This is a genomic window from Pedobacter kyungheensis, from assembly GCF_000812965.1.
In the GTDB taxonomy this organism is placed as follows: Bacteria; Bacteroidota; Bacteroidia; order Sphingobacteriales; family Sphingobacteriaceae; genus Pedobacter; species Pedobacter kyungheensis.
On sequence record NZ_JSYN01000001.1, the window covers coordinates 1 to 57,671 of the forward strand.

Consider the following 57,671-nt stretch of genomic DNA (forward strand, 5'->3'; position numbering starts at 1 on the left):
AAATGAATTTAAATCGGTATCACAATTACATTCTGAAATTAGAAAGTATATTAAATATTATAATAGGGACCGAATAAGGATTAATTTAAATGGAATGAGTCCGGTGGAATACCGAACTCATTACTTTAAAAACATTGCGTAACTTCGTCCAACTTTTTGGGGTCAGTCTACAAGGGCTTTTTTATGTAATACGGGTTACCTTTTTAAAGTTCAGCGCATTAAAAGTATATATTAACCCTAAAACAAAATCAAAATGAAAAATGCATTCAAATTAGGCTTCTTAGCTCTTGCTTTAGCTTTAACAGTTGCTGCTTGTGGCGAATCAGGTAAAAAAGCTGAAGGTACCGGCGATACCACCGTTACAGATTCTTCAACAATTGTAACCGACACTACTGCAAAAGATACTACAGTAAAGGATTCTACAATTAAAGACACCTCTGTTAAAACCAAAACCACCACAACTGAGGTAAAACACTAGTAAATTTCAAAAATAACACAGAAAAATGCTTTGACTACTTACATCAAAGCATTTTTTTCATTTACACGGGTTACTTTTTTGAACTTTTTGTATAAATTAGTAAGTAATTAATTTTAAAAACCACTACAAATTAAAAAAAAATGAAAAATGTATTCAAATTAGGCTTTCTAGCATTTGCTTTATCGCTATCAGTTGTTGCTTGTAAATCAGAAAAGAAAGATGGTGCAGCAGATTCTGCTAAAGTAGATTCTTCGGTAGTTGATACAACTGTAAAAGATACTACGGTAAAAGATACAGCAGCAAAAGACACTGTAGCAAAAGATACTACCAAAAAAAAGTAACTTAAGTTAACCTAATAAAAAGGCTTCAGCTAAAACTGAAGCCTTTTTTGTTTTTAATCCGAATTCTTTAGCTTTTAAATCCCTTAAAATCCATCAATTGTAGTAAATTTGCGGCAAAAATACAATCCGCATAATGAATTTAACATCACTACAAGCTATTTCACCTGTTGATGGTCGTTACAGAAAAACTACCGAAAATTTAGCTACTTACTTTTCAGAAGAAGCGCTGATTAAATACCGTGTTTTTGTAGAAATCGAATATTTTATCGCACTTTGCGAAATCAACCTGCCTGGCTTGCAGAATTTTGATAAAAATCTTTATGCCGAACTGCGTAAAATACACGAAAATTTCTCTGAAGCTGATGCTTTAGAAATTAAAGAAACTGAAAAAGTTACCAATCACGACGTTAAAGCTGTTGAGTATTTCATCAAAAATAAATTTGATGGTTTATCACTTCAAAATTATAAAGAGTTTATCCATTTTGGTTTAACCTCACAAGATATCAACAACACTGCTATTCCTTATTCTATTAAACTTGCGCTAAACGAAAGTTATTATCCGGCCATTGCCGAATTGATTACTAAAATAAATGCACTGGCTACAGAATGGAAAGAAGTACCTATGCTGGCGCATACGCATGGTCAACCAGCCTCTCCTACCAAACTGGGTAAAGAGTTTTTGGTTTTTGCCGAACGCCTGAGTATTCAGTTAGAAAATTTAAAAGCTATTCCGAACAGCGCCAAATTTGGTGGTGCTACCGGAAACTTCAATGCACACCATATTGCGTATCCTGAAGTAAACTGGGTTGATTTTTCAAACCAATTTGTAAACGAAACTTTAGGCTTAAGCCGTGCGCAACACACTACCCAAATTGAACACTATGATCAGTTTGCCGCGCAATGCGATGCTTTAAAGCGCATTAACAATATCATTATTGATTTAGACCGCGACATCTGGACCTACATCTCTAAAAACTACTTTAAACAAAAAATTAAAGCAGGAGAAATCGGTTCATCGGCTATGCCGCATAAAGTTAACCCAATCGATTTTGAAAATGCAGAAGGTAACGCCGGTATTGCCAATGCTTTGTTTGAGTTTTTTGCGGCAAAACTTCCTATCTCGCGTTTACAAAGAGATTTAACTGACTCAACCGTTTTAAGAAATGTTGGTGTTCCATTTGGCCATACTTTAATCGCGATTAATGCCACATTAAGAGGTTTAAATAAAATTTTACTTAACGAGGCTGCATTAGCAGCAGATTTGGAAGAAAACTGGGCAGTAGTTGCAGAAGCTATCCAAACGGTATTGCGTAGGGAGAATTTCCCGAACCCTTACGAGGCTTTAAAAGAATTAACGCGTACCAATTCAAAAATTAATGCAGAAAGCATTGCCGGATTTATTGAGGGCTTAGCAGTAACAGAAGCAGTAAAAGCACAGCTGAGAACCATTACGCCATTTAACTACACTGGTATTTTCTAGTCAAATTAAATTGACGCTAAGCAGACAGCTGTAACGCGCTTTATTAAACACGAATTGCTAATTTTGTTTATTCAAATTGATTAGGACATGACGATTAACGTATATACAGAACAAACTCCAAATCCGGCAACCATGAAATTCATGGTAAATAAGCTATTAATAAACGGTAGCGAAGATTTTGCCACTAAAGAAAGTGCAGAACACTCGCCTTTTGCTAAGGAGTTATTTAAATTCAGCTTTGTTGCCGGTGTTTTTTTCGCCAGTAATTTTGTTACGATTACTAAAACAGACGATGCTGAATGGGCCGATATTGAAGCCATTTTAAAAGAGTTTGTTAAAGGAGCTGTTGAATCTGAATTAAAAATTAAAGAAGCAACTGCTGATGAAGCGCCAACTTTTGAAGGCACAGAAACTGAAATTAAAATCCAGCAGATTTTACACGACTACGTACGTCCGGCAGTTGAGCAGGATGGCGGTGCCATTACTTATAAGTCTTTCGACGAAGGTGTGGTAACTGTAGAATTACGCGGATCGTGCAGTGGCTGCCCTTCATCTACCATTACGCTTAAATCGGGTATTCAGAACCTGTTACAGCGCATGGTACCAGAGGTTACCGAAGTGGTTTCGGAAGCGCTATAAAATTGTGCATTTTTCACTATACATAAAAAGAGGGTTTGCTAATTAGTGAACCCTCTTTTGTTTATAAGCTATTTTAAAGCTGCCTATCGTTTTCCTACAAAACATCTTGCCGTCATGCTGGGCCGATAGCTATCGGATTTATTTTATTAGTATCGTTTATTGCTTTCATAGGCCTAATAGCTACTTCGTGGTCAGCAACTCTTTATTCTTTTCTCGCAAATGGCGCAGATTAGATTGTCATCCTGAGCCTGTCGAAGGGTCTGCATAAACACCATACGAAGCGCTTTATAGGTTTAATGCATCTTTTCCCGCAGATAGTGCAGATTTAATCGCAGATGGAACAGATACAAGTCCCCTACATCATGCTCACCCGAAAGCTATCGGATTTATTTTTTAGTATCGTTTATTGCTTTCATAGGCCTAATAGCTACTTCGTGGTCAGCAACTCTTATTAAAGATAAAACTATAGCTTAGAGACCCTGAAATAAATTCAGGGTGACGGCAATGGATTGAACTATTAAAAATATCTCTTGATGGCCTCCAGCATTTCGGCAGTTAACCTGCCATTGGTTGCCAGGATTTCTCTTTTATCGAAGTAATTATTACCACCTGAGAAATCGAAAACCTCGCCACCGGCCTGCTGAACAATAAAGCAACCAGCTGCAAAATCCCATTGTTGTAAATTATACTCAAAAAAAGCATCAAAGCGCCCGCAAGCCGTGTAAACCAAATCTATTGCAGCTGCACCAATGCGGCGTACACCATGGCTTTTCTGCATCATTTCGGCCAATAACTTTAAATACTTATCCTGATTATCGAACTGGTAATACGGAAAACCTGTAGCCAGCAAGCTCGATTTTAAATCGGGGTTAACCGAAACGCTGATTTCTTTCTTGTTTAAATAAGCCTTTCCACCTTTAAAAGCGTAAAACATTTCAGCCCTGTTTAATTCGTACACCACACCTACAACAGGCTGGCCATCTTCGTAAAGCGCCACACTAATGCCATAAGCCGGGATACCGTGAATAAAATTGGTTGTACCATCTAAAGGATCTATAATCCAGGTATAGGTTTTCCCTACCCTGCTGATGGTTTTCTCTTCGGTAATAAAACCTGCATCAGGAATCAGCTTTTCGAAGTTTTGAACCAGTTTCTGTTCTGCAGTTTTATCTACATAAGAAACCATATCGTTTAAACCTTTGTATTCTATTTTCTGTGCATCGAACTGCATGGCTTCTTTACGGATAAAGTTTCCGGTAAGCCTCACAATAGCGATTACTTTATTGCATATTAGTTCGTAATTCATAACAGTTTAACAAAAACCATAAATGCTTGTTGAGTTTAAAATGAATTTAAAAAGATTAGTTTAAGCCAGTTTATTCTTATTCCTTAAAGCATAGGCGCTTAAAGCAATACCACCTACTACCAGAAAAGTAGAAATCATTTCGGCTTGCGTAAAAGATAAGCTCCCTACGTGATATTTCGAGTTCACCCGGATTAACTCGACACAGAAGCGTTCAAGGCCGTTTAAAATCATGTAGATCCCGAACATTAAACCTGGTGCCTTTATTTTATCTCTGATGCTCCAAAGGAAGGCAAAAAGGATTAAACAGATAATTACCTCGTAAATGGGTGTTGGATATACCCCTTGTGCCAGCTCATTACAAAACTTACCGCTGCACCCCGGAATTGGAATCCCTTCACCCACTACGTTATTTGGGTACTTGTAAGACCATAACCAGTCTGGTAGCCACGAAAATGGTTTCGGGTTAGGGTTAACAATTCCCCAGTCGCCATCACCTGCCATATGACAGCCAATACGGCCAACAGCATAAGCGAGCATCATTCCCGGACCGCCTACATCAAGCATGTGCAAAGGTTTGATGCCATTTCTTCTGGCAATGATTAATACCGCAGCACCTCCACAAATTAAACCACCATAAAAAGTTAAGCCACTGAATGACAACAATCTTTCAATAGGATGTTGTACAAAATCATCCCAATATTCTAAATTATCGAAGAATTTAGCACCTAAAAAGCCCCAAATGGCCGCCCAAACAATCAGATTGCTCATGGTTTGATATGGATGAACCGTAACCTGAGTTTCCTTTGGTTTATCTAACTTATGCTTGTTTTTCTCTGTATAATCCCAATAAGCAAATAAGCCTGCAAAAAATAAACCGCCCAGAATATTGCCCTTAGCCGACATTAAGACCGATTGTGCATCGTTTACAAAAAGCTTATAGTTTAAAAATGCGTAAACCAGTTTATAGCCAATTACAAAGCCAAAAAGGCCATTCATAATCAGTTCTGAAGTTGTAGCAGGTTTACCAATTACTACCGTTTTTTTGATGGGATGTAAAATACCCAAAGCTTCTTTGCGCTTAAGCTCTTTTGTAAATGCCCAATAGCCAGCAACAAAAGCAAGTGCTACAAAAACACCAAATGTGTTAAAAGGAAGCGGCAGATTAATTCCGAATAAGTACTCTAAGAAATGTGAAACGGTAGGAAACATACAAATTATTTGTTGCGAAGATAGGAAAGAAAGAGTAAAGACCAAAGCGAAGCTTAAAGACTAAAGCTAAAAGCGGAAAGCTTAAAGCCAAAAGACCAAAGCGGAAAGCTTAGATGTGCTTAGGTGTCTGAGGTGGTAAAAAAAGACCGAGACTTCCGACATCGGACACCTGACTTCTGACTTTCTTAATGATGTGCGTAGGCTGTTTCCAGTTCGGCTACTTCAACTTCTCCATCAGCGGTAATGGCTACCAGTTTAACAGCTTTTAGCTCATTAACCATCACAGGATCGTATTTGGCCCGTACTTTTAAATAGTTTTTGGTAAAACCATGCATATAGCCTGATTTTTGATCGGCTTCAAAAAGCACTTCGGCATCGCTGCCAATTTGCGATTCGTAAAAAGCCCTGCGTTTTTTATCCGACAGGATATGAAGCATTTTACTGCGTTCGTTCCGTTCGCTACCTGCAACCACACCTTTCATTTCTGCAGCTACGGTTAGTTCGCGCTCCGAATAGGTAAATACGTGCAAGTAAGAAATATCCAGTCCGTTTAAAAACTGGTAAGTATCTAAGAAATCTTCTTTAGTTTCGCCAGGGAAACCCACAATCACATCAACGCCGATACAGCAATGAGGCATTACGGCTTTAATTTTGGCTACACGCTCTACATATAAATCCCTGCGGTAACGGCGGCGCATTAAACCCAGTATTTTATCAGAGCCTGATTGTAAAGGAATATGGAAATGCGGCACAAACCTTTTTGAGGTGGCCACAAACTCAATAATTTCGTTGCTTAACAAATTGGGTTCAATCGATGATATCCGGATTCTTTCAATGCCTTCTACTTCATCAAGGGCCTTAACCAGATCAAAAAATTTATCTTCACGTTCACCATTGCGGATACCAAAATCGCCCAGGTTTACCCCCGTTAACACGATTTCTTTCACACCACTTTCGGCGATCATTTTAGCCCGGTTAACCACATTTTCGATGGTATCGCTACGGCTGGCACCACGTGCGAGCGGAATGGTGCAATAGGTGCATGGATAATCGCAGCCATCCTGCACTTTTAAGAAAGTACGCGTTCTATCACCAATAGAATAAGAAGCAATAAAATTGTGGTTTACCTTTTCGATATTCTGCTGATGCACCACCGCTTTAGGCTGTTTGGTTAAATCGGTAATATATTCTACAATTCTGAACTTTTCAGCAGCACCTAAAACCATATCAACGCCTTCTATCTCTGCAATTTCCTGTGGTTTTAACTGCGCATAGCAACCTACAATGGTTACAAAAGCATTTGGCGAATATTTTAAAGCTTCTTTAACCACCTTACGACATTTTTTATCCGCATGGTCGGTAACAGAACAGGTATTGATCACATAAACATCGGCCTGATCCTGAAATTCTACCACAGCATAACCTGCATCGGTAAATAAACGACCGATAGTAGAGGTTTCAGAGAAATTGAGTTTACAACCTAATGTATAAAATGCGACCTTTTTCATTGAGGCTGCAAAGATAAGAAATTTGTTCGGAATTAGGCGTTTAGAATAGTCTTGGCGTACAAATTACAGTGAGATAACAATGTAAGCTGCGTTATGAATCATTCAATTAGCGATAAATTGGAAGCCCTGAATTACCGGACAGCAATTACTTTTCCTGCCAGCGGTAGCTTTCCTGCTCGAAGCCTGCAAGATCCAAAACCCGGCTAATTACCGTTCCGGCTACTTCTTCGATGCTTTTGGGCAGACTGTAAAATGATGGATTGGCCGGGCAAATAATCCCGCCGGCTTCGGTTACGGTCTTCATGTTGTTGATGTGGATTAAGCTGAAAGGTGTATCGCGTACTACGGCAATCAGTTTCCGGCGCTCTTTCAGGATTACATCAGCAGCCCTGGTGATTAAATCATTTGAAATTCCATGTGCAATACGCCCTAAAGTACCCATTGAGCAAGGCACGATAATCATCGTATCATATTTGGCCGAACCTGAAGCAAAAGGTGCATTAAAATCGTTTTTACTGTAGAATTTAAAATCCGGAAATTGGTTATAATCCTGATTACCCAGTTCAAACTGCCACACTTCTTTGGCGTTATCGCTCATCACCACCCCCACTGCTTCGATCTGATCTTTTAGTTTTAACAACGCATCAAACAGCACTTTTGCATAAACCGAACCACTGGCGCCTGTAACCGCCACAATCACTTTCTTTTTAACCATAAAACAAAAGTAGGCTTTCTGGATTGATAAAAATAAAAAAGGGCCAGAACAATGTTCTGACCCTACATCTACCTATGAAAAACATACCCTCGAAAGGGTAAGAACAAATATATATAAATTTTTAAAAAAATGTAAGTAAGAAATGTTAAATCGTGTAAATGACGTTTTTTAGTTAAAAATAAAACATAACACACTGATTATTAATACAATAATTTTCAATAAAAATACACAAAAATCATTTTAAAGGTCAAAAAACACCTTATACAGCAGTCATATTCAAAAAATGTGTATTAGAAATCAGTCGGATTTAGCAAATATAACATTACAACTAAAAAATAAGGTACTGAGCCACCTCATTTTATTTACATTTTTTTTACTTTAAAATAACAGCAAAACAAGGTAGAATTAATCATCAAGTTTTTCTGTCTCTGTGCTGACACTTCAATGCTATCAGACACCAACTAGCAATCTGGATCTGATGCGACTTAGCGTTTCCATTCGCATCCCCAGAAAACAGGCAATATATTTTAAACCTATCCTGCTTACCAGGTCCGGATAGGATTGCATAAAACGGATGTATTTTTTTTCGGCAGTCTGCAATCGTGCAATCAACGACCGTTCGCACGATTGAAAGTAATGAAACTGGGTAATTTTACGCCCGATATAATTGGCAATGTGATCCATATCATAAAGTCGCGCATACATTTCGTGCGGAATTGCTACAGCTTCGATATTCTCCAGCGCCTGAATATAGGCCTCTGCCGGTTTATTATCTCTGCTAACACTGTAACTATTTCCAATCAGTTCATTTTCTTTAGCTATCCAGATGGTCATCTCCTTTTTCCCTTCTTTCAGATAACCACGGGCTACCCCTTTTACAATAAGGTAAGCATAATCATGATGATCTAAAGGAGAGGATATAAATTTGTTCTTTTTAAAAACTACAGGAAAGGTATGCTGGTTGATAAAATATTCGATTTCTGAAGTTAAATCGTGGTAGGTTTTAAAGAGCGAAATCAAAGGCGAAACCTCATTAAAATGGGTCCACTTATTTAAAGCATGTTTTTTTTCGGGATTCATGGAGCTCAATTAAGTGTTACTGGTAATCGGTAGCGGATATCCAGGCACCAGATATCCGCTGAACAAACGTATAACTACGAATAATGTTTTAAAAAAATATTATTTATAAAAAGTAGTATAAAAAGGTTTTAAACCATAAGAAAACAGCTTTTTATTAATACAAGAAGTACATTACCCGATAATTTTAAGCTATTGACATAAATTGGTTGGTGATTAGCCTGCTAAGGATTATATTTGGATAAGCGTGAACCAAATTATGATAGACTTAACCTCTTCTTTGCTTAAAGCCTTATTAAAACATGCTCATAACCCAATAATTATCTTTAAAATTAAGCCGGTATTGGTGGTTGTAGAGCATAACGACGCTTACCAGGCTTTAATTGCACGTATTGGAGGAAATTTAAAGTTTTACGATGTAGATATTATTCCCACGCTGCTATCGGATGAGGAGAGAGATTTATTAATTAATGCGGTACAACAGGTAAGTGAATTTAAAAAGCCGGTTAGCCTGGTTATCCATCCTATTTATTCCAATTCGCCAAATGTAAAATGGGAGCTGGAGTTTTCTCCGGTACTGCAAAACGAGCATCCTGTTGAATATATTATCTGCTCGTTAAAGGAAGTACCGGTTAATGAAAATGACCTGGAGCGCATCCTGTTTGAACTATCGGAAAGTGAAGCCAGGTTTAGAGGCTTTTTTGAGCAGGCGCCCCTGGGCATGTGTGTTTTAAGAGGACCTGACCTGATTACAGAATATGCCAACGATAATATATTAAAGCTTTGGGGTAAAACGAGGAAAGAGGTAATCGGAATCCCTCAGGAACAAGCCCGACCTGAACTGGCAAAACAGCGGCACATATTAAACCGGGTGAAAGAAATTTTTAAAACCGGTGCGCCATTAACCCTCAACGAATTAAAAATTTCTACAGCAGCATTTGATGGATATTTTGTAGCCTTATACCAGCCGCTTAAAAACGACAAGAATGAGGTTACCCGTATCCTGGCTATTATTAAAGATATTACGGAAGAAGTAAACTTCAAAAAGGAGCTTTTAAAGGCCAAAGACATACTTAAACTGGCTATGGATGCTTCGGAAATGGGTTCATGGAATGTAGATCTGGAAAGCAAAAAGGTGCTTTTATCAGAACGTGCACAGCAGATTTACGAACTGGAAAATAACCGCATGGGGCTTGAGGAAGCCAAGGCTATGATTGCCAAAGCAGATTTCGAAGTTCTCTCGGCCAGCATCCGCAAAGCGCTGCATAACCGGTCGGGCTTTAACGTCGAATATCAGATAAACCTAAAAAGCCCGGCAAACAAAACCAAATGGCTTAGAACGGCAGGCAAAGCATATTATAATGCTGATGGTAAGCCTGTGTACATTGCAGGAGCGGTCTTAGATATTACCGAACATAAACAAGATGAGCTCCGTAAAAATGATTTCATCGGGATGGTTAGTCACGAACTTAAAACACCACTAACCTCGTTAAGCGCATATGTACAACTTTTGCAATTTAAGTTAAAGGAAACCGAAAACAGTTTCGCTATTGACACACTCGACAAGGTAAATCTTCAATTGAAAAGAATGTCGTTAATGATTGATGGTTTTTTGAATGTTTCACTGCTGGAGTCGGGCAAGATTTTATTGAACAAAACCGATTTTGATGTGATCGCTTTAATCAAAAGTATTGCCGAAGAGAACAGGATTGTGTTACCAAGTCATTTTATACAGGTTATCGGTACAGAGCAAACGATCGTAAATGCCGACATGGAAAAAATCGGCAATGTGATTAGTAACCTGATAGGCAATGCAGCCAAATACTCTAAAAAAGATTCGTTTATTGCTATCAAATGTGAAAAAATAGATGGAGAGGTAATTATCAGCGTGGAAGATGAGGGTATTGGTATTAAAGAAAACAATATACTCAGGTTATTCGACCGTTTTTTCCGGGTAGACAGTGCGATAACCAAAACCATTGCTGGCTTTGGCGTAGGCTTATATATTTGCGCCGAAATTATTAAAAGGCATGAAGGAAAAATATGGGTAGAAAGTAAATTTGGCAAAGGCTCTACCTTTTATTTTAGCCTGCCAGCGGAACAGACTACCATACCTTAAAAGACTAATTATTAGCCAGGCACTTTTATATTTTCATACTCAACTTTAACCGCTACCAGGCCACTTAGGCCTAAATCAATATCAAAAAATACTTTTGCGTTCAGATTAACCTGCCCGGAGATTTCATCTAACTGAAACTGAATATCCTGACCGTTTTCATCAATGATGGTGCCCAGCCCGTTTTCAAAATCAATTTCTACAATCTCTCCCCTTCTCTTATCGCCCATTAGAAAAAAGATAATTTTATAAATAATTAACAATTATAGTTAATTTACGTATAATTAAAAATACATAAATAATAATTTTTGCACAACTTTAAGTTGTACTGATGATCCGTTTTTTAACTATAATCAATAATAATAGCAAAATACAAGCTTACCTGGAAATGATTGCTGACAAATAAAATTACTGACTGAATATCAGCTGTTTATTTTCAATCGCTTAGAAAAACGTTTTACCAAAAATATTTTAACTAACTGCTTTACAGCTTGTTATTGTCAATAAAAAAAATTAATTTTATCGCATTAAAATGGTTTGATAAGCTGAACACTATTTATGTTCACTTAGGTATTCAATTATATTTATTGCCGTGTTTATTGCGAAATTAAAAGGCCAGGGCTATACTGTAAGCAACGGCGTGTTAAGGCATTAGGCACCAGGCGAGTACAAATCAAAATTTGATTATGACTTTTTTTTATAAATTAATTATCCCGAAACATGGAAAATCTGAATCCAACCACCGCTATTCAAGACGAAATTATTTTATTGTCTGAAGAAACAGATCGAAATTACTGGGCCAACCGCCTTGGTGTTTCATCGGAAGTACTTAAATCGGCTGTAAGAGCAACCAGATGCATCACTTTACAGCAAATAACGACCTATTTAAGCCAGCAAAAGAAAAAGCTTTCTGTACCGAATTCTTAGTTACTCCGCAGGTCTCGTTATATACGAAAAAGGATCAGTCTAACGGCGATACCTATGCCATACTCTATACCATTTTTTATTATTGGGATAGCTTCTGTGCGGGGTTCTGTTGTTCACAAAAATAGCTACCAGCAATAAAATGGTAGCTCCTGTTAATACCGGACTAAGTACATACAGATAGCCCAGCGACTGTATTTTGGGTGAGCCAATGTTGGCGATAAGTGCTGTTGCTCCGCCCGGAGGATGCAGGGTTTTGGTAACCTGCATTAAAACAATTGATAGTGCTACAGAGAGTGCTGAAGATAGCCATAACTCGCCCGGGATTAATTTGTGCATAGTTACGCCCACCAATGCGCAAACCACATGGCCGCCAATTAAATTGCGTGGTTGCGCCAGCGGGCTGTTGATTATACCATAAATAAGTACTGAAGATGCACCGAAAGAACCAATTATAAACAAATTATCGTAGGCAGTAAAGTATTTGGAGTTGATCAGCCCCATGATGGCGATCCCCAGAAAAGCACCAATAAATGTCCAGAAGTGCTCTTTAAAATCGATTAAGGTTTCTTTATAAACAATATATTTTGCAGTACGAAAATGCCTCCTGATTCGTTTTCTCATGATCTTTTGATAAGGAGCCGCAAAATTAGCAAATTATCAGGTTTACTGAAAATTGTAACACAAAAGAGGCAGCCCAATCATGAACTGCCTCTTTCGCTTATTTTTTAACTACTCTTCGGTTAGGGTGCTTATTAAAGTTTTTACCTGTTTTAACCAATCGTCGCTTTTAAATTCGAAATCGCTGTAACACTGGTACTGCTTAAAGTCAATCTTCTTCTCATCAGTATCAAAAGGGCCGCAAACACCCACATAGGTAATGCTCTCTCCTTCCTCCGTTGCAGGGTAGATAAATTCGAAAGCAAAGTATATTTTTCCGTTTTCTTCAATTTTATCCAATAATTTCACATTTTCTGAATAATCAAGTTCCTCGCTCATGTAATTAGACAGCAAAAGTTTGGCAATTTCTTCGTGTTTGAGGTATTTAGCCGGCACCTGATCTAATTTTTTAACCGCATCAAAAGCCTTTAAAATATCGTAGCGACTGGATATGCTATCTAGCTTTGCATCAAGCAGTTTCTGATCAACCGGTAAGCCGGCTTTAATTCGCGCCACGGTTGCGCTGGTTGCCACATAGGTATTTGAATCGGTAATCAACTTACTTGTAAAGGCATCGGTAAGTTCAGGCATTTCGAGTGCCGGTAAAATATCGAGGTAATGATAAACAGAACCGCCCGGATAATTATCGTTATCCTTTAAATAGCCATTCAAATCGGTAATGGCTTGTGCAGTTATTTTATCTTTATTTTGTTTCAGTTGCGCCAGATATTCAGGCTTTTCACTACTTATCATTTCTGAAACCAGGCCAAGTACGCTTGAACGGTAGGGCTCCTTATTTTTTAAGGCCAGTACCTGATCAAAATGCTTTGAAACATAAGCTAACGAGTCGTAAAGCGGATTAAAGGTTGACCAGTAGTTCACCAGATCCAGTGCTTTATTGTCGTTGAGGCTTTTCAAATACCAATCGTATTGGTTCGAATCTAAACTCACAATTTCAGTCAGCGCCTTGTTTCTGATGATATCGGTATTTTTAGCATCGGCAAACAGCTCCTTTAATAACGGGATACTTTTTTCTTTCTGTAAAACGCTTAACGCTTTAATCAATTTTACCCTTACACCGTTGTTGATGGTGTCGTCGGTATATTTAAGCTTTAATGCAGCATTAATAAGCGGGATTTCGGTCTTATCAAATTCGTAATAGCTTAGTGCGCCAAATGCCGGATTATGAACCAATGTATCCTGGCTTTTCAAATCGTCAAAAATCAGTTTAGCTTTAGAGGCTTTAATGTCGAAAGGTTTTGGTGCCGTAGTTACTGTTACGGTATTAAAGAAATCGATAGCGTGCTTACTTTCCAGGTCTTCTTTGGTACTCATTAAGCTCAGGTAATAAAAGCGTTCGCCATTTATCCAAAATTTAGCCTTTTTCTGTAATCCCGAGGCACTGTCTATATAGGTAAATACCTTGCCTTTCGAAGTTCCCACCAGCGCGTCTTCTGTTTTGATGATGCTATCTGTTTCTTTCTTCATCCTGTTGAAGGTTTGGATATATAGCGAATCGAGATTGGCCGATTTAAAGTATTTCTTTATTTTACTGGTTCCGATGAGGTAAGCACCGCCGGTATTTTTATTGAGGGAATAAAAAAGTTTGTTATTATTCAAGAATGAAGTGTGGTCCATTTCCTCTTTTTCAGGAGCGGTGGAGGGTTGTGCAGGCGTAAAAACTTTTAAATCATCCACCTGGTAGAAAGCACTTTTCCCCTCGAGGTATTTCTCTAATTTAAACGAATTAAAATATTCATCATCTTTCACCTTATCCTCTCCCATCTGGTTTTGTTTCATTAACAGATACGAACGGTTACCCCTTAAAAACATTTGTACTTTCATGTAGGTACCTTGCAAAACAAGACCAATTTCTCGGCCTTCAAGCCCTTCTTTATAAATAGTTACCGGACCATCTACAATTTTACCGTTTTTTTCGAGCTGACTTTTGATGCCGTTAAAAAAGGTATTTTTATCAGAAAGGTACATTCCTTCCGGAAAATCGTTATACCGAAATATATAACTCACAAAATTTACCTTATCCAACATGGTGTACATGTTAATTATATAAGGCGATGCCGGTAAAGTTGGATTTGGTATCTGCTTAGTACTTTCTTCAGGCTGCATGGGTATTTTTAAACTAAAAGCAGCCAGGTCATGTTTATAATCGAGCCAATTGTCCTTTTTAGCCACAACGACATCAGAAATTTTAACAACTGAAAAGAACTTATCTGCGTATGCTGCATGAAGATTATTGCTTTCAGCATCGACACTGATCATATATAAGGTATAGTTCTTATGCACCAACACATTACGCGAAAATTTACCGTCTTTTTCAAACTCAACTGCCAAACCTACCCCACCATACCTGTTTTCGCTTTTTTTGCTGATTAATTTCCCTCCTTTGTCCAGATACTTGGTAAACACCGTATCTAAATACGCTTTTGAAGTCATTTTTTCGAGTGGGCCCGTATAAGTTGAACGAACAGCGTAGCGCATATTGGTAATCAAATCTGCAGCAACATAAGATTTACCTATAATCTCTTTGGTAATAATGGGTTCTACAGGAAATTCTGCTTCAAAATTCTCCGCAGCGTCATTATGTTTTACCCAATCTATTTTAGCATAGTCGATTTTAAAGTTTTTGGCCAGCCCTGTAAAGGTAGCGGTAACCGGACGTAAGGTATAGCCTGCCCTGGTAAGCAAACTGATAATGCCTTTTTCGCCATTTAAATGCGCTGCACCTACTGCAACGAAAAGGTTATCGGCTTGTATTAACTTTATTATACCATTGGCCATTACTTCATTTCTACCAACAAGATCGAGCTGATCTTCACTTTCTTCGCTCAGGAGCGCAGTAATATCATCTAAATTACCTTTTGCATAAACATTAACCATTTTCTCCATGCTTTCGGCTGTTGCTTCCTCATCAACATCAAACAAACTGGCAATTTTAGCGTCGCTGCCATATAACAACTTTACCTGATCTTCGGGTTTCTCCAATCCGTAAATCTTTTTCTTCATGGTACGCGCAATGCCGTAGAGATAGGCATCGACAAAAGTTTGCATATCGTCTTTCCGGTTTACCTGATCATTCATCAGAGCGGCTACCAAAACCGGATTATCGAGCATGGAAGAATCGGGTACGAAGCCATTTTTTGCTTCGAAACGTTTAACCAGTTCGGCAATTTGTTCGGCTGTAATTAATTCGGTTATTCTCTTTTTGCCGGCTCTTTCTTTTTTAGCTTCAAAAAACGATTTCATTAAAGAATCAGGGTGTACCTCCATTACAAATGCTGATGTAGATTCCATAGCTTTTATCAGCGAATCGCTGAAATTAAAGGCACGTTTATCTTTGACATGCATGGAACCAAAAAGATAAGATGGTTTGGACAAGCCTTTTCCGCTAATTTGCCAGAGCAGGTTGTAATTTGATTTCTTTTCTTGCGAAAAACCTTTGAAACCAATAAAAAACAGAACCAGTGTTAAGGATAAAATCTTTGAGCGAAGCTCAAAGTAAAAAGAAAACTTCATAAAGGATGGAGCGGTTAAAAATATGCGCCAAGATAGTAATTTGGTTACATGAAACGAAATGTTTTAAAGCCGTTAAATGCAAAAAGGCAGCTCAAAAATGAGCTGCCTTTTTACCTAAATTTATTGAACTGTTTTTTACTTCTGTGATTGTTCCGGCGCTTTGCCAATTAAATCCATAAACTGATCAAGTTTTGGCGTAATGATAATTTGTGTACGACGGTTTTTTGCCTTACCACCTGCCGTAGTATTATCGGCAATGGGGTTAAATTCTCCACGTCCACCCGCAGTTAATCTTTTCGGATCGACCGCGTATTTGGTTTGCAGCACCTGAACAACAGACGAAGCACGCAGGGCACTTAAATCCCAGTTGTTGCGGATATTGGGTTGCGTAATCGGCACATTATCGGTATTACCTTCAATCAGTACATCGTAGGTATCGTAATCTTTAATAATTTTAGCGATTTTACTTAAAGTTTCGCCTGCTTTATCAGAAATCTCGTAACTACCTGATTTGTACAGCATATTATCGGCCAGCGAAATATATACCACACCTTTAAGTACCTGAACATCTACATCGCCTAATTCTTCGCGACTTAATGAACGGGTTAAATTATTGGTTAACACCATATTAAGCGAATCACTTTTGTTTTTGGCATTTACCAGTTGTTTAATGTATTTATTCGAGCTGTTAATCTCATCAACCAGTTTGGAAATGTTTACATTGCCCTGGTTACTCGAATTTAAACATTTGTTTAAGGCATCTTGTAAAGCCTTAACATTTGCTCTTTCTGAAGCAATTTGTTCTTCTAAACTTTTTACCCTGCTGGTGCTTCCGCTTAACTCGCGCTGGCTATCCTGGTATTTATTACTAAGCTCCTGATTCCTTTCTCTTAACTTGGCATAAGTATCCTGAAGTTCGGCATATTTCTTATTACTTACACAACCAGCGGCAATTGCCACAGTAAAGAGCATTATTGGGATTGATTTGTATAATTTCATATTGATATTGTTTTTTAGCAATTACGTTAACAAATTCCTTGCCGCAAAGTTTTACATGGGGTTTAAATGATGTTAAAAAGCGTTAATCTTTACCGAATCGAAACTGGCCAATGCTTTATAAGTCCTTAACCCAATACTCCCCGACTGGTACTCGCTATCGGTTACAGAAAGAACCGGCCTGGCAGCACCATTAACAAAAATATCAAATTTATCGGCTTTGGCAACCACTTTCAGGTTGTACATTTTGTTCATTTCTACCGGATATTTTTCGGCTTTTAGTAATTCCCATTTTTGTCCATTGGCTTTACCGAAAATCACATTACCATTAGGCTGATCTAAACCTACATAATAGCCCTGGTAAGCATCGGGCCCAATTGCGGGATTAGAAACCCTGAACATTAAACCTGCATCGCCAACAGTATTGATTTTAACGTCGGCCTGATAGGTAAAATCTTTAAAATCGGTACCGTTAGCTACATATTTAGAACCATTGATACCGAAACCACCAGAACCTGCGTTTGAAGCTGCATTAATCTGTCCATCTCTCCAAAACCAGCCACCTCCATAAAAAACCCAGTTACCCGGCATACCCTGATCAAAATTTTCGGTCAGACTCTTAGTTGTTTTTTTTGGGGTTCCGATTACAGGGAAACAGCTTAAGCGAATATTTTCTGATCCATAAGGAACCAAAGTCACTTCTTCATCGGCTTCGGTTGACAATACCGGACTAAAAGGCACATCGAAAGCAGCCATTTTATAGTAAGATAAGCCCCATGAAGGAATCTTTTTTGCCTGTACTTTTAATTTAACCGGCGAAGTAGCCGCAATAAACGGATTATCGGTCATATCCGATTTAACAACCTTGAAATTGCTGTTAAGATTTCCTTTTTTTAGCGATAATCCATAATTCCATGGCGATTCAGGGCGGATTTCGTAATCGGTAAAGCCGGCAACAGGATGCGTTTTAGTTATTTTATTGGCTGCTTTAATTTCTAGGGCGTAAACAATTGGTCCGCGGGTAATGCTTAGTGCATTGTTTACCTGTTGCTCGCTACCAATTTCCATCGGAAAATTGAGTTCCAACTGATCGTTATTCTGCCATTGGCGCTGTATTTTTAACATTTCACCAGCTTTTACACCGGTTAAAGCCTTTCCGTTTAACTTAACAGCAGGTTTTAAAGCCCAGGTAGGTATGCGCAATACCAGAGGGAAAGTAGCTGGTGATGCAAGGTTAACTTTTAAATTAATCTGTTCTTCAAAAGGATAATTGGTGCTTTCGGTAATTTTTATCTTCTGGTTACCATTAACGAAAGTCTCTACCTCCATTGGTCCGTAAGTTACAACTGCCAGGCCTTTATCGGGAGTAGCTACCACGCTGTTTTTCACATAGTAAGGCCAGCCCATGTGCATATTGTAGCGGCAACAACCATAACCAGAGTATGGGCTCGAGATAATCCCAGAGCCGTAATCCTGATTAAAACCATGCTCTCCGTGTACGCTTTGCACCTGATTGGGTAAGGTGTAGTAAGAATGATTTTTGAAATCGCGGCTAAATTGCGCAGGTAAAGCATTAAAAGCTACTTTTTCAAGCTTATCGCCAATGTTAGCCTCATGGATGATTTTAGCAGCCGTTTCTAAACTTTGCATCCATTCTACCACGGTACAGGTTTCTACCCCTTCAATACTGCTGGTGCCAGCCAGAAATTCTGTACCAGAACCAAGCCCTTCGGGTTGACCATGATCATGCATAATATGTGCAATGCCTTTAACGAAGGCATCGGTATTAGCCGGGCTATCGTGAAGTTGTGCATAAACCACCGGAAATTTTAATGCCTGAGCTACATTTACCATGTGTTTCGGCTGAAAATCATCGCCATAAAAGTAAAATTCGTTGTTGGTATAGATATCAATCCATGGATAAGCCTGTTGTTTCAGTTTTTCTACCAGTTTTAACAAATCCTGATCGCCGGTTTTATTATAAACCCAAATGGCGATTTCCATATTATCGCCTGCTCTTGATTTTGCCCATTCTTTTAAGGGCTCGGCATCGAGATTAGCCAGCTGATATTTGAAATATTTACTTAAAAAAGGAATTACCCGCTTATCGTTTGTAGCCTCGTAATAACTTTGCAAAGCATACATCATTGGCATGCGCGGCCACCAGTCTTTCATTTTAACTGGGCCAAACAAACCATTCGGTTGCTGGCTGTTTAAGGTCCATTCGATATATTTCTGTGCTTTGGCTTTTAATTTAGCATCATCAAGCGTATAAGCCAGTGCTACCAAACCTTTAACATAGTACGGCACGCGTTCCCAGCTATTCCCCTCTCCACCCAGCCAATCGGTATTTTTACCTAAATCGTCTTTTGCAGCGTATAGCTCCTCGGCCATCCCCGTAGCTCCATCGCGCTGCTGTTCTAACTGTTTTAATAACCAACCTTTGGCCTTAATGCTGCCTAGTGGCAATTGTACATAAACATCTTGCTTAAGCGGTGCTTTATTAAACTCGTTTAAATTTTGTGCGTACAAAGTATGGATTGACAGACAGGAAACTAGGAAAAAAAGTGGTTTGGCTATTCTTTTCATAAAGGGTTAATTGGTTAGCTATTTTTTTATAAAACTAACAAATTCAAGGCAATATTAAAACGATTTAGTAAGCTGTTTTAAAAATAATCTCATGCTAATACTTTTCAGGTTACCGATACACTGCGTAGTTAAGCAGAATTTATATAGAAAAAACACTTCACAACCTGAAGGTGTAAAGTTTACAGTTAAACATGGATCTTAACCACATTGCGGTGTATGTGGTTACACACTCGTGCCCGGGGCATGTTCGTTTTTTGGAGAAAGTTGAGATTAGTTCTATATTAGTATCAGAGAGCGTTAATTTAGAATCGGGGGATAGCCTTAATGGTTATTCCCCGTTCTTTTTTTAAGCTCATTAATTAAATAGAAATGCTGGTACAGCTGGCCGAAATAACTTTCCAGTCTTCCTGCACCTTTGCCCATACCCTTAGCCATTGGTATTTGCCGTTAAGCAGTATATCGGCATACTTACCTTTAATAAAAAGACTTGCCGAAACCACCACAATAGAATCGAAAACACGTATTTCGCGCTTGGAGACGTTGATTTTGTTGATTGAAACCAGGCCGTTGCGGTAGGCATCCATATCCATTTCCTTATCCAGGACATTACCATACTGATCGTGAAAAATCATGCCATCGGCAAACAAAAGATCCAGTGTTCCAAGATCTGTTGTTTTAAAGCCATCCAATAATTTTTCTTCAAGATCGGCAATGAGGAGAATGGTTTCCTGATCGGACAAAGTGTTAGCCATAATTTCCGGTTATGCTGTAAAAATATAAAGTAAGCCACAAAAAAATGTGGCTCTTTAAATATTGCCGCAATTGCACGCTTTTAAACACACAAATTGCACAAATTTACTGCAAACCAGAAACTTACTTCTTACCAAAGGTAACGCCCTGCCAGGTATCGGTTCTGAATGGTGATGCCGGCAAACCATCGTTACTAACCAGGTTACAAACAGGATTATTTCCCCAGGCATAACGAACCGCTACCGGGTTGGCAACTTCGTTGCTGCTTAGCACTACCTGGTTTCCCTTTACTGTAGCATTTGCCCAGTAAAACTTCTTGTCTGCACCGGCAATAGCAAAGCCTTTAAGTTCGGCCCCATCACGCGCCTTAAGGCCATTTTCGGTATTGCCAAAAGTTAGGATAATCTGCTTTCCATCTACTTTTTGCGATTGGTAAACCGGCCCTGAATAGTTTATTTTCTGGCCATAGGTTTTAGCTAAAGCGATTAATCCCAATCGTCTTCCTACTTCCTGCTTATTTTTGGGATGAATATCTTTGGCCTCGCCAATATCGATAATGGTGGCCATGCCGGTATTAGGCAGTGCAAGTGTTTTTAGCTGAGCTTCGCGTAGTTCGGCCCAGGCCGATTCGGCAGGTGCCTGGTCTACCTGCATGAAGTTGGCCAGTTGCACAAAATAAAAAGGGAAATCGCCTTGCCCCCATTTCTGGCGCCAATCTTTAATCATGGTTGGAAAAAGTTCGCGGTATTGATAAGCCCTGTCGGCATTGCTTTCGCCCTGATACCAGATGGCACCTTTAATGGCAAACTGGATATAAGGATGAAGCATGGCATTGTAAAGCACTGTTGGGCGGTTCGGACCATTTTCTTCAAAAGGTTTTGGTCCTGCATTTTTTAAATCGAGACCTATTTTATAACTCCAGTCGCCCGTTAAAGCAATTTGCTCTCCACTGGCATTGCTCAGATTTAACTCTTTGGCCTCACCATAAATACCGCCGCCACCACCGCTATCAAAAACGCGTACGGTAATGGTATTTTCGCCTGTTTTCAACAAATCAGCTGGTAAAGTATAAGTTCGAGCCACATTATAACCTTCGGTTTCACCAACTTTTACGCCATTTACAAAGGTGATATCATTATCATCAATGGTGCCTAAGCTAAGTTTGATCCCATTTTTTTTCCAGTTTTCGGGAATATTGATTTTTTTGGTGAACCATACAACGCCATCGAAATTTTTAAGTGCAGCATCTTCCCACAAGGTTGGGATAGCCATACTCTTCCAGCCATTGGCATCGGCAGCAGCCCATTTTACCTGGCCGTTCAGGTAACCAGAATCTTTTTCGTTAATGGTTTTAACCCAGTTTGTTACTTTTTCCTCGTAAGTAAGTGGCGAAGGATTTTTAACCGATTTTTGGATTTTATCAACCGCAGCTGCAAAATCGGGCATCTTTTTTAGGGATTCGGCACTGGTCCAGGCCTCGGCAATGGTACCGCCCCATGAGGTATGGATTAATCCTATCGGGATTTTGGTTTTCTCGTAAACCTGACGCGCAAAGAAATATGCGGTAGATGAAAAACCGGCAACATATTTCGGATTGCATTCCTGCCAGCCGCCGTTAGCCACTTTCGCATCATTTAACGGAATATTGCTGGTAATATGGTCGGCCTGTAGCAAGCGGATATTGGGAAATTTGGCATCGGCAATTTCTTTTTCATAGTTTAAAATTTTACCCCAGCCAGCCAAAGGCATTTCCATATTGGATTGTCCGGAGCAAATCCAAACATCGCCAATTAAAACATTGTTAAGCACAATTGCTTCGCCATCAGAAATGGTAATGGTATAAGGCCCACCATAACCAGGTGTAGCGACCTTAATTTTCCAGTTTCCATTGGCATCGGCAATGGCGCCATAATTGATTTTATTCCAGGATACGGTAATTTTCACTGCTTTGCCGGCATCGGTTTTACCCCAGATCGCAGCATTGGTTTTCTGTTGCAACACCATATTATCGCTAAATACCGAAGGCAAAATTATTTTCGCCTGCAATAACGACGAACTAATCAGCAGTAAAGCAATAAAAGGCAAAGATTTTAACTTGTTGAGGCTCATATAGCGGGATGGGTTTTTATGATTAGAAAGCGAATGTACATTTTCTAATACTTTACATCAATATTTATCAGTATCATTTATAAAATAATGTTAAAACCATTCAGTTTTTAGCCAATTAGTTTGGGGAAACGCATCATTTTACTTATTTTGCAGACCTAAAGAACAGCTCAGAACCGGAAATCGTTTTGGTTTGTGTTCTAAAAATGACAATACAAATGGTTAAGATTTTTATAGGCGGCCTCCCAGATAACATCCAAGAGATGGATCTGGCAATTTTTGTTAGCCTTCATGGCAGAGTAGAAACAATTAAAGTTGTTCGCGACAGAGCTACCGGAAAATGCAAAGGCTATGCTTTTTTAGAAATCTTTAGCCTTCCTGATGCTAAAAACATTGTTTCTACGCTAAACGGGGAATCTTTTAAAGGCAATATTATTACGGTAAAAATTTCGGAGGAAGAAAACAAAACCCAGGCCTTTAAACCAAAAGCCAACCAGCCTTTCAAAGCCAAAAGACCACGTTTACAGCGCTAAGCTTTTATCATTCAAACGCTAATTTCTCGGTTTTTCATCCTATAAATAATTATTTCAGGCAGAGGATTAGCGAAGCAAATTTGCTAGGTTTAAATTGCTTAAACCCGAACAAATTTTTGAGCCTTACTTTTGCAAATTAGTTTCAAACCCATATTTTGCGGGCTAGTTTAGTTCGCTATGGAAAACTACACCATCGTTATATTTATTTTAGTGGTAATGATTGGCCTGTCATCAGTTGCCGATCACATTAAAATTCCCTACCCTGTTTTACTCATTATTGCCGGAATAGCGGTTGGTTTTATCCCTGGGTTACGACCAATTGATATCAATCCGGAAATTATATTTTTGATTTTCCTCCCGCCTTTGCTCTACGATGCTGCTTTTAATATTTCGTTCAAGGAATTTAAAACCAATATAAATACTATTGCCACGCTATCTATTGGTTTGGTATTTATTACCGCTATTGGGATCGCTGTTGTTGCACATTACATGATTCCGGGAATGAGCTGGCCTGTTTCTTTTGTTTTGGGTGCTATTTTATCGGCTACCGATGCCGTTGCAGCCATGAGTATTACCAAAGGGCTTGGTCTCTCGCACAAAACCAATACGATTTTAGAAGGAGAAAGCCTGGTTAACGATGCATCGGCCCTGGTAGCATATCGTTTTGCGGTAGCGGCAGTAACGGGAACAGCATTTGTATTTTGGAAAGCCTCGTTATCATTTGCCATTTTAATGGCAGGTGGTTTTATAACGGGAATGGTAATGTCGAGAATTTTGGCTTTTATTCTAAAAAGAATTCATGATAACCGGCTGGCAACCATCAGTTTTATGTTGTTAATGCCTTTTGTAACCTATTTAATTGCAGAAGAAATTCATGTCTCGGGCGTTATTGCCGTTGTAATTTTAGGTTTAGGCATATCGAGGTTTAGTAACCACGTATTTCCCGAACAGCTTAAAAACCAATCTAAAAACATTTGGGATATTATCATTTTCCTCTTAAACGGATTAATTTTCATTTTAATTGGTCTGCAATTCCCATATGTATACAAGAGTATTAATCAAGCCGATATTTTGCCTTACATTGGATATTCGCTGGTGATTACGATTGTAGCGCTGCTACTGAGAATGGCCCGCGTTTTTCTGCAAAAAATTAACCTCCAAAAAGCATTTCAAAAAGGAAAACACCGGATTACAGAAGCAGCATTGCTTGATTTTAAAAACAGCCTGATTATCAGCTGGTCGGGTATGCGTGGCATTGTTTCACTGGCCATTGCCATCGGATTACCGACAAATCTGACTAATGGAAGTGCTTTTCCACAGCGTAATGCGATTATATTTATTTCGGTAGTGGTGGTATTATTTACATTAATTGGCCAGGGATTAAGCTTACCGTGGATTGTAAAAAAACTGGCTGATGAAAAGAAAAGCTAAAGCGGTTTTGTCAGCTTTAGCTTTTCCTGAAATTTATCAAACTGAGCCTGATGAAGGATCGAAACATTTAGGTGTATTTCGTTAGGTCATTCGACAAGCTGCCATTGACAAGCCCTGTAGAAGAATCGTCATTTCGACTGGAGCCAGCCGGTTTTTCACCCGATGGCGAAACGGAGAAATCTTTTCAAGTTAGATTTCTCGACTACGTTGCCCCCGATAGCTATCGGGGCCGCTCGAAATGACGATCTCGGAAGGACTGTTTCTCGAATTGATTTTATACAACAAATTCGCCCTCAGGATGACAATCTGATATTGTTTTTTAGCTAAATAAGCTGGTTCCGTTATCGGTTTGTACGGTATAAGCGTCTAACTTTAGTCCAAACTGCATCTGGTACTTAGTGGCAAGCTCTTCAATCAGGGCCGGAATATTTTCTTCTTTTACAATGTTAATGGTGCAACCACCAAAACCACCGCCCATCATTCTGGCGCCCAAAACATAATCTAAAGGTTTTACAGCATCAACCAGGAAATCGAGTTCTTTACAGCTTACCTCGTACGCAGCACTTAAACCTTCATGTGTTTCGAACATCAGTTTACCCAAACTTGCTAAATTACCGTTCTTCAACTGCTCGGCTGCATTTAGCAAACGGCTAATTTCTTCAACAACGTAACGGCATTTGGTATAAACCTCAGCATCTTTTGGCTTTACAAACTCTTCCAGCATGTTCAAATCTACATCACGCAGGCTTTTTACATGTGGGTGATGTGCTTTTATCCAGCTTACGCCCTGCTCGCATTGCTGCCTTCTTTTGTTGTAGGCCGAATCAGAAAGGGCATGTTTTACGTTGGTATTTAAAAGTAGCAATTTATATCCATCCAGTTTTAGCGGAATGTAAATATGCTTCATCGAGCGGCAGTCGAGCATTATGGCATGATCTTTCTTACCGAATACGGAGGCAAACTGATCCATAATACCACAGTTAACGCCGGCAAATGTTTGTTCTGCTTTTTGGGCTATGAGTGCGAGATCCATTTTAGGTACCGACAACGAAAAAAGCTGATCTAAAGCAAAACCCGTAGCACACTCAACCGCCGCAGAAGACGATAAGCCAGCTCCCAAAGGTACATCGCCATCGATGTAAAAGTTAAAACCTCCGAGCTTGTAGCCACGTTCTTTGAACTGATCGGCCACGCCCAATATGTAATTGGCCCAGCTGTTTTTTGATGGTTTTAAATCGTTAACAGATGAAATATCAAATTCCTGGTAGCTTTCTGAAAAAAGATGAATTTCTTGATCGTCTCTTTTTGATATGGCCACATAAATGGCTTTGTTAATCGCCGCAGGCATTACAAAGCCTTCATTGTAATCCGTATGTTCGCCAATAATATTGATCCTTCCGGGAGAACGGACCAAAATTGGCTCAGCATTGAAAAGCTTTTTAAAGGTATTTTTTAAATGTTGTGCATTCATGGATTTACGCGTTAGTCTTTCTTAATGTTTTTATAATGTTCGGTAGACATTTCCCTTAACCTGCCTGCTGCAAATTCGGCGGTAATATCGCGTTGCGGATTGGCCAGCATTTCATAACCCACCATAAATTTTTTAACGGTAGCCGAGCGCAGCAATGGCGGGTAAAAGTGCATGTGCCAGTGCCACTCCGGATAATCGCCATTATTTACGGGTGCCTGGTGCATCCCTGCCGAATAAGGAAATGAAGTTTCGAAAAGGTTATCGTATTTAGTGGTTAAAACTTTAATGGCCTCAGCCAGCGACCGTTTCTCCTCTTCAGTAAACAATTTGATGCTGTTAACATGGCGTTTGCTGATAATCATTGTCTCGTATGGCCAGACTGCCCAAAATGGCACCAGCACTGCGAAATGATCGTTCTCAAAAATAATACGTTCATTTTTTTTCAGTTCGAGTTTTAAATAATCGCCCAGCAAACTGGTTCTATGAATGGCGTAATGCGATTTCTGGCGCTCAGTTTCTTTGGCAATTTCGAGCGGGATATCGCTCTGCGACCAAATTTGTCCGTGCGGGTGCGGATTGCTGCAGCCCATGATCTCGCCTTTATTTTCGAAAATCTGAATGTATTTGATCCACTCCTTTTTAGCCAGGGTGTTAAATTCATTTTGCCAGACATTTACCACAGCAGTAATCCCTTCAACACTCATTTCGGGCAAGGTAAGGTTGTGCTTAGGGCTGAAACTAATTACCCTGCAAAGCCCCCGCTGGTTATTGGCTACCAGCAAATCGCCTTCGTTCATTTCGTTTTGAGGCGTATCTTCGAGCAATGCCGCAAAATCGTTATTAAAAACGAAGCTTTCGGTATACTCGGGATTGCTATCGCCATCTGCCCTGCCATTACCCGGGCATAAATAGCATTTTGGATCGTATTCAGGTCGGTTATCAGGTGTAATGTCTTCAACCTTACCTTGCCACGGTCTTTTAGTACGGTGTGGCGATACTAAAATCCACTCTCCCGTTAATATGTTTAACCGGGTATGCGGATTACTGTCGAGTTCGAATGTTTGGTTCATTATATTTGTTATAATTGGTTAGAACAGCCAGCCTGATTTGCCTGACTAATCTACGCTGCCAAATTATGAAATAATTATTAATTGTCAAAACGACAATTAATAATTATTTTTATATGTCTGAAAAATTGAACATATTAACGGCTCAAAACATGAATTAAAAATGATTGAATATCCCGGGCAGCCACATTACCTTGTAGCTGTTGATTGTATTGTATTTGGCTTTGATGGCGAGCACCTAAAAATTTTGTTGGTAAAAAGGGGGCTGGAACCCGAAATTAACAAGTGGAGTTTAATGGGAGGCTTTGTTGGGCCGGATGAAAGTCCTGATGATGCAGCCAACCGCGTATTGAAGAAAATGACAGGCCTGGAAGGGGTTTACCTGGAACAAATGCAAATTTATGGCGAACCAAAGCGCGATCCGATAGAGCGTACTTTATCAGTTGGTTACTTTGCATTGATTGATATCCATAAATATGAAACGCAATTAAACGACGATTACGAAGCTGAATGGTTTTTAATTAATGAACGGCCAAAATTAATTTTCGACCATAACAAAATGGTGGCTGATGCGCGAAAAAAACTGCGTTATAAAGCATCGCTCCATCCTATTTTGTTTGAAATGCTGCCTAAGAAATTTACCATCCCGCAGCTGCATATTCTTTTTGAGGAAGTAAACGATACGAAAATCGACACGCGCAATTTCAGCCGTAAAATTACTTCAACGGGTTTGTTGATTAAGCTGGAAGAAAAGGATAAAACAGGCTCAAAAAAAGGTGCATTTTATTTTAAACTGGATAAAAAGAAATATACAGCCAACTCACAGGCTTTCTTAAACTTAATGCCGAATTTAAGGGCTTAACGGGCATAAATTATCATGTTTTAATGGGATTTAATTTTTACAGTTAAATGGTAACGATACAAGTTCTTTACAAATTGATCGTTATAGCTGTAATCATTTATTAGTATGTTTGGCAACAAACACACAATAAACTTAAATTAATCTTAAAACAATGAACATTACCAAAAAACTATTATTTACAGCGCTCGTTGCCTCATTTACCTTAAGCCTTTACTCTTGTAAAACCAAAAAACTGGTAGCTAAACCTGCTCCGGCACCTGTTGAAAAACCTGCTCCGGTTGAAGAGAAAAAACCAGCTCCGGCACCTGAAAAGGAACCAGAGAAACCAGCACCGGTTGAAAAACCTAATTTTAACCTGGATAATATCCAGTTTGAGTTTAACTCATTTGTATTGAAAACCGCATCATTCCCGATTTTAGATAAAGCGGTTACTGAAATGAAAAAATCGCCTGAGACTAAATTTGTCTTAAACGGCTATTCATCAGCAGAAGGAACACCGGAGCACAACATGCAATTATCTGTTGACCGTGCTAATGCAGTAAAATCTTATTTTGTAAATGCTGGCTTAAACGGAAGCAATTTTACAGTTGTTGGTCACGGAGAGAAAAACCCGATTAGCAACAACAATAGCGAAGAAGGCCGGATTATAAACAGAAGAACCGAAATTAAGGTTCAGAATTAATTAAACAGAAAGGTCGTCATCTCAAACGGGGTGCAGCGAAATAAAAAGGTCTAATTAAATAGATTTCTCGACTTCGTTGCACTTCGCTCGAAATGACGACTCTATTTTACTTCTGATAAACCCTCACATATTCTACTTCCATCCGGTTTGGGAAGCGGGTATCTTTCAGGTCACCCCCATTCATACCTCCCAAAGCCAAATCGAACAAGATATAGTGCTTTTGCTTAAAGGGATGAAACGGAGTTCCGTTTTCGTTTTCCAGCTGGCTCAGTAAAGTTTTATTCAACAAAACATCATCAACAAAAAGGCTGATTGCTTGTTCATCCCAGTCCATGCGCCAGGTATGAAATTGAGCGGCCCATTTTTTACCACCCAGCGAATCGGTTGACTTGGTATTGCTAAACCATTTGGCTTTACCATTTTTGCCCATACTGGCAATATTGGCCAATAATTTACCCCGATAATATTCCATAATATCAATTTCGCCATTGGCAGGCCAGCGACCGTTGAGGCCCAAAGTCCAGAATGCCGGCCATAAACCAGCTGAAATATCGATCTTCGCGCTCATTTCGAAACGGCCGTATTGCCAGCTTTGCAAATCTTTAGTGATAATACAGGCCGAAGTATATTCGATGTTTTGAGGCTTTTTACGCCAATCATTACTCCCTGCTACGTATAATGGATTAGGTTTCTGTTCTTTGCGTGCTTCGATGATCAGTCTCCCGTCTTTACAAAAAGCATTTTCGGGCTGATACCATTGTAATTCCTCATTCCGTACAAAACCTTTTTCATAAGTCCAGTTTGCCGGATTAGGTGTTCCATCCTTTTCAAATTCGTCGTTCCAAACCAATTTATAACCCTCGGTTTCATATCTGACAGCAATATGTTTCGTTTTTTTTACCGCACAAGATTGAATAACAATTGTGACTAACAGGATAATGCAGGTTTGAACTTGCTTTTGCATGGCGTGTTTTTTGATTGACTAAATTAATATTCTTTTGAAATAAAAATTCTCAGGGTTCCTTTACAGAAAGCCCTGAGAATAAATTTACTAATTGGCTTAAGTATTAAACCAAACAGTACTAGAGAGATTTGAGCGCCACCTCTTTTACAATCCAAAACTGATTTCCTGATGCTGAGGTCATCGAGGCCAGAAAGCCAATTGATACTGTTGTTGATTGTGTTAAGGTAAATTGAAACTTATTGTTGGCAAAGTTGGTGTAACCTAATGATGTAGACACATTGGCAACATCTGGTAGCGTATTACCCGCTGCTGCTACAATGTAAACCGGATCTTTTGCTTCATTTTTAGCCATCGTAATTTCAAAGCTATAACTACCTGCCGGAAGCGTAAAGGTTTGGAATATTTTACCATTGATAATCTGAGCGGAACCATCCCAACCCATTTCCATAGCTAAACAACCGCCAGAATCAGAGCACCAGCCACCTAAACCGCCGTGGTTACGGATATTATCGGTAACGGTCCAGTCGGCAATATTTCTCCATCTGCCCCCGCTTGCTGCAGGTTGGAAAGGATTTCCCTTGTTTTTAAAATAAGTTGCGGTAATATCGGCCCCTACACGCTGCGTTTGAAAAGCTGTAGAAAAGGTATCGATAGAAACAGTATCGGGCAAAAACAGGGTGCGGTACCTTAAACTTGTACCGGGCTTAATATCAGGAATAGCCGTTGTAGTTTCGTCTATTTTGGTCCTGATCTTTTTAATTACATTGCTTAAACTGGTGTATTCTACTTCTGTGGCAAACACCCCGGTTAAGCGGTCCATACCCTGCCAGGTAATCGTAGTTGCACCACTGGCATTGGTAAAAGCCGATTCGATAGGCCTGTTAAACAACGACGACTGATACCTTGAGCCATAAGACCTTCCGGTTTTGTATACCGGGATGGATTTATTTCCAACTGCATCGTAAGTATAAATCTGGAAATTCTGAACGCCTTCCTGTACACGCTCTATAAAATATTTCAGCGTATCGGTAGCATACTTTTTCTTTACAGGTATTACTACCGAATCGGCCTTGTTGTTCCAGAAAATTTTGCACTGGGTTACTTTTGGATCCGAAAGAAACAAGCCACTGATGTACACGCGGTTGTTGCCTGACATTATTTTCACCGAATCTAACTTGCCGGTATAGGAAATTTCTCCTTTCTCGGTATACTTTTTATAATCGTCGGATTTGGTACAGGCCACGAAAGTACCTGCCCACAAACACATAAAAGCTAGTTTTATGGTTCTCATATATGTTTTTTGATTATTCATCTTTAAATGCTTTTTTAATTACCTCGGATCGCCATAAAGCTGTACTTCAGAAACACTCATGAAAGAAGTGCCCTGCCAGTTGTTAATAGATTTAATGCGGATATAGCGTACTTTTTTAAGTCCAACGGCAAAATTGTAGCTGATACCGGCATTGGCAAAGGCATAATCTTCGCTGGTTTGCACCCCATAGGCACTTTTAGAAGGTTTGGTAGAGCTGTATTTACCCAACATTACCCAATTGTTAAAACTGCCATCAGCAGGCGGATTATCGGTTCCCCAGATTTCAAAATCCTTTAAATTGCCTCCATAGTAATAAGTACGTCCGGCATTGAGGTATTCGGGATAATTCCACACTACTATGCGGCTTAAGGTTGCTGTTCTGCCCAGATCGAAAGTTACCCATTGTGGTGTTAATACCGTGGTTTTGGTTAAACACACACTCGGCCAGTCGATAATATTGCCATCCCACATTTTGGATACTCCTGTAGAGGTGTATTCCTGCGGCGAATCGGTTGGTAAAATCACTTCTTTATAAGTTGATTTAGGCAATACGGTTTCATACAGCGGCTTTAAAGTGGTAAAAAGCGTATCGCTGTAATTTAACCACCTGTCGCGAATGGTAATGGCAAATTTCTGGGTCAATGTATCCAGTCCCCTGATCGACTGATCGATCTCAGGAGCCGCGGTATAAATATTCTTTGCCGTTGGCACATATTTCCCTTTCGAAAGAACCAATACTTCTATGGCGAGGTCGGCTTTGGCTGGATTGCTTCCTTTAAAGTTTAATCCACCAAAATCGGCAACAGCCTTAAGGCTACGGTATACGCCCCAAATTGGATTTTCCAATGGTTTAACCTTCACAATGGTCGGTTCTGAAGCTACTTCGCTTCTGTTTACGGCGTAAATTTTCACCTCATGTTCATTGGTATCGCCAAAACCTTCTACCAATAAAGTATTGCCATAATAAGAAGTTTTCACTTCCATTTCCTGACCATTGGCCAGATAGTAAACGGCTTTAACATACAATAAATCTTTATCGGCAGGTAAGCTGAAAGTAATGCTGGCATTACCTGCTCCATTTTTAATGGTAACATTACTTACTTTGCCCGGAGGCGTGGTGTTATTTTCTAAGGGGCCTAACTGATCCTCTTTACAGCCTGAAAATGCTACTGTTAAGGTTAACAGGAATAACAGCAGGTTTTTATTTATTCTTTTCATATCGAATATTTTTTAATCAATTCATACTACCAGCCTGGGTTTTGAACCAGTTTAGGGTTAACAGTTAAATCGTATGCGCGCAATGGCCACAAATAATCGCGTGGAGCCACAAAATTTTGGTTAAAAATGGTTCGTACACGGTAATATTCTGCAGAGGTAGGTTGGTAAACACTCCATCCGGTAATGGGTTGGTTAAACATTTCTGCAGCACGTTTCCAGCGTCTGATATCCCAAAAACGGCTTCCTTCAAATGCCATTTCAATCAGTCTTTCCTGCTGGATAATTTCGCGCATCCCATCTTTGGTGGTATACTTACCCGGGTTGTTTGAAAAGTTGGTCCATGCGTTTTGTACGGTTGGCAAACCGGCCCGCGTTCTGATGCGGTTGATGTATTCGTATACATCGGCCGATGGTGCCGCCAGCGTTTCGTTTAGGGCTTCGGCATACATTAAATAAAGGTCGGCCATTCTGATTTCCGGCCATGGATAATCGCGGTAGCTGGCTCCGTTTGTACCATTTATCATGTTCCAATCGACCAGTTTTTTAATGAAATAACCTGTTTCGTTGTACCAGCCAAAGTTGTTTGCACCAGCCACCTGGTTCGATTTGCCTTCGAGTACGAAAGTGCCTTCATCAGAATTGGTTGGGCTATCGTATTTATACCAGATTCCACCATCAAAACCTAAATCGGCATAAAACCTCGGTTCGCGGTCAAAATTGATCCTGGCTGTAGTGTAGCCTTCCTTTACATAAAAGCGCTCGCTTTTAACCGCGGTACGCAGCGTATATTTGTTGGTAAAATCGAGTGTTTTATCTTCGTTAATCGGCACACCGTTTTTACTGTAAAACATTTCGGCAATTTTTAATGGCGGAGCCAGTTGCTGACGGGCACTTCCAACTACAACAGCAGAAGTTAAACGCGGCATGGCAGCCCTTTGCATGTTAAAGGTACGGCTGTTCGGGTTGGCCCAAACATGTTCGAGATTAACATTAAAACGCTCGGTTACCGCACCTTTTATGGTGAGCTGTCTGAGTGTGGTATCAGATAATTTAAAAGTGGTGCCCGGAAACTGGTACAATTTAAAACCTGCAGCTTCGGCAGCATCAATAGCGGCTTTGGCAGCATCGGCTGCTTTTTTCCATTTATTGGCATCGTAAGCGGTGTTAAATAACACTACGCCATCTTTATCTCTGAAATTACTGTAATCGGTATTGCCGTTAAACAAAGGACTGGCAGCTGTTAATAAAAGTTTGGCTTTAATGGCAAGTGCTATAGGCCTGGTAATGCGGCCCAGCTCGGTACTTTTATCGGTAATAATTTGCGGCAAGCCCGGAATGGCCTGATCCAGTAAGCCTGAGATGTAGTTTACGCATTCATCAAATGGCATTCTTTTAATCCGCACTTCTTCTTCTGTTGCACTGATCCCGATATTGGTATCTACAATCGGAATGGGGCCATACATGCGCAACAAATAGAAATTGTAATAGGCTTTTAAAAATTTCACCTCGGCAATCCAGCGCTCGCGTTCGTTTAAGCTCAAATCTGGTATTTTACTCTGGTCCTGCACATTTTCTAAAAAGATGTTGCAGTTTCTGATGGCTTTAAACAAACCATAATCTCCACCGGGATTATCATTGTAATTATAAACGTTACCGCCACCCTGATAACGACCATTCCAGGCATCCAGTAATGGGTTTTCTGCTCCTTGTCCTCCCCTTGCCAGCCTCCAGCCATAAGAAATAAATTCCCTTTCATCCAGCGAGGTCCAGATTTCATCGCCAGCCATAAAACCGGCGTTTAGCAATGGTTCGCCATCTTTTGGCAGGAAAGAATAACAGGTAAACAGGTATTTTTCGGCTTCGTTCCTTAAGGTAAAGGCATTATCGATTGTAGCTACGTTATCGGGAACGATATCGAGGTACTTTTTGCAGGAGCTCACCGATAAAACGATAACCAGCGCAGCCGCAGTTAATTTGGCTAAACCTGACTTTGCCATATATTTTCTAAATAAAATATTATTGATTTTCATATTGTTGTTTTTAAGCTTAATGGTTAGAATGAAACATTTAAACCTAAATTGTATACGGTTTGAACAGGATAACCCAAACCGTTGCCACCCATTTCTGGATCCCAGAGTTTGAAAGCACTTAAAGCACCAAGATTGGTAGCGTTAACATAAAAACGTGCACTGCTTAAGCCCAGCCTTTTCTGCAATTTGCTTTGCAGGTTGTAGCCCAGCTCTACACTTTTTAGCCTTAAAAAAGCACCGTTACGCATCCACCAGGTTGAGGTACGGGTGTTATTGTTTACGAAATTAGGGCTTAAACGTGGCCAGAAAGCGTAGCTATCGCGGTTTTGCTCAGACCAATGACTATCGGCAATTACCTGTAGCAATCCATTTTGGGTAACGTTAGGATTGCCTGATTCGTTGTTAAGCACAAAAGGAGAAATGTTACCAGGATTGATGAAGAACGAAGATCTGGCCGATCCCTGAAAGAATGCAGAAATATCGAATCCTTTGAAACCAAATGTACCACCAAAACCATACACAATTTCAGGGCTGGTTGGCAAGCCAATAGGCACCTGATCTACATCACTGATAATGCCATCGCCATTTACGTCGCGGTATTTAATGTCTCCTCCTCCGTAATCAAGTCCGGGTACACCCGCAAACTGAACCGGTGAGTTTTTCGCTTCTGCATCATCAACAAACAAACGCTCAGCAATGTAACCAAAGGCTTGTGTGGTGGGTAAACCCACATGTGTACGATAAGCCTCATTTGCGTTAAAAGAAGGTTCATCGTAAATTAAAATTTTGTTGGTAGCATAGGTAAAATTACCGCGCATTTGCAAAAACATGCTGTTGCTGAAAGATTTGTTATAGCTGGCCGAAAAATCGATCCCTTTACTTTCGGCTTTATTGGTATTGGCCCTTACAGCAGCTTGTAAGCCCATGGTACTTGGTATAAAAGTACGGTCGGTTAAAATATTAGAACGTTCGTTTTTATAAATATCGAAGGTCAGGTTCAGGCTGTTAAACAAGGTCATATCCAAACCAATGTTGGTTTGCTTAGATCTTTCCCAGGTAATTAGCGGATTGGAATAACGGGAAACCAAAATACCATCACGATAATATAATCCATCTTCGCCGAACCTTGCGCCGAAAGTTCCGTTGTTCATATTTACTTCCGAAAGATAGAAGAAACGGTCGGCTGCATTACCAATCTGATCGTTACCTACCAAACCATACGTTGCCCTGAGTTTTAAACTGTTAATGACTTTGGTTAAAGGTTTAAAATAATTTTCGTTAGAGATGATATAGCCTAAACCAAAAGAAGGGAAGAAACCAAAGCGGTTATTTTCTGCAAAACGCTCGGAACCATTGTAACCAAAGTTAAACTCGGCGAGGTAACGGTTATCGTAACCATAAGTAGCCCTACCCGATACACCCTGGTTGCGCGATGGCAGCGAAAGCTGCAAACTACCCGGATTTGCCGCCAGATAATTACGCATGGTGGTAATTAACATACCACTTACAGCATGTTTATCTTTAAAAGTACGGCTGTAGTTAGCCGAAAACTCAGCATAGAAGGTAGAATTTAAGTCTTTTGTTCCTTCAGAATATCCCAGATACTCCGTACCTACAGTTCCTACTGATAAAGCTCCTCCTCCATTCATTAAAGTTAATCCGATAGATTTATCGGGTTGCTCGGTTGCAGTATAATAGAAAGGATTGTAGGCACGTGAAATATCGAAATATGAATACCTGCGGGCGTAACTCATCATCCGGGCAGTTAAACCTGGGGTAATGAATTTCAAATCCTGCTTAATTTCAATCTGCGTTTGCAATGTGGATGAATTTTTATCCTGGTACCCTTTCACCATTTCGGCATAAGGATTCATGTACAATCCGCCTCGTGGCGAAATGGCATTACCAAATAAAGGGTGATTGCTGTAAGGCGATAAACTGGCCGGATAAACCGCCGGAAACATTACCGGGTTAGACCAAATGGCCCGGTTAAAAGTAGCTCCACCACCACCCACTGGCCCGGTATAATCATCAAACTGGCCATATACCCTGATAATAGCCTCGGTAGTATTGGTAAGGTTAATGTTTACGTTAGAGCGGACCGAATAGTTTTTTAACTTGATGTTGTTGTTAAAGTTATTTAGATCTGCCACTTTTAGTACGCCATTATCGATGTTGTAGGTACCGGCGATATAGTAACTGGCTTTGGTACCCCCACCCGAAATATTTAGGTTATACCTTTGGTTAATGGTATAATCTTTAATTAATTGCTCAATCCAGTTGTTATTGGGGTAAAGCAATTCATTCTCGCCCGCAGCGGTAGCATCTATTTTGGTTTGCAGGTAAGGCAAAATGGCCAGCCTGTTACGTGTAAGGGCTGCTTCGTTAGCCAGTTTCATGTAGGTAACGTTATCGGCAAACTGGAAATTTTTGGTGTTGGCAGATAGCGATGACTCAGCCCTGAAACCAAACTTGGTTTGACCAGCCACACCCGATTTGGTTAAAATAAGCACTACCCCATTTGCCCCCCTTGCACCGTATACGGCCGATGCAGTAGCGTCTTTCAATACGTTAAACGAAGAAATATCGTCGGGTTGCAAACGCGCCATGTCGTTTTGGGTCGATTCGATACCGTCGATCAAAATTAGCGGATCTTGTTTACCGGCACCGAAGGTACCTAAACCACGAATGAAAAACTGGGCGTTATCGGCGCCGGGTTCGCCGCTGCGCTGATAAGCAATCATACCTGCTACCCTACCGGCCATCATGGTGGTAAGGTTACTGGTTGGCCCTTTCAGTTCTTTCGGGTTAATGGCCGTAATGGAGCTGATTACACTTGTTTTTTTCTGTGTACCAAAACCTACTACAGCCACCTCATCCAGTGAGTTGGCATCTGATTGGAGGGTAACGTTGATGGTGTAAGTGCCATCTGCATTTTTATCGTAATTGGCAACAGCCACATTTTTAGGTTTGTAACCTACCAGGGTGAATAACAATTTTCCTGTGCGGGGTAATTTGATGGTATAGCGGCCAAACTCATCAGTAGAAATACCGCGGTTGGTGCCCGATACTTTTACGTTTACGCCGGGCAAACCGCCAACGGTGTCTTTTACCATCCCTTTAACGGTTACATCTGTTTGTGCCGATGCCGTTAAATAAGAGGCAGTGATAACGAGATAGACCAAAAACTTTAAAACAGGCTTTAGCACCTTTCCCTGCTTGTAGAGCGGGACTTTCTTCGGTAATTTTTTCTTCATAAAATGGTTTAATTGGTTAGTTATTTTTAACCGGATTCCGATCGCCCCTTAAATTGAAAAGGCAAAAGGCTGCTCATCCGATCGAAAAATATTTTTCGTCAGTTAGTATTTGGAACCCGAGCTTAGGCTCCAAATTCCAGGTTGTTTCTTAATTAATGGGATTGCTTTTACAGCAGTATCTTACCATGTTATTTTACCTGTGCGGTAAAAAATTCCTGCAGCATCCGGGTCAGAAAAATCAATAGTCAGGAAATATGGGATAGGTTCTTTTTTGTCTCTTCATGATTAGTTTTAGGTTTGGTTTGGGATTCGGAAAAAACTGGCAGTTACATTTTTTAATCGCTACAACCATTAATTACGCTGTGTAATTAATGTTCGGATAATTTTGGATCGGCTTATATCTTATACTTGGTTTTAACAAATTAACCATAAAAATGGGGCAGCCAGTGAGGGGTAATCCGGTAATTAAAAGGGGTCAAATTGTTATTTTTTGTCGATTTTTGGCTGTTTTTGGAATTTCGGGGTAAAATTTAGTTTTTATAAACGTTAATTAAACGTTTATAAATTAAAAACTGAGGCGCCGGTTTCTGCTGTAAATAAGGTGAGTTTTTAAAAGCTTAACGGGATTAAAAAACCAAAATGTTTCAGGCAGGATAACTAATGTCTGATTGTTTTTAATATGACAACGACAGCTGTGTGCATGCTCCTGAAGCAGTTTGTATAACACCTATTCCCACTGTTTTTTGAGGTTTTGAGCTAAAAATTATGATTTGTCGCTGCATGCTGCAGGAAGCTTTCATGACCCTCATGATTTGTCGCTGCACACTGCAGGAAGCTTTCATGACCCTCATGATTTGTCGCTGCATACTGCAGGAAGCTTTCATGACCCTCATGATTTGATGCTGCACACTGCAGGAAGTTTTCCTTTAAAATTGGGCTTTTTTAGCTTTAATCACAGAAAGCTAAGGTTTTTAACCGCAGAGGGCACGAAGGGAATGCGCAAAGTACGCAATTTAACCACCGCGCCAGTAATTTAACCACGGAGAAAACAGAGTGAAGGCACAGAGGGCACAAAGCAACATCTTGAGCAGTACTTGACTTCGTGCCTTTGTGACTTAGTGGTTAATATCATAAAAAAGCTCCCCAACTGCAGAAAGCAACTGGGGAGCAAGATTAAATTAAATACAGGAGGACGAATTAATATCCTGGATTTTGAAGCATCGAAGGCATTTTTGAGACCTCTGATTGTGGAATAGGCATTAAATAATGTTGCGGATTGAAAACGTGCAAACGAATGGTGTTAACCGTTTGATAGGTATAAACATTACCCGTTTTAGTGATATTGATGGCTTTGTTGTAGCCATTATTTACCGCAACAGCAATTTTCCAGCGGCGGATATCATTCCAGCGGTGGTCTTCGTTCATGAGCTCGATACGGCGTTCGTTCTGAATTACCGCACGCATCTCATCTACGCTCATGTTGGCTTTTAAACCATAAAGATTATCTGCACCAGCAGTTATACCCGCTCTTTTGCGAATGGCTACCAGTTTTGGATAGGCTAAAGCTGTTTGACCGGTTTCGTTAATGGCCTCAGCGTAATTTAAAAGAATTTCGGCATAGCGGATCAACGGCCAGCCCCGTTCTGAGTTAAAGGAACTGTTGCTCGAGATATTCTCATCGCACATTTTCCTTGCATAGTAACCCGTAGTAGTTGGTCCGGTTCCGTTTGAGGTATAACCATCGGTAGCTGCTCCATTATAAGTATTCACCACAATTTTAGAACTGGTGGTGGTACTGTAATAAAGCGACTGGTTGTAAATAATGGAGTAACCGAAACGCGGATCGCGGTTAGCATAGGGATTTGCAGGGTCGAAACCAGAAGTAGCATCAGAAATGGCTTTTCCGTTTTTCATGGGGAAAGCTTCTACCAGTTGCTGTGTTGGCGTAGAGTTTTTTGCTCCACCCCTCGAAGGAGGATTGTAATAACCTTCAAAATCGCGGTTAACCGGACGGTTAAAGGCAAAAATGTATTCGGAATTTACCCGTTTCAGAAAAACATTGTAAAAACCATAACCTGGTGCAGTAGTATTATCTTCAAAAAGGCTGTAAGTACCTGTGTTAATCAACGCTTCTGCAGCATCGGCGGCTTTTTGCCAACGCGCTACGCTGTAAGCCGGATAGCTTACAATGGGTTTTACAGCTCCTGAAGCCTGATCGATAGCACCTCCATTGAATAACGGACTGGCAGCATACAATAAAACACGCGATTTTAGTGCCATGCAGGCACCCTTGGTTGCACGGCCATAATCCTGCTCGGCATAATCGGCAGTTGCCGGTAAAATAGCCGCTGCAGCATCCAGCTCAGCGGTAATGTAGTTGACAGTTTCTTCGAACGATGATCTTGGCAAATCAATTACATCGCTAATACCATAAACACTGTCGCCATCTATTGGCACGCCGCCAAAATTGATTAACAAAAAGTGGTAATACCAGGCCCTTAAGAATCTCAGTTCGCCCTGGATACGTTTCTTTTTGGCATCAGAAAGCGGGATAACCGGCAGTTTCGATAGCATGAGGTTAACCCTGCGGATATTGGTATAGGGGGTAGTCCAGAAATCGGGTAAACTGCCTCCACTCCAGAAATTGGTAGGCGAAAGTGTACCATTGTACATAATTACCGCATTTTGCGTCGGGCCCGAATAGGCATATTCAGCATCATCTGTAGCCATTTCGGTATTGCCATGACTACTAAAACGGCCTTTGGTAAAACTATAACCTGCAGCGCTATAAATCTGGGTTAAAAACCTGATTGATTTTAAGCTATCTGAAAAAACCGTAGCTTCGGTTTCACCTGTATCAGCTTTGCTATCCAGAAAATCGCTGCCTTTCTTACATCCAGCAATAGCTGCACATAAGCATATCATAAATATTATTCTTTTCATATCAAGATTTATCAAAACGTAACACTTAAACCTAAATTGATCATTTGCTGAGGTGGATATTTAATCCTGTCCTGCCCTGAGTTCGATTCCGGATCAAACTGGTAACGGGTATTCAGGTTAGACCAGGTTAACAGGTTGTAACCATTAATGTAAGTACGGATGCTCTGCACTTTTAACCTTTCGATTAATTTTTTCGGGAGGGCATAGCTAATTTCCGCATTCTTCAGGCGCAGGTAATTACCAGAAATAAACCAGAAGGTAGATGGGTAGGCAGACGGACTGCTTAAACCTGGTGAAAGCGAAAGCAAAGGATACTGGGCTGCATCGCCAATTTCGGGTGTCCACGAATTTTGGTGCACCGAAGTAAGGTTTGAAGAGAAAGCCTGAATAGCCTCGGCTACACCACGAACATTAAAATTGGTTGCCGCCTGGAACAACAAGCTAAACCCGAAGTTTTTGTAATTGGCACGCAGCTCTAAGCCGTAATTGGTATTGGGCAGGTTAGGATAACCGTTGATTGACATGTCGTAACCATCAATCTTACCGTCGTTATTTAAATCGGCATATTTTAAATCGCCCACCCTTGGCGTGGTTTGTGGTTTCGGACTGGCAGCAATATCAGCAGCCGAGGTATAAAAACCAATCCACTGGTAGGTTAAGATCTGGCCAATGCTGTTGCCGGTAAATTGCTGGTACGGATAAGCAGCCAGTGGTTCATCCTGATAAAGGATTTTGTTTTTGGCCAGCGAGTAATTGGCACGTACCGAGAAATCGACGTTTCCAATTTTATCGCGGTAGCTGATTTCGATCTCACCGCCCTGGTTTTGTACACGACCTAAGTTTACCGGCGGCAAACCTACGCCGAAAATAGACGAAACAGTTCCTCGGCTGGTTAAAATATCGCTCCTCACGTTGTGGAATAAATCGATAGATCCGGTTATTTTACTACCGAAAAGGCCAAACTCCATGGCAACATCGGTTTTCTTCTCTTTCTCCCAGGTTACCTCGTTGTTCCCCAATGTACCTTCTAAAATACCGGTTTGGGTATTATCTGAGTAACCGAAAGAAGCATTACCGCCGTTGCTATAGTTTTGCTGATAGTAATAGCTGAAGTTATCGCCAATACGATCATTACCCACTACTCCATAAGACCCCCTGAATTTCAGATAATCCATAAAAGGTACATGGTCTTTGAAAAACTTTTCGTTCGAAACTACCCAACCTGCCGAAGCTGCCGGGAAGAAACCATATTTTTTGGTACTCACAAAACGGTCAGAACCATTGTAGGCCGCATTAAACTGGAACAGGTATTTATCTTTATAATCGTAACCTACCCTGCCGGTGTAACCCTTAAAGTTATTGGGTACAAAGTTGTAAACCGAATTGGCGTTGTATTTAATAACGGTATTGATATTGGTTAAAGCGGTTCCGTAAACGTGATGACTGTTAAAGCTTCTGTCGTAATTTAATACCACCTGTGTGGTTAAATTGCGGATGGTGCTACCAGGACCATAGCCAATAAAATACCTTCTAACGCGGTAAATATTTGGATCGCGGGGTTCGTAAGTATTGTTATTGGAATCGTAAATAAACGAAGGGAACTGATCGCGTGTCATGCTACGCGTATAATCATAAGTACTGGCGTAAGAAAGTACCCCTTTAACCGATAAACCTTTGGTAATAAAATCTAATTTCTGATTGGCATTGGCTACGAGGTTCATATTATTACCGTACTTGCGGTTGTAACCATAGTGCGTAATACGGCCAACAATATTATTCTGGTTGTAATTGGGATTCTCATCACGCTGCCATTTGCTGTAACCAAAACTACCATCAGGGTTATATACCGGATAGTTAAATGGTGCCAGTGAAAGGAAGCTCACATAATCGTAAAAGATATCGTTGTAACCGAAAGCACTACCAATGTTGTTGGTATTGGTTACACCCAGGTTGCCATATAAATCGATACGTAAATCGAGTGTTTTGGTAGCCTTGATATCTAAGTTAGAACGGTAATTATACCTGTTGTAGTAAAAGTTAGAGTTTACCCCTTCCTCTTTACCATAGTTACGTAACATCCCGTTCTGGTAAAGGAAACCTGCCGAAACAAAGTATTTTACTTTCTCGGTACCACCGCTGATATCGAAATTACCTTTAACCTGGCTGCTGAAATCTTTAAAGAGGATCTTTTTCCAGTCGTTATTCGGGTGACCATAGGGATCAGATCCGTCCTGGTATTTCTGTAAATCATCAGCACTAAATCTTGGTGCAAGTCCATCATTAGCCCTGGCCTGGTTGTAAAGCTTAGCCGATTCGTAAGCATCTAAAAACTCTGGCATTACGGTTGGCTTCATTACACTGTATTCGCTTCTGAAAGTAATTTGCGGAATACCCAATTTTCCCCTCCTGGTGGTTACCACCACAACACCGTTAGCGCCTTTAATACCGTAAATAGCTGTGGTAGCCGCATCTTTCAAAATACTGATGTTTTCTACCTCGTTGGCATCAATAGCTGCAAACTGATCGGGGCTGTACTCAATATCATCAACAATGATTAAAGGTGTAGTTGAGCCACCGTTATAGGAACTGATACCCCTGATAAAAAACGTGGCACCATCAGCCCCGGGAGCACCTGAACGTTGTTGCGAAAAGAAGCCCGGTAAACGGCCCACTAAGGTATTTTGCAAACTCGCCGATGGATTTTGACGGATATCTGCACCTGTAATGGTACTCATAGATCCGGTTAGGGTTATTTTTTTCTGTTTACCGTAACCAATTACCACAACCTGCTCCAAGCCCTGCACATCGTCTTCTAATTGTACGTTAACTGTTTTTCGGCTGCCTACGGTAACCTCTTTAGGCAAAGCCCCTACAAACGAAATCACGATAACTCCGCTTGTGCCTTTCAGCCGAATGGTATAATTTCCCTTGGCATCGGTTACCACACCATTGGTGGGCATTCCCTTTTCTTTAACCGAAGCACCGGAAATTGGTCCGGTGGCATCAGTTACCACTCCTGATATAACCTGGTTCTGGGCCATTGCTAAATTGCAGGTTAGGAGCACCAGTAAAACCAGTAAGTATTTATATATATGTTTCATCTGTTTAATATTTTGGATTACACGATCTTACCAACCTTCATTTTGAAGCAACTGACTGTTTTTGGTTGTTTCGGAATAAGGCACAGGCATGTGGTAAAGCTTATTGGTGAAAGTTGAGGTAACTACCGGAATATTGGTATAGCTCAAAGTATTATCGGCATTTTTGATAATCCTGGTACCGTTAAGTTGTCCGTTAAGTACTGCCGGGGCAATTTTCCACCTGCGGATATCCCAGAAACGGTGTTCTTCAAATGCCAGCTCTACCCTTCTTTCGTTCATGATCAGGGTACGCATATCGGCCTGATTGATACCTACCGGAATACCATAACGCGAATTGGTACCTGCTGTAATGCCGGCACGGGTACGCAAAAGCTTAATTTGAGCCACTGCATCTTCGGTACGGCCAAGTTCGTTTAAGGCCTCGGCATAATTGAGAATAATTTCGCCATACCTGAAAATGATAAAATTGTGCGATTGGTTGGTATAGGTACTGTTGGTAGCAAAATTGCCCATAAACTTGCGCAGGTAATAACCTGTACGGGTTTGTACGGTAGTACCGCCTGGTTTGTCCAAGCCACCTTCGTAAGTTTGTACCGGTCTGTTTAACCAATTTACGCCATTGTAAAAGATGGTATAATCTAAGCGCAGATCCCTGCCGGTATAAGGTGCGGTAGCATTGTAACCCGAAGCCGGATCGGTAATCGGCAAACCGTTACGCATGGTAAAGGCATTTACCAAATCGGCCGTAGGACTTGTTCTACCATTACTTAAAGCAGGTGCACCATAACCCGATGGCGCATTAGTGGTTTCGATACTGGTATTCGTAGCACCTTGTTTGCTTAAAATAACCTCAGTGTTTTTGTTGGTTAAGAAAATATTGTTGAAAGTACCCTGTAACTGATAATAGCCAAGAGCATTCAGTTCAACTGCAGCATCAACCACTTTTTGCCAGCGGCTGGCGTCGGCTGTTGGGTAACCGGTTAATGCTTTTAGCGTGGCACTGTTTTCGACCCCGCCACCATTATATAACGGGCTGGCTGCGTAAAGGTAAGCCCTGCATTTTAACGCAATGGCCGCACCTTTCGGAATCCGGCCCCAATCAGAAGTGGTATAATTGGCTCCGGTTTCTAACCTTAAACTGTCTTTTACGGCATCGCATTCGCTTACAATGTAATTAATGCAATCGGCAAAGTTATTTCTTGGCAGTTCGAGGTTATCATCGAGGGTAAAAATCTTATCACCAATCAGCGGAACGCCCCCGTATCTTTTAACCAGTTCGAAATACAACAATGCCCTGATGTAACGAGCTTCTGCACGCCAGTATTGTTTGGTTAGTGCTGCAACTGGTACCACATTAATGTTGGCCAGAAAAATATTAGCTGCCCGGATACCGTTATAGCTGTTCCCCCAATAGGGATCGGGGTTGTTTAGCGTACTGATACGACCATTGGTAAAATATTCTACCTGTGTGTTGGTTCTGGATGGAATGGCATCACCAGATGCAGCATCTAAAAAGTCGCCATCAATGCGGTTAAAGCCACCGGGAATAAAAGTATACACACTGTTTAGGAAAAAGCCGGCAACTGTTCCGTTTTTATCCTGTGTATCCCAAACCAGGTCGGCCTGAATCCAGTCGCGGGGCTCAGTTTCTACCTTTTTACAGGCTGTAATGGTCAAAACCACCTGCAACCCCATTAAAGCGATGAATATATGTTGTTTAAAATTTTTCATTTCCTTAAAATTTAATGTTGATACCCATATTGATCGATCTCTGAATAGGATAGTTTCCGTTGTAAACCTCTGGGTCTACCCTATCGTAAGCGGCAAACGTAAGCAGGTTGGTAGCGTTACCAAATACCCGGATACTTTGCAGGCCGATCCTTTTGGTCAGGCTGTTTGGAATGGTATAGCCCAATTCGATATTCTTTAAGCGCAGGTAATTACCCGAGTGCTGCCAGAAGGTAGAGGTAGCTTCGTTGTTGATATTGGTACCAATAGACAGACGTGGCATGGTTGCAGTTGCAGCGGTTTGCGGCGTCCAGCGATCTAAGTTGTGCTCCCATGCCTGGCCAAAGCCATTGTTTTGGAAAGCCCATTCGGTATTGTTCGACAGGTAAATGGTACGGTTTAAAGCACCTTGCAGCAATGCACTGAAATCAAATCCTTTAAACTGGAAACCCAGGTTTAAACCATAGTAAAAAAGGGGCTTGGTGTTGCCAATTACGGTTTGGTCGAGCTGATTAATGATACCATCGCCATTTAAATCGCGGTATTTAATATCGCCCGGCTGTGCAGCATAACCTTCCAGTTTGGCACTGCCTGCAATCTCAGCTGTATTCTGAAACAGGCCTTCGGCAATATAACCAAAGCGCTGTCCAACAGCTTGCCCGGTTCTGGCCATCCAAGGGTAAGGCTGGTTTACCTCGTTTTGGTAAAGTACTTTCGATTGTTGTAAACCACCGGTTGCGGCAATGTAGTAACTGAAATCTTTTAAACTTTGCTGAAAGTTCAGTTTAAAATCCCAACCGGTATAACGGCTCTGCCCCAGGTTTTCTAAAGGATAACTTTGACCAATAAGGGCCGAGTTTTTGCCCCTTTGCATCAACAGGTCATAATATTTATCGCGATAGTACTCAACCGTGAAACCTAATTTGTTATCCAAAATGGTTCCCTGTAAGCCCAGGTTAAATTTATTGGCTTTTTCCCAGGTAATATTGGGGTTGGCCAAAACCTGCTCAAAAATACTGGTATTTGAACCTGGCGTAGAACCAAAATAGGTAGAAGTACCATCAAAATAACGCTGAATGTAAACAAAGTAGCCAGGATTGTCGTTACCGGTTTTACCGTAAGAACCGTACAGTTTTAAGGTATTAAGCCATTTGCTGTCTTTCAGGAAATTCTCTTTATTGATATTCCAGGCAAGTGCAACTGCCGGAAAGAAACCATATTTATAATCGCCTGCAGGAGGGTAATAATTTGAACCGTTATAGCCAAAAGCTACTTCGGCTACATATTTTTCATCGTAATTGTAAGCTGCCTTTCCCGAAATTCCCTGAACGGTATAAGGCAGATCTGAACCTGTAAATGAATTATCGTGGTTGGCCAGTACTACTGCACTTACACCATGTTTACCGAAATTGCGGTCGTAGCCCAAACTTAACTCCTCATAGTCTGAGTGCCCCTGGTAGTTGATACCGGTATAGTTGTTCTGTGTACCAATAGTACCATATTGGGTATAAACTTTGGTTGTTGGGTTATAAAAGAACGATGCAAAAGATTTATTCCGGAAAGTATTTTCGGATAAAGTTGCATAAATAGAAGCCTTAGCCTTTAACCATAAACCTGGGGTAATCTCGTCAAAAGTACGTTTCAAAAACAAATCTGCCGATACATCGCGTTTGTAAGTACCAATATAACCCGAACCTACTGATTGGGCATAAACGTTGTTTTGATAAGACGAAGTGGTTGCATAACTGCCATTCGGGTTAAAAACCGGGTAAGCATTTGCAGGTGTACTATAAATTGAATTTAATATGGCCTGAGAACCATAACCCGGATCGTTGCTGTTAATTAAACGGCCCATAAGATTAATGCCACCCGAAAGTTTTTTACTGATTTGCAAATCAACGTTCGAACGGATCACATAACTTTTAAAGGTATTATCGGTGTCATAAGTATTAATATCTGAGGTACGGAAAAGACCATTTTGATTGATGTGCTCTACCGCCACAAAATATTTCCCGAAATCGTTACCACCCGCTACGTTTAAAGTGTAATGGTTAAAACGCGAAGTCGGTTTGGTAATCAGATCGTTCCAGTTTACATCGGGATGCCCCTGAGGATCGCTACCGGTTTGATAAGCCTGTAAATCGGCAGCGGTATATGCAGGTGTCAATCCATCGTTAATCCTGGCTTCGTTGTTTAAGGTAGCATACTGAAAGGCATTTAATGCCTGAGGTATTTTAAGCGATTTTTGGAAAGCAGTTTGCGCCGTAAACGAAATGGTTTGTTTCGCCTTGGTACCTCTTCTGGTTGTAATTAAAATGGCTCCACTGGCTCCTTTCACCCCCAGCATTGCGGTAGATACGGCATCTTTTAATACCGTTACCGATTCGATCTCTTCCATGTTGAAGATGGTTAAAGGTCTGGGTATTCCATCAACAATCACTACCGGATTTTGTCCTCTTAAAGACATGGTTACGGCATCAGATCCAAGCGAACCGAGCGAGATCAGTGCAGCAGTTCCATCTGTACGGCCTTCAGAACCTAACCTACCTGAATTTTGGTTGGTATATAAACCCGATAAGCGGCCGGTTATGGCTGCTTTAACCGAGGTTACGGGCGATTTAGTCAGATCGGAACCGTATACCACATCGGTAGCCATGGTTGATAAAGTAGATTTAACGGTCTGATCAAAAAGTGTTCTTACAGGCCTGAGGGCTGCCACCCCCGGATTTTTACTGTTCACCACAATTACATTGCGGTCTTTGCCCATTTCAGTTTTCTGTATCAGGCTTTGCTGTACATAAACGGCTATCACATCGCCGTTGCTGTAACTTAGCTCAGCAATACCGTTATTATCGGTTACCGCAGCTTTTTGGGTTCGGGTATTCTGAACCTTTATGCCTGCAATAGGAAATTGGTTTTCATCAATAAGGTAAAGGGAAGAACCCGTTTGCAGTGTATCGATATGCTGCTTAAAACCCGGTGCCTGTTTGGCCTCAGCTACAGAAGCCCGGGCAGGGATAAGTTTAAACAGCAATAAAAATACAACCGAAAATTTCAGTAGTAATTTTTTTTGCATACTATAGGGATGGTTAAATTAAAAAGTTCGCCGTTCGGGAGAACGGTTTGGTTTACTTTGGTTATTGCGTAAAAATTAGTTCAAATGTTTTTTTGTTGGTAGTGGGATGTAAAAAAACTTTCATTTGCTTTTGCTCATATTTTATCATTTGGTTATAACAAAGAAAGCACTTCGGAAGTGCTCTGAATGGGGGTAATACGGTAATAAATAGGGGTTAAATTGTTACTTTTTGTTAAATTTTGGCCTTTAACCCCTATTTTTCGATTTTTTAAACGTTTAATCGACGTTTAATTTTTTTAATGTATTTAGGATTGGTTGGTCTATCGCCTTTAGCATTTGAAGATCGGTTTGCAGGAGTTCCAGAACAGCCACTTCGTTTTTGCCTTGCTTTAACCACTCCTTCGGTACGTATAAAGTTTGCTGCGGACCAATTGACCAGTACTTGCCCAGGTTATGTCCGTTAATCCAAACTACGCCTTTACCCCAATCGGTCATATCGAGATAAGTATCGGCTACAGTATTAATATTAAATGTACCCTTAAGCACCGCCGGACCATTTCCATTTTCATGTAAGGCTGCAGGTTTAGTTTTGTAACTATTGATATCATTAAACGGGAAACCATACATTGACCAGTTTTTGATTTCTTTACCGGCAAAGCTCACCTGCTCGGTAATCCCTTTTTTATTCTCGAGCAGATACTTGCCAAAGTTTACACGCCCCATGTTTTCTACAAAAATATCAAGCTGTACCTTTCCTTTAGGCAGCGTAATCTTTATTGCATTCTGATTTAACCGTCGATCTAAAATACCTGCCCATTTTTTGTTTACGTAGATAATAGCATAATCACGGAGTTGTTTAAGCTGCAATTCGCCTTCCCTCCCGCCTTGAATAGTGGTACGGTAAAGTACATAGCCATAATCTTGCTTAAGGTCTTCGAAAGTTAAAGGAGTAGCATTTTTTACTGGTGCGGGCAATGCGTTAAACAGCGCAGTTTTTTCGGTTAATTTAAAGGGCGCAATAGCCATGCTGGGTTTTGCAGCGGGCACAGCTGGTAAAGTTTGTCCTGCAGGCAAATGCTTCTCAATTACGCTTCTAAACTGCATAAATTTATCGGTAGCATTACCAGCTTCGTTTAAAGGTGCGTCGTAATCATAGCTACTGGTTTGCGGCTCGTAAGGCGAAATATCTTTATAATTTGCCCCGTTCATAAAATCGCGGGTAGTACCGCCATGAAACATGTACATGTTGATGGAAATACCTGCAGCTAAAACCGAATCTAGCTTTTTAGTGTATTGTGCAGCTGGCACAGTGTGATGTGCCGTTCCCCACCAATCGAACCAGGCCGGATACCATTCTGCAATAAAATATGGTCCTTTGCCATTGTGGTTTTCATTTACCAGTTTTCTGATTTTCTCTGGATTGTCGATACCGTTTACTCCTGGCAATAAACCAGGTAAATGTCCGTCTTTTACATCGGCTGCCGGATCGCAGGTGTACAACAAGCCATCAAAACCAGCGTCGATAAACATTTTCCGGTTGATATCAAGATACTTTTTATCAGCTGCATACGAACCGTATTCATTTTCGACCTGCACCATGATAATGTTGCCTCCATGGTTAATTTGCAAAGGTGCAAGTTGTTTACCCACATGCTGGATATATTTCCGGTACTCTTCGAGGTATTGCTTTTCGGTACTTCTTACCACCAGCCCTTTTTCGTTTTGCAACCAGTAAGGATAGCCCCCAAACTCCCACTCTGCACACACATAAGGGCTTGGTCTTAAAATAACCCATAGTCCTTCCTCCTGTGCAATTTTCACAAACTCGGCAATGTTCTTGTTGCCACTGAATTCGAATTTATCTTTCTGTGGTTCGTGCAGGTTCCAGAATACGTAGGTACCAATGGTATTCAGGCCCATGGCTTTGGCCATTTTCATGCGCTCGCGCCAGGCTTCTTTGGGTACACGCGGATAATGGAGTTCTCCTGATATGATCTGGAAGGGCTTTCCATCTAATAAAAAGTCTGATTCGCCTAGTGTAAAGCTATGCTTTGCCTGCTGCGCTGAAGCGGATAAGGAAAAGCATATTGCCACCAACCATAGTAATTTCTTTTTCATGCTGTAATTTTTGTTTTTAAGTCATCGGATTTTTTGGGCAAAAAAAATCCCTGTTGCGCATTTTTGCGCAATTCATCATCTGGGTTCTATATTAAAAAATCGGTTTTTTCTACTTCTTAAACACGCTCAGATCCCATTGATCGAGCCAGTTTATGGTGATTTTATCGTTTTCAAATTTGATTGGCAGCCATAAATAGCGACCATCTATCGCATTTTTAGGTTCCCATTTATCGGCCATAAAAATAAATTCGCTTTTTTTACCAGGTGCAGGTAATACATGTGTGCTTTGTCCGCCGTAGGTAAGCTTAGCGCCCTCCCCCTGACAAGGATTGCCCATGTAAGTCCATGGTCCCCAGATAGAACTGGCTTTGAACCATCGCGCCGGGTTTGGTGCCCAACCGGTACAGCCTGAGCCAACCATATAATAAGTGCCATTTTTCTTAAACAGAGCCGGCGCCTCCGTTTGCTGACCTACATAAATGCGTATAAACTTTCCGGTATGGCCGAGATAATCGGGCGTTAACTCTGCCAAATGCAGCGTAAAGTTTTCTTCTGATGAAAAAACGTGATAAGCTTTACCATCATCATCAACAAAAACAGTCATATCGCGTGCCATTTGTCCGCCTGGGAAATCCCTACAGAAAAAGCCATCACTTTTATTGGCAGGTTGGGTACAATTTACCTGATCTTTTTCTGGTGTTCCGGCAGCATAAAAAGGCATTTTACCTGGATTTGGGCGATAACTTTTGATAAAAGTATATGGGCCCGTAGGACGATCGGCTACCGCCACACCCGATCTGGCCGCAGCATAACCTTTACCCAATAGCTCAAGGTGGAACCACATCACAAACTTTTTAGTTTTTTTGTTATAAACCACTTTAGGCCTTTCTAAAATACAGCCTTTGGCAATGTCGCTGGTCAAATCCTCTGAAACCGGGAGTGCAATGCCTTCATCTTTCCAGTTGTATAAATCTTTTGAAGAATAGCAATGCACACCCACCTGGGCGGTGTTCCCTTTTTCTCCTTCAATTTTATGTTCTCCAAACCAGTAATAAACACCTTTATGCTCCACAATACCACCACCGTGGGCATTAATGTGTACACCTTTATCATCTTTCCAGATTTTACCCGGAGTAAAAGACGTGTAGGTTTGCTGTGCCGAAACGTAACTGCTCAGCAGTGAGCTGAAGGCTATAAATCCAGCTATAAAATTGATTTTTGTACGCATAATTTTCACCAATATTTTTTAATCGTTATTAAGACGGTAATTTACTTAACATCTGTTTGAGTTCAATAGGTATTCACTAATTAATTTATCCACTTATTTTAAGCTTGCACTATGATCGTTTTCAAAGTTCTCGCCACTCCAGATCTTTTGTGCGCTCCATTTAGCCGCAGGCGCCGACCAAAAAGTATCTGTTTCGGGCAAGCCCAAGGGCAAAAAGATATTGGATGCGATGTAAGGACTACCCTGGTTGTTATAAAAATCGCCCAAATTGGGTTGATCACCGTAAAGACCGATGGTTAACCAGCCATTTTTATAGGTAGTGGGGCTCTCTAAAGTTTTTCTGATTACCGCTGTTAAGGCACAACGTACCTGCGCCGGACTTAGCTGTTTAGGCAAAGCTTTCCGCCAGGCCATATCGGCCAAATGGTGAAAGGCAGCGCCACGGTAAATGATAGAACGACCAGTGGCCGGATAAGTACCGTCGGCATTAATTAAACGCTCCTGAATAACGGCGTAACGTTCGTTGCGCTTTTTAATTTTCTCGAACATTTCTTTGTAGGCATTCGTTTTGGAACCGATAATATCGACCAAAGCGGCCAGATAAGGATGAATGACGTAGCTGTTGTAATAATCGAAAGCGAAAGAAGTACCATCAGTGTACATGCCATCGCCGGTATACCATTGTTCCATTTGTTGCAGGGCATAATCAACACGCATAGGATCCCAGCTGTAACCAAATTTGGCTAAAAAGGCTTCGTTCATGGCCGAAAACAATAACCAGTTAGAAAAAACTGGCTTAAAACGACGGGTAGTAACGATCGATTTCATCATCAGCTCCTGGTTTTTCTTATCCAGGTTTTCCCATAACCAGGGCGCACGCACCAGGGCAAAAGCTACATAAGAGGCATCTACCAACTGCTGACCACCGATATCGAAATTCATAAAATCTTTGGCGTTCGAATCTAAAGCATTTTTTAAGCCTTGAATGGCCCATTCACGGTACTGCTTACGTAATGCAACTTCGGCAGGCGAGCCTCCTTCCAGTTGTAACCATGGGGCAATACCACTCAAAACGCGGCCTAAAACTTCTACGTACTGTACTTTTATTCGGTGTTCCTTGTTATCGATATGGATAGAGGTAACTTTAGGCATGGCTATGCGCAAACTGTCTTTAGCCAGGTTGTAAAGCACCGGCCGAACCATTTTGTCCATTTGCTGTAACCAGAACTGCCTGTCGGTTAACACTGCGGCTTTTGCATTTTTAGCTTTTTTTTGCGCCATTGCAGGGGCACCGAGTATAAGGAATAATGCAAACGTTAAAACTATATTTCTGAATTTCATTGCTAATAAGAACTATTTGGTGTTTGATAAATAACGGTACATTTCGCAGCCGGCCAGTAAAAATGCGCCTACGCCAAAATTAGCTGTAGAATTGGCATCAACTACCTGCCCCGGAATGGCCTTTTCGCCAATGGGTTGCACATAGCCCAGTTTCCCGTCTTGCTGTAAAGCCGTTTTAGTAAGGTAATCCCAGCCTTTTTTAGCGGCAGGTAAGTAGGTCTTTTCTTTTAAATAACCATTGTTGATTCCCCATAATAAACCGTAGGTAAAAAATGCGGTACCGCTGGTTTCCGGTCCGGGTGCATGAGCTGCATCGAGGATGCTCCTTGTCCAGTAACCTTCGGCCTGCTGACTTTTAATGATGGCTTTGGCCATATTTGTGTATTTGCTTAGATATTCGGCACGGTGCGGATCGTTTGCAGGCAAATCTTTCAAAACCTTTGCTAAACCGGCAAATACCCATCCATCTCCCCTCGCCCAGAAATCTTTTTTACCGTTTACGCTTTTGTGTTGCGGGTAAACATATTTGGCATCGCGGTAGTAGAGTTTCTCTCCTTTATCGTACATAATGCTGTTGGCATACATAAAGTATTCGTAAAGCTTATCTGAATATTGTTTGTTACCGGTAAGCTTGTACAATTTGGTCATTACGGGCATTACCATATAAAGTCCATCGGCCCACCACCAGTAATCGTTATTTGGTGTGCTCATTTCGTACTCCATTACTTCCTTAGCCCTGGCAACTTTATAAGCTTCGGGTTTAATGTGGTATAAATCGATATAGGTTTGAAAACAGATTTGCCAGTCGCCAAAGAGCACATATTCATCTGTTTCGCCATATTTATATTTCCACTTGGTCTTATCAGTCGATTTTGCCCCCATCCATTTATTGTGTTCGGCCCAATCTTCGGAGTATTTTAGGTAGGTTTCATTTTTAGTGAGTGCATAAAGCTCCATATTACCGGTGTGGTAAGCGGCATGATCCCAAAAGGCGCGTACCTCCGGTTTATTGTTAGTTTGCCAGTATTGGTTCGCCAGGTTAATTTTGTCCAGGACATCTGCTTTAGATTGCGCATAGGCTGTCATCGAAAGCAAGGCTAAGCAAAGGGCTGAAAAAACTGATTTATATAATTTGAATAGGTTCATTATTTTACTGGTTTTATTCCTGTTAAAGTAGGCTCTACGGCTTTAATGGTTCCATCGGCATTAAATTCCATTTTATCGATACAAACTTCGCGGTTGTAGCCTGCGGCATCGCCCATGGTAATTCCTTTTGGCCGGTTAAAGCGGTGGTAAACCATATACCACTCATCTTTACCAGGTACCTGGATTACGCTGTTATGCCCGGTACCATAAAGTCCTTTTTCGGGTCTTTTAGATAGGATAAGGTTATCGTTGGGGATAATCATTTTCCCATCAAACGAATCGGAATAACCATAGCGCACGCGGTAATTTTCGCTCCGGGTATCATCTTCCGACCATAGGAAATAATATTTTCCGTTACGGTAAAAGACTTCAGTGCCTTCGCGGAAACTGTTGTTAGGTGTAATTACCCGGATGGAAGTGGTATCAATAGAAAGCATATCGTCGTTTAACGGCGCTACTGCCATGTGCCCGTTACCCCATAAGAGGTAACTTTTTCCGGTTTTGGGGTCGGTAAAAACATCGGGATCAATTTCCTGACCACCACGCGTACCTGCAGGCCTTTTCGAAATTAAAGCCTTGCCGCTGTCTTTGAATGGTCCGGCGGGATCGTCTGCAACCGCTACCCCTATTTTTTGCGCAGCTGTAAAGTAATAGAAGTATTTGTAGCTGCCATTTATCTTTTTCTCGGTAATGGTAGGCGCCCAGGCATTCTTTTTGGCCCACGAAACATCTTTTTCCAGATCGAGGATTACGCCCTCATCTTTCCAATTGACTAAATCAGTTGACGAAAAAGTTTTAAAATAAGTACCACTCCAACCGGTAAACCCATCGCTGGTGGGATATAAATAGTACTTTTTGTTTTTGTTTGAATAAAGGATTTCCGGATCGGCATAATACCCGTTTAAAACCGGGTTGTGATCTGCTGATACACTAACCGAATAACTTTCAGGAGCTTGATTGCCTACTTTAACCGTATATTTTACAGGTCCTTTGCTAAAATCTGCATTCCCCACAGGTAAAACTGAAACGCCAAAAGCCGTTGAAAACTGTGGATTGAAAGCTTTTAGGCTGGTACCTGCCTGAACAGGCAAATAAACGGTTTTGGTCACCGAATCGACTACAATATTGTGCTGCTTTATTGCTTTGTTACCAACCTTTTGCAATACCGCAGCAGGATTATACCACTGGGTTAACAATCTATTGGCTTCTGCCTGTGTAATGGGTAGAACGGTACCATGACGGGGATGAAAATCCATCGTGATATCCTGATCTACTACGGTAAAATGCTCCAGGTCGGTACTTTTGGTAAACTGGTAGCGGCCTTTCATATACACATCATACATCAGGATGTAGCCATCGCCATGATTCAATTTAAATACACCCGCTCCTTCTACCGCTTCGGTAGTTTGTTGTAAATACCTATCCTGAAGTTTATAACCGCCAGTTAATTCATCAGAAACAGCCTTTTTTATGCCATTGCCATTTCCTTCGGTTTTAAAAAACAGGTTGTATTTGCCTTTTTCGTAAATAATATCGCCATCAATACAAGAACCATTTGTAGGGCTGAAAAAAAGCTGTTTGGGCTCAGTTTCCAGATCGGTAAAAGTGGCATTGGCGTAAGCATAATAAATTTTATCAGGATCATTACCATGCTTCATCGACCAGTACACCATGTACTTTTTAGCTTTGGCATCGTAAATGGTTTGTGGTGCCCATACCCTCAACAGGTTTTCGTTGTTTGGAAAACGCTCCTGAATATTTACAATACTGGAAGTCCAGTGGATGAGATCAGTTGATTTTAACAGCACCATAGCCCGATTGGAATTCCAGCCTTTTGCCGAAACCATATCGGTAGCTACCATGTAAAAGGTTTTGTTATCGGCCCCACGCAAAATATGCGGATCGCGTACACCACCGGTACTGCTTATTTTCTCGGAAGAAATTACAGGATTGTTGTTATTCAAAGCGCTGTAATGGTAGCCATCGCTGCTAATGGCGAAACGTATGGCTTCTTCTGCTTTGGAGTTGCCTGTAAAATAAGTAAATAGATAGGCCGTGTTTCCGTTCGTGTCAGAACTTTTTTTAGCTTGAGCCAGCACTGTACCTTCCGAAACAAAAAGCGTTATGGCCGTAATAGCAAGGTATTTAAAAAAAGGATGTATCATATTCAATTGCTTCACTATTTGTTATTCGGTTTCCAATCTAGTACCTGTATAGCCGTTGGCGCCTGGGCAGCTTTCCCTTCGCCATCAACCTGGGTTACATTTTGCAAAAACAGGCTTAAAATGCCTTTACTCTTCCAAAGTTCGGTATCGTAGGTAGGTTCCCAATCACCCACGCTGGTATCTGTAAGGTCTTTAATTGTCCATTTATCAGTGCCTAAAGTATTGTTCAAAGCTATTGAAGCCTTATTTCCGCGTTCTGCATCTCTAAACAACAGACCTGCAGCATAATTTTTCCCTTTTGACCAAACAATAATTTGCGGGCGCGAAATGGGAATCTTTTTGGTTCCGCCCCCACTTAAACTGAAAGGCGTTTTCCTGAAATGAAGTGCACTCACTTTCCAGGTATTTTCTGTTTTAAAAACGAGGTGATATTGTGGAATTGTTTCATCGGCTTCGCGCCAGTAAGCAGCTATAAATACCTTACCCTGTGCATCGGCAAACATTGAAGTCTGGTTAATGAGTTCGCTTTTTTGCGGAATGCGCAGCGCATACTCTGCATTTGAAGCAGTAATAGGAAGGGTATATTTTTCATTGGTAGATTTTAACCAGGTTAGGCCACCATCGGTAGATTTGGCATAAGCTAAATCGTGGTTACTGGCCACATCAGGGCTTTCGCGCCATACCCAGGATAAATGAATGGTACCGGCCTGATCTACAGCCACCTGCCAGTAAGCATTGCGCTGACCTTCGCCATCAATCATTCCGTCTTGTACGCGCGTCCATTTTTTGGTTTTTAAACTGTAGCGGTTAATCATCAGGTTTCCATTTCCTGATCCACCATCGCGGTAAAAAAACAATAAATCGCCATTGGCCAATTTATAAAATTCGGGATAACTGACCTTATTTTCTTTTGCCGAAACCATAGGCTGTTTATCGCCCATCATTAATGAACCAGCCGCTACAGATCTGGCATAATTTAAATTGTTATTGTGCTGCCCCCAGGCCAGGTGCAGGAAACCATCCCCATCAACCATGATACTGATTGATTTATGGGCATCGCCGGCATCACCTTTATAAGCGGTTCTTTGCACTTCCCATTTTTTACTACCTGCTTTGCGGCTGGCCAGTACAACGTATTGCTCATTATCATAATAAGCGCTGTATTGGATATTTTTAAAGCTAACCAGCGAATTCTTGCGAAAAATAACTGTATTTACCGAATTATTGGCCCAGCCGTTACCGGCAATAGTACTCAATTGCGTTTCTTGTGCAACACACTTAAGGCTTACAAGGAAGCATAAATAGATAAAAAGTATATTTTTAAAAGGCGCTTGGTACATAATCAGATTTAGGCTGCTCAGTTTTATTTGGTAATGCCGAAGTACCGATTTTTTTAAGCTTTAAACAGGGGGCTAAATCATACTTTGAAGGGGGCGTTTTAAGAAAAACATGCTTTAAAATTCAAATTAGCGTAACTTTTATGTGGTAGCGTTAATATTATAGTATTTATGGAAACTTTTACGGTGCTTTTTAATAAACTCTGAAGGAGTTAATTTAAAGAGCTTCTGGA

General features: G+C 40.7%; 42 protein-coding genes (1 of these 42 running past the window's edge). 12 read left to right on the forward strand and 30 right to left on the reverse strand.

All coding sequences use genetic code 11. From position 1 onward, the window contains the following. The 5 genes from OC25_RS28495 to OC25_RS00020 all read left to right on the forward strand — a co-directional run. On the forward strand, positions 1-142 hold a 142-nt coding region (locus OC25_RS28495; protein ID WP_156131345.1), incomplete at its 5' end, for an IS3 family transposase. 111 nt (positions 143-253) lie between these two features. Next, positions 254-478 (forward strand): hypothetical protein, encoded by a 225-nt coding sequence (locus OC25_RS00005; RefSeq protein WP_039470415.1) that lies wholly within the window; start codon positions 254-256, stop codon positions 476-478. A 140-nt stretch (positions 479-618) separates the two neighbouring features. Then, positions 619-819 carry a hypothetical protein gene (locus OC25_RS00010; protein WP_039470417.1) on the forward strand — a complete coding sequence of 67 codons (201 nt, stop codon included), beginning with the start codon at positions 619-621 and terminating at the stop codon, positions 817-819. 133 nt (positions 820-952) lie between these two features. Continuing rightward, complete coding sequence (gene purB, locus OC25_RS00015) at positions 953-2,299, forward strand: adenylosuccinate lyase (RefSeq protein ID WP_039470419.1); 1,347 nt, start codon at positions 953-955, stop codon at positions 2,297-2,299. 87 nt (positions 2,300-2,386) lie between these two features. Then, positions 2,387-2,938 carry a NifU family protein gene (locus OC25_RS00020; RefSeq protein WP_039470422.1) on the forward strand — a complete coding sequence of 184 codons (552 nt, stop codon included), beginning with the start codon at positions 2,387-2,389 and terminating at the stop codon, positions 2,936-2,938. A 517-nt stretch (positions 2,939-3,455) separates the two neighbouring features. Here OC25_RS00020 and OC25_RS00025 read toward each other — a convergent pair. From OC25_RS00025 to OC25_RS00045, 5 genes are all read right to left on the reverse strand, one after another. Further along, positions 3,456-4,244 carry an inositol monophosphatase family protein gene (locus tag OC25_RS00025; protein ID WP_039470425.1) on the reverse strand — a complete coding sequence of 263 codons (789 nt, stop codon included), beginning with the start codon at positions 4,242-4,244 and terminating at the stop codon, positions 3,456-3,458. 60 nt (positions 4,245-4,304) lie between these two features. Continuing rightward, positions 4,305-5,453: a prolipoprotein diacylglyceryl transferase gene (locus tag OC25_RS00030; RefSeq protein WP_039470428.1), complete on the reverse strand. Its 1,149-nt coding sequence runs from the start codon at positions 5,451-5,453 to the stop codon at positions 4,305-4,307. A 185-nt stretch (positions 5,454-5,638) separates the two neighbouring features. Further along, positions 5,639-6,961: a tRNA (N(6)-L-threonylcarbamoyladenosine(37)-C(2))-methylthiotransferase MtaB gene (gene mtaB / locus OC25_RS00035; RefSeq protein WP_039470430.1), complete on the reverse strand. Its 1,323-nt coding sequence runs from the start codon at positions 6,959-6,961 to the stop codon at positions 5,639-5,641. 145 nt (positions 6,962-7,106) lie between these two features. After that, a complete protein-coding gene (locus OC25_RS00040; protein WP_039470432.1) occupies positions 7,107-7,676 on the reverse strand; it encodes a UbiX family flavin prenyltransferase in 570 nt (189 codons plus the stop codon). A gap of 450 nt (positions 7,677-8,126) precedes the next feature. Further along, entirely contained in the window at positions 8,127-8,756 is a 630-nt protein-coding gene (locus OC25_RS00045) for a Crp/Fnr family transcriptional regulator (RefSeq protein WP_039470435.1), read from the reverse strand. A gap of 256 nt (positions 8,757-9,012) precedes the next feature. Between OC25_RS00045 and OC25_RS26610 the strand changes: the two genes are divergently transcribed. Next, positions 9,013-10,872, forward strand: coding sequence for a PAS domain-containing sensor histidine kinase (locus OC25_RS26610; protein WP_052265834.1), 1,860 nt, complete (start codon positions 9,013-9,015; stop codon positions 10,870-10,872). 11 nt (positions 10,873-10,883) lie between these two features. Here OC25_RS26610 and OC25_RS00055 read toward each other — a convergent pair whose 3' ends face one another. Then, positions 10,884-11,099 carry a hypothetical protein gene (locus OC25_RS00055; RefSeq protein WP_039470438.1) on the reverse strand — a complete coding sequence of 72 codons (216 nt, stop codon included), beginning with the start codon at positions 11,097-11,099 and terminating at the stop codon, positions 10,884-10,886. Between the two features lie 490 nt (positions 11,100-11,589). On the opposite strand from OC25_RS00055, the gene OC25_RS00060 reads away from it, so the two are divergent. Continuing rightward, positions 11,590-11,796, forward strand: coding sequence for a DUF3606 domain-containing protein (locus OC25_RS00060; protein ID WP_039470441.1), 207 nt, complete (start codon positions 11,590-11,592; stop codon positions 11,794-11,796). Between the two features lie 39 nt (positions 11,797-11,835). Here the strand turns inward: OC25_RS00060 and OC25_RS00065 are convergent, their stop codons facing one another. From OC25_RS00065 to OC25_RS00090, 6 genes are all read right to left on the reverse strand, one after another. After that, positions 11,836-12,417: an HPP family protein gene (locus tag OC25_RS00065; RefSeq protein WP_039470443.1), complete on the reverse strand. Its 582-nt coding sequence runs from the start codon at positions 12,415-12,417 to the stop codon at positions 11,836-11,838. Positions 12,418-12,525: 108 nt separating this feature from the next. Then, complete coding sequence (locus OC25_RS00070; protein ID WP_039470446.1) at positions 12,526-15,987, reverse strand: TraB/GumN family protein; 3,462 nt, start codon at positions 15,985-15,987, stop codon at positions 12,526-12,528. A gap of 135 nt (positions 15,988-16,122) precedes the next feature. Beyond that, positions 16,123-16,986 carry an OmpA family protein gene (locus tag OC25_RS00075; RefSeq protein ID WP_039470448.1) on the reverse strand — a complete coding sequence of 288 codons (864 nt, stop codon included), beginning with the start codon at positions 16,984-16,986 and terminating at the stop codon, positions 16,123-16,125. Between the two features lie 72 nt (positions 16,987-17,058). Beyond that, a complete protein-coding gene (locus tag OC25_RS00080) occupies positions 17,059-19,572 on the reverse strand; it encodes a beta-L-arabinofuranosidase domain-containing protein (protein ID WP_039470450.1) in 2,514 nt (837 codons plus the stop codon). A gap of 359 nt (positions 19,573-19,931) precedes the next feature. After that, a complete protein-coding gene (locus OC25_RS00085; RefSeq protein WP_039470453.1) occupies positions 19,932-20,324 on the reverse strand; it encodes a nuclear transport factor 2 family protein in 393 nt (130 codons plus the stop codon). A 121-nt stretch (positions 20,325-20,445) separates the two neighbouring features. Continuing rightward, on the reverse strand, positions 20,446-22,431 hold the full coding sequence (locus OC25_RS00090) for a sialate O-acetylesterase (RefSeq protein WP_039470456.1): 1,986 nt from the start codon (positions 22,429-22,431) through the stop codon (positions 20,446-20,448). Positions 22,432-22,646: 215 nt separating this feature from the next. Here OC25_RS00090 and OC25_RS00095 point away from each other — a divergent pair, with 215 nt between their 5' ends. Further along, positions 22,647-22,961: an RNA recognition motif domain-containing protein gene (locus tag OC25_RS00095; protein ID WP_039470459.1), complete on the forward strand. Its 315-nt coding sequence runs from the start codon at positions 22,647-22,649 to the stop codon at positions 22,959-22,961. 177 nt (positions 22,962-23,138) lie between these two features. Further along, entirely contained in the window at positions 23,139-24,392 is a 1,254-nt protein-coding gene (locus OC25_RS00100; RefSeq protein ID WP_039470461.1) for a Na+/H+ antiporter, read from the forward strand. A 319-nt stretch (positions 24,393-24,711) separates the two neighbouring features. On the opposite strand, the gene OC25_RS00105 is transcribed toward OC25_RS00100, so the two are convergent. Together OC25_RS00105 and OC25_RS00110 are read right to left on the reverse strand one after the other, a co-directional pair. Further along, the gene (locus OC25_RS00105; protein ID WP_039470463.1) at positions 24,712-25,863 is read right to left on the reverse strand and encodes a galactokinase; all 1,152 of its coding nucleotides are present in this window, start codon (positions 25,861-25,863) and stop codon (positions 24,712-24,714) included. Positions 25,864-25,874: 11 nt separating this feature from the next. Next, positions 25,875-26,933 carry a UDP-glucose--hexose-1-phosphate uridylyltransferase gene (locus OC25_RS00110; RefSeq protein WP_039470466.1) on the reverse strand — a complete coding sequence of 353 codons (1,059 nt, stop codon included), beginning with the start codon at positions 26,931-26,933 and terminating at the stop codon, positions 25,875-25,877. 160 nt (positions 26,934-27,093) lie between these two features. Here OC25_RS00110 and OC25_RS00115 point away from each other — a divergent pair, with 160 nt between their 5' ends. Together OC25_RS00115 and OC25_RS00120 are read left to right on the forward strand one after the other, a co-directional pair. Then, entirely contained in the window at positions 27,094-27,792 is a 699-nt protein-coding gene (locus OC25_RS00115) for an NUDIX hydrolase (protein ID WP_039470467.1), read from the forward strand. A gap of 151 nt (positions 27,793-27,943) precedes the next feature. Then, complete coding sequence (locus OC25_RS00120) at positions 27,944-28,474, forward strand: OmpA family protein (protein WP_039470470.1); 531 nt, start codon at positions 27,944-27,946, stop codon at positions 28,472-28,474. 106 nt (positions 28,475-28,580) lie between these two features. Here OC25_RS00120 and OC25_RS00125 read toward each other — a convergent pair whose 3' ends face one another. From OC25_RS00125 to OC25_RS00145, 5 genes are all read right to left on the reverse strand, one after another. Further along, complete coding sequence (locus tag OC25_RS00125; RefSeq protein WP_039470473.1) at positions 28,581-29,438, reverse strand: glycoside hydrolase family 16 protein; 858 nt, start codon at positions 29,436-29,438, stop codon at positions 28,581-28,583. 118 nt (positions 29,439-29,556) lie between these two features. Continuing rightward, positions 29,557-30,729 (reverse strand): DUF4998 domain-containing protein, encoded by a 1,173-nt coding sequence (locus OC25_RS00130; RefSeq protein ID WP_167335343.1) that lies wholly within the window; start codon positions 30,727-30,729, stop codon positions 29,557-29,559. 39 nt (positions 30,730-30,768) lie between these two features. Then, positions 30,769-31,968, reverse strand: coding sequence for a DUF5000 domain-containing lipoprotein (locus tag OC25_RS00135; protein WP_039470477.1), 1,200 nt, complete (start codon positions 31,966-31,968; stop codon positions 30,769-30,771). Between the two features lie 26 nt (positions 31,969-31,994). Then, positions 31,995-33,998 carry a RagB/SusD family nutrient uptake outer membrane protein gene (locus tag OC25_RS00140; RefSeq protein ID WP_245221816.1) on the reverse strand — a complete coding sequence of 668 codons (2,004 nt, stop codon included), beginning with the start codon at positions 33,996-33,998 and terminating at the stop codon, positions 31,995-31,997. Positions 33,999-34,021: 23 nt separating this feature from the next. Beyond that, positions 34,022-37,255: a SusC/RagA family TonB-linked outer membrane protein gene (locus OC25_RS00145; RefSeq protein WP_082018456.1), complete on the reverse strand. Its 3,234-nt coding sequence runs from the start codon at positions 37,253-37,255 to the stop codon at positions 34,022-34,024. 770 nt (positions 37,256-38,025) lie between these two features. Here OC25_RS00145 and OC25_RS00150 point away from each other — a divergent pair. Continuing rightward, a complete protein-coding gene (locus OC25_RS00150) occupies positions 38,026-38,292 on the forward strand; it encodes a hypothetical protein (protein WP_039470479.1) in 267 nt (88 codons plus the stop codon). Positions 38,293-38,452: 160 nt separating this feature from the next. On the opposite strand, the gene OC25_RS00155 is transcribed toward OC25_RS00150, so the two are convergent. From OC25_RS00155 to OC25_RS00205, 11 genes are all read right to left on the reverse strand, one after another. Then, a complete protein-coding gene (locus tag OC25_RS00155) occupies positions 38,453-40,198 on the reverse strand; it encodes a RagB/SusD family nutrient uptake outer membrane protein (RefSeq protein WP_039470482.1) in 1,746 nt (581 codons plus the stop codon). An 11-nt stretch (positions 40,199-40,209) separates the two neighbouring features. Next, positions 40,210-43,299: a SusC/RagA family TonB-linked outer membrane protein gene (locus tag OC25_RS00160; RefSeq protein WP_052265836.1), complete on the reverse strand. Its 3,090-nt coding sequence runs from the start codon at positions 43,297-43,299 to the stop codon at positions 40,210-40,212. Positions 43,300-43,326: 27 nt separating this feature from the next. After that, the gene (locus tag OC25_RS00165; RefSeq protein ID WP_039470484.1) at positions 43,327-45,030 is read right to left on the reverse strand and encodes a RagB/SusD family nutrient uptake outer membrane protein; all 1,704 of its coding nucleotides are present in this window, start codon (positions 45,028-45,030) and stop codon (positions 43,327-43,329) included. 4 nt (positions 45,031-45,034) lie between these two features. After that, on the reverse strand, positions 45,035-48,103 hold the full coding sequence (locus tag OC25_RS00170; RefSeq protein WP_052265837.1) for a SusC/RagA family TonB-linked outer membrane protein: 3,069 nt from the start codon (positions 48,101-48,103) through the stop codon (positions 45,035-45,037). A 276-nt stretch (positions 48,104-48,379) separates the two neighbouring features. Then, positions 48,380-50,221, reverse strand: coding sequence for a glycoside hydrolase family 35 protein (locus tag OC25_RS00175; protein WP_039470487.1), 1,842 nt, complete (start codon positions 50,219-50,221; stop codon positions 48,380-48,382). 109 nt (positions 50,222-50,330) lie between these two features. Further along, positions 50,331-51,449 (reverse strand): glycoside hydrolase family 43 protein, encoded by a 1,119-nt coding sequence (locus tag OC25_RS00180; RefSeq protein WP_039470491.1) that lies wholly within the window; start codon positions 51,447-51,449, stop codon positions 50,331-50,333. Positions 51,450-51,542: 93 nt separating this feature from the next. Beyond that, positions 51,543-52,730: a DUF2264 domain-containing protein gene (locus OC25_RS00185; protein WP_245221818.1), complete on the reverse strand. Its 1,188-nt coding sequence runs from the start codon at positions 52,728-52,730 to the stop codon at positions 51,543-51,545. 72 nt (positions 52,731-52,802) lie between these two features. Next, entirely contained in the window at positions 52,803-53,936 is a 1,134-nt protein-coding gene (locus OC25_RS00190; protein ID WP_039470494.1) for a glycoside hydrolase family 88/105 protein, read from the reverse strand. Continuing rightward, complete coding sequence (locus tag OC25_RS00195; RefSeq protein ID WP_082018457.1) at positions 53,936-56,101, reverse strand: glycoside hydrolase family 43 protein; 2,166 nt, start codon at positions 56,099-56,101, stop codon at positions 53,936-53,938. Before OC25_RS00195 ends, OC25_RS00190 begins: the two co-directional genes overlap by 1 nt. A 14-nt stretch (positions 56,102-56,115) precedes the next feature. Continuing rightward, positions 56,116-57,357, reverse strand: a complete 1,242-nt coding sequence (locus OC25_RS00200) for a BNR repeat-containing protein (protein WP_245221820.1) — start codon at positions 57,355-57,357, stop codon at positions 56,116-56,118. A 222-nt stretch (positions 57,358-57,579) separates the two neighbouring features. Then, positions 57,580-57,671: the 3' end of a hybrid sensor histidine kinase/response regulator gene (locus OC25_RS00205; RefSeq protein ID WP_082018458.1), read on the reverse strand. Its footprint extends 3,955 nt past the window's final position; only the last 92 of its 4,047 coding nucleotides appear in the window; its start codon lies off the right edge, out of view; its stop codon occupies positions 57,580-57,582.

Coding starts and splice junctions, on each gene's coding strand:
- OC25_RS00030 (WP_039470428.1), bottom strand. CDS start 5,453: ATGTTTCCTACCGTTTCACATTTCTTAGAGTACTTATTCGGAATTAAT.
- OC25_RS00085 (WP_039470453.1), bottom strand. CDS start 20,324: ATGGCTAACACTTTGTCCGATCAGGAAACCATTCTCCTCATTGCCGAT.
- OC25_RS26610 (WP_052265834.1), top strand. CDS start 9,013: ATGATAGACTTAACCTCTTCTTTGCTTAAAGCCTTATTAAAACATGCT.
- OC25_RS00070 (WP_039470446.1), bottom strand. CDS start 15,987: ATGAAGTTTTCTTTTTACTTTGAGCTTCGCTCAAAGATTTTATCCTTA.
- OC25_RS00180 (WP_039470491.1), bottom strand. CDS start 51,449: ATGCGTACAAAAATCAATTTTATAGCTGGATTTATAGCCTTCAGCTCA.
- OC25_RS00100 (WP_039470461.1), top strand. CDS start 23,139: ATGGAAAACTACACCATCGTTATATTTATTTTAGTGGTAATGATTGGC.
- OC25_RS00110 (WP_039470466.1), bottom strand. CDS start 26,933: ATGAACCAAACATTCGAACTCGACAGTAATCCGCATACCCGGTTAAAC.
- OC25_RS00090 (WP_039470456.1), bottom strand. CDS start 22,431: ATGAGCCTCAACAAGTTAAAATCTTTGCCTTTTATTGCTTTACTGCTG.
- OC25_RS00040 (WP_039470432.1), bottom strand. CDS start 7,676: ATGGTTAAAAAGAAAGTGATTGTGGCGGTTACAGGCGCCAGTGGTTCG.
- OC25_RS00060 (WP_039470441.1), top strand. CDS start 11,590: ATGGAAAATCTGAATCCAACCACCGCTATTCAAGACGAAATTATTTTA.
- OC25_RS00130 (WP_167335343.1), bottom strand. CDS start 30,729: ATGAGAACCATAAAACTAGCTTTTATGTGTTTGTGGGCAGGTACTTTC.
- OC25_RS00195 (WP_082018457.1), bottom strand. CDS start 56,101: ATGATACATCCTTTTTTTAAATACCTTGCTATTACGGCCATAACGCTT.
- OC25_RS00165 (WP_039470484.1), bottom strand. CDS start 45,030: ATGAAAAATTTTAAACAACATATATTCATCGCTTTAATGGGGTTGCAG.
- OC25_RS00095 (WP_039470459.1), top strand. CDS start 22,647: ATGGTTAAGATTTTTATAGGCGGCCTCCCAGATAACATCCAAGAGATG.
- OC25_RS00055 (WP_039470438.1), bottom strand. CDS start 11,099: ATGGGCGATAAGAGAAGGGGAGAGATTGTAGAAATTGATTTTGAAAAC.
- OC25_RS00135 (WP_039470477.1), bottom strand. CDS start 31,968: ATGAAAAGAATAAATAAAAACCTGCTGTTATTCCTGTTAACCTTAACA.
- OC25_RS00080 (WP_039470450.1), bottom strand. CDS start 19,572: ATGAAAAGAATAGCCAAACCACTTTTTTTCCTAGTTTCCTGTCTGTCA.
- OC25_RS00190 (WP_039470494.1), bottom strand. CDS start 53,936: ATGAACCTATTCAAATTATATAAATCAGTTTTTTCAGCCCTTTGCTTA.
- OC25_RS00075 (WP_039470448.1), bottom strand. CDS start 16,986: ATGAAATTATACAAATCAATCCCAATAATGCTCTTTACTGTGGCAATT.
- mtaB (WP_039470430.1), bottom strand. CDS start 6,961: ATGAAAAAGGTCGCATTTTATACATTAGGTTGTAAACTCAATTTCTCT.
- purB (WP_039470419.1), top strand. CDS start 953: ATGAATTTAACATCACTACAAGCTATTTCACCTGTTGATGGTCGTTAC.
- OC25_RS00140 (WP_245221816.1), bottom strand. CDS start 33,998: ATGAAAATCAATAATATTTTATTTAGAAAATATATGGCAAAGTCAGGT.
- OC25_RS00115 (WP_039470467.1), top strand. CDS start 27,094: ATGATTGAATATCCCGGGCAGCCACATTACCTTGTAGCTGTTGATTGT.
- OC25_RS00025 (WP_039470425.1), bottom strand. CDS start 4,244: ATGAATTACGAACTAATATGCAATAAAGTAATCGCTATTGTGAGGCTT.
- OC25_RS00185 (WP_245221818.1), bottom strand. CDS start 52,730: ATGGCGCAAAAAAAAGCTAAAAATGCAAAAGCCGCAGTGTTAACCGAC.
- OC25_RS00010 (WP_039470417.1), top strand. CDS start 619: ATGAAAAATGTATTCAAATTAGGCTTTCTAGCATTTGCTTTATCGCTA.
- OC25_RS00155 (WP_039470482.1), bottom strand. CDS start 40,198: ATGAAAAGAATAATATTTATGATATGCTTATGTGCAGCTATTGCTGGA.
- OC25_RS00020 (WP_039470422.1), top strand. CDS start 2,387: ATGACGATTAACGTATATACAGAACAAACTCCAAATCCGGCAACCATG.
- OC25_RS00160 (WP_052265836.1), bottom strand. CDS start 43,299: ATGAAACATATATATAAATACTTACTGGTTTTACTGGTGCTCCTAACC.
- OC25_RS00145 (WP_082018456.1), bottom strand. CDS start 37,255: ATGAAGAAAAAATTACCGAAGAAAGTCCCGCTCTACAAGCAGGGAAAG.
- OC25_RS00005 (WP_039470415.1), top strand. CDS start 254: ATGAAAAATGCATTCAAATTAGGCTTCTTAGCTCTTGCTTTAGCTTTA.
- OC25_RS00125 (WP_039470473.1), bottom strand. CDS start 29,438: ATGCAAAAGCAAGTTCAAACCTGCATTATCCTGTTAGTCACAATTGTT.
- OC25_RS00045 (WP_039470435.1), bottom strand. CDS start 8,756: ATGAATCCCGAAAAAAAACATGCTTTAAATAAGTGGACCCATTTTAAT.
- OC25_RS00170 (WP_052265837.1), bottom strand. CDS start 48,103: ATGCAAAAAAAATTACTACTGAAATTTTCGGTTGTATTTTTATTGCTG.
- OC25_RS00065 (WP_039470443.1), bottom strand. CDS start 12,417: ATGAGAAAACGAATCAGGAGGCATTTTCGTACTGCAAAATATATTGTT.
- OC25_RS00105 (WP_039470463.1), bottom strand. CDS start 25,863: ATGAATGCACAACATTTAAAAAATACCTTTAAAAAGCTTTTCAATGCT.
- OC25_RS00120 (WP_039470470.1), top strand. CDS start 27,944: ATGAACATTACCAAAAAACTATTATTTACAGCGCTCGTTGCCTCATTT.
- OC25_RS00175 (WP_039470487.1), bottom strand. CDS start 50,221: ATGAAAAAGAAATTACTATGGTTGGTGGCAATATGCTTTTCCTTATCC.